This is a genomic window from Venenivibrio stagnispumantis (assembly GCF_900182795.1).
Taxonomy (GTDB): Bacteria; Aquificota; Aquificia; order Aquificales; family Hydrogenothermaceae; genus Venenivibrio; species Venenivibrio stagnispumantis.
On record NZ_FXTX01000011.1, the window covers coordinates 1 to 52837 of the forward strand.

Below are 52837 nucleotides of genomic sequence, written 5' to 3' on the forward strand. Positions count from 1 at the left end.
AATACAAAAAGAGATAGACAAAATAGAAAAGAAAATAGACCATATAGCAGATGATATACACACAACCACAAGCAAAAACCATAAAGAAAAACTACAAAACAGATTAAAACATCTATACAAAGAACAAAAAAGAAAACAAAGAAAGATAAAACAAATAAGAAAAGAGATACTAAACATATTCACAAACTGGATAATAGAATATGCAAAAATCTACAACATAAAGATAATAGCAATAGAGAAACTATCATTTAAAAAGATACCGGATTGGCAAAGCAGTAAAGCAATAAAAAGATTTACAGAATGGTTTTACAGCAAGATAAAAGATAAACTCCAATACAAAGCAAAGTTAAAAGGTATAAGAATATTAGAAATACAGCCATCATATACATCTCAATATTGTCATAAATGCAATAAAAAAGCAAAAGCAGACAGATTAACAATTAAATGTGAATGTGGAAAATATGATAGAGATTATAATGCAAGTGTAAATATAGGGAAAAGAGCAATAAAGATAATAAATAGAATAAGAGCTGGCAAGTCAAAATCCGGAGAGTATAACTCAAAGGATACTCCTGCCAGAAATCCGTCTCGTCAGGGGCTTGCCAGTTTTACCGGTCTAATATCAGTATTACCATTAACTATACTTGTAGCATATAGCAGTTTAGTAGAAATCTCGGCAATAAAACTCAAAAGACTAATCAAATGGATAGATACACGAAATTATGGATATGGATAGATGGGACGGTTATAAAAAAAAGAAAAAAAAGAAAAAAATTCCCCATTACGGAGATGTAAAACCCAAAAATTATAGGGCAGTTTATGAGGAAAAGTTTTATAACATTCTATTAAGACTTAGATATCCGGCTATGATTATCATTTTCGCCACCGGATTTGGTGTTTTGGCGATGATGATAATCAACAATCAAACAGATGGAACACATGTATTAAATTTTTTATTTCATACTGTTATATCTATATCCACAGTAGGATATACAGAAGGCTATACGGAAAATATTGAGATAAATAGACTCTTTTCTGTTCTATATTTGATAATCTTTTTCCCTCTTGCTTACTATTTTGGACTTGCGATGGCGATTAATGTATTTTTGCAAAGCAATCTACCTACTATTTATAAATATTGGAGGATGTATAAAGCTATGGAAAAATTAACAGGACATTATATTATTTGCGGATTTAATGAGATAACAAAAGAAGTTATAAAAAATCTCAAAAAAAGGGGCTTTAAAGTAGTCCTTATAGAACCAAACAACTCAAAGGAAAAAGAGATAATTGATTTTGGTGTTGAGTATTTTGTTTTTGATGAACCTCACAAAAGAAGTGTGTTGCTTGGTGTTGGAATAGAAAAGGCAAAAGGTTTAATAACAGCATTTGAGGAAAATACTCAAGATTTGGCAGTAATCGTTACTGCAAGACTGATAAGACCTGATAAAGATGAGTTTTATATAATTTCAACTGCTACAAACGAAGGTGCCGGTGAAAAAATGAAACTTTTGGGAGCAAATGAGGTAATCGTTCCTAATGCAACAATAGGAAGAAGAATCACTTCCTTAGTCCTTCATCCACCATCTCCTACAATATCAAGATTTTTAGAACAGATAGCTTATGGAGAGAGAACTGATATTGATATAATGGAGATAAAAATATCAGAAAATTCAAAACTTATAGGAAAAACCTTAAAAGATATAAAAATGAGACAGGAGACAGGAGCCACAATTGTTGCAATTATCAGGGAAGATGGAAAAATGAAAATAGCTCCTTCTGGTGATACAGAAATTAAAATAGGCGATTCTTTACTTGTTTTAGGACATCCTAAGGCATTAAAAAGAGCCCAGCAGTTCTTTGAAGAATTTGAAGAAGAAAATCAACATCAAGAGGTAGGATAAAATGATAAAATGGGGAAAAGTTTGGTCTGATTTTTTCATTGTTCTTGCTTTAACAAGTAATATAGGATTTATATTCAGTGAAGACCCTTATCAACTTGTTATTGCTATTACAGTAAATCTAATTGCTACTGTTTTAAAATTTGGAGCTAAAAAGATATTGACTGCAGAAATGCTTTCAGCTTCATTAGTTGCTGATTTACATCTTATACCTGCAACTTTATTATATTTCACAGGAACACATCTACCTCTTGCAAAAGCTCTTGCTATAGGTGCTGCCGTTGCAAATGTTATATCAATTGTTCTTTTAATTGTTGAGATTGTTTTTGAATATAGAAGAGAAGAAGAAGAGAGATTTTAACTAAGTTTAAAATCTTCTCCGAGAAATATTTTTTTCACATCAGGGTCTTCTACTATTTTTGTAGGAGTTCCCTCTGCTATTACTTTTCCATGGGCTATGATATATGCCCTGTCGGTTGTTTTTAATGTTTCCCTTACATTATGGTCTGTTATTATTACACCTATATCTCTTTCTACAACGGCTTTTATAAGATTATTTATCTCTTTTACAGAAATTGGGTCTACACCGGCAAAAGGTTCATCCAAAAGTAAAAATGAAGGATTTGTTATTAATGTTCTGGCTATTTCTAATCTTCTTCTTTCTCCACCGGATAATGTTCCTGCTTTTTGATTTTTAAGATGATATATATCAAACTCTTTAAGTAGTTCTTCTGCTTTTTCATAAATTTGGGATTCTGTTAAATCTTGAAATTCAAGAAATATAGTTAGATTTTCTAAAACAGTTAAATCCCTAAATATAGAAGGTTCTTGAGGCAAAAAAGATAATCCTTTTAAAGCTCTTTTATAAACCGGTAAATAAGTTATCTCTTCTTCATCTATCAAAACTTTACCATTATCAGGTTTTATAAACCCAAGTATTATTTTAAAGGTAGTAGTCTTACCTGCACCATTTGGCCCAAGTAAGCCTACTATCTCTCCCTGTTTTATATAAAGTGAGATATCATCTACGGCTACTTTTTCTTTATATCTTTTTTTTATATTTTCAAGTTTTAAAACAGAAGCTTTCATTGTTTAAATAATTTTTTCATATTTGAGATAGCCTGTCTTATTCTTTTTTCATTTTCTACAACTGCAAATCTTACATATCCTTCACCATGTTCTCCAAAACCAACTCCCGGAGCAACTGCAACTTTTGCCTCGGTTATAAGCATTTTACTGAATTCAATTGAGCCAAGGTGAGCAAATTTTTCCGGTATTTTTGCCCATAAAAACATGGTAGCTTTTGGTTTTTCTACTTTCCAACCTATTCTATTTAATCCTTGCACAAGAACATCTAATCTTTTACTATAAATATCTCTTGCTTTTTCTACAACAGAGTAATCTCCTTCTAATGCTACTATACTTGCCACTTGTATAGGTGTAAATGTCCCATAATCAAAATAACTTTTTAATCTTTTTAAGTTATAAACAAGAGTTTCATTTCCTACTAAAAATCCAACTCTCCAACCGGCCATAGAAAAGCCTTTGGTCATGGAGTATGTTTCTGCTGCTATATCTTTTGCTCCTTCTACTTGAAGAATACTTGGAGCTTTATATCCATCAAAACATAAATCTCCATAAGCAAGGTCGTGGACTATCCACATTCCTTTTTTCTTTGCAAATTTTATAACTTCTTTAAAGAAATCAATAGTCACTGTCATTGTTGTAGGGTTATTTGGAAAGTTTAGTATAAGGACTTTTGGCTCCGGATAACTATCTTCATAAGATTCATAAATATTTTTTAAAAATTGTTCTTGTTTTTCGTCATCTGTTCCTTCAAGAGGAAGTGGAACCGTTAAAACACTTGCTCCGGCAATAACCGGTGCATAATAATGAATAGGATATCTTGGGCTTGGAACTAATGCAATATCTCCCGGTTCAAGCATAGCAAGCATAAGATGGTCTATAGCTTCTTTTGAGCCTATTGTCATTATGGCTTCTGTTTCTGGGTCTATATCTACATCATATCTTTTTTTATAAAATTCTGCTATTGCTTTTCTAAGTCTTGGAATACCCTGTGACATTGAGTATCTATGAGAAGTTTTTTTCTTTGCAGCTTCACATAATTTATCTATAATATGTTGAGCCGGAGCCAAATCCGGATTTCCCATACCAAAATCTATAATATCTTCTCCTTCTTTTCTCATTTTAGCTTTTAGTTCATTAATAGTTGCAAAAACATAATGAGGTAATCTTTTAATCCGCGGAAATTCTTCAGGCATTCTTTCACTCCTTCTCAGTTTTTAAATTAAGTATTATACATCATTTGGGTAAAACTGCCAGTGGGTCTATCGGTGTTATACCTTTTCTAACTTCAAAATATAAACCACACATATCTGAATCTTTAATTTTACCAGTTTTACCTATTACATCACCTTTTTTAACCCTTTGTCCTATTTTCACATCTATATCATCTAAATATCCATAAACAGTAGTAAAACCATTTTCATGTCTTATTACTACTATATTCCCAAAACCTTTAACATTATCTCCTGTATATATAACTTTTCCATCATAGGTCGCCACAACATCTTTTTTACATTCTGTTTTTATATCAAGTCCCAGATGTCTAATTTGCTCACTATTTTCAAATTTAGCAATTATATCACCTTTTACTGGCCATATGAATAGGTTTTCTGTAGGTAGAGATATTTCTTCTTCCTTAGGTTTTGTTTGAGGTGGTAATTTTTCAGCTTGTGGAATTTTTTCCACTTTTTCAGGAAGATTATTTTTCTCCGGTTTTTCTTCAGCAGTTTTTTTGCTTACTTCTATTGGTATTTTTATTCTTTCCCCTGCTTTTAAACTTTTTTCGCTTTTTAGATTATTTTCTTCTAAAATATCTTGTGGTGAAACATTAAATTTGTCTGCAATTTTTTGTAAAGTATCCCCTCTTTTTACTTTATAAATTACATAATCTTTTTCCGGTTTTTTCTCTAATTTTTTTGATAATTCTTCCGACTCAATACAGATAATCTGTCCTGCTTTGACTTTATCTGATTTTAGATTATTTAATTTTTTAAGCTGAGAAACAGAAACTTTAAATCTTCTTGCAATCTCTTTTAAAGATGTATCGTTTTTGGGATTATAAATAACATCACAGGAAGAGATTATATTTAAATTTTCTCTTGATTCTTTCTCTTCTCTTTCTGATTTTCTTGCTATACATACTTTTGTACCGGCTTTTAACCAGCTATTTCTATCTAAATTATTTAGTTTTTCAAGTTTTTCAACAGGAACACCGGTTCTTTTTGCTACATTTTCAAGTCTTCCACCTCTTTTTATCTCATAAATTTCACATTTAGACAAATCTACTTCAGATTTATTTTCCGTAGAACTTTCTTTTTTATTTTTTTTGGATTTTTCCTCTTCTTTTTGAGATTTTTTTGTAGGTATTTCTATTTTATCTCCGGCTCTTAATTTCCTTGGGTCTTTTATATTATTAGCTTTTAATATCTCTTCCTGTGAAACGCCAAATTTTTTTGATATTTTCTCTATAGTATCTCCTTTTTTAACTTCGTAAGTTTCGGCAAAAGATAAAGTTGTTAATGATAAAACTGCAATTAGTCCTCTTTTAATACTCAATTTTAAATTCATTATATCCTCCTTCTTTATCAAGAAATTCATATCTTAAACCATTTACAGATGCAAGTGGTGGCCCTTCTTCTATTGCTTCCATAAATGCTTTTAATACTTCTTCATCTCCTTCTGCCATCACTTCCACAGTCCCATCTGCAAGATTCCTAACAAATCCTTTTACTCCAAATTCATCGGCTTTATTTTTTACAAATCTTCTAAATCCTACACCCTGAACTCTTCCGGCAAATATGATGTGTAATAAAGCCATTTTTTCACCTCTTTAAATATTTATCTTTAATATAATCAATAAATTCTTTCGGATTGTTTATATCAAATTTTAATGGGTAATCATAATAATCTGTTATAACACCTGTTATATCTTTAACCAATAAATCTCTATTTTCTTCTTTTCTTATTACCTCATATTTATCTATATTTGGGTATGCTTTAAAGCCTTCTATTAGAACCATATCTACATCTTTATCTATATAATTATATATATCTTCTAAATTATAATCTTTAACTCTCACAAATATAGACAATCTTTCCGGTGAGGCTATAATTACCTGTTTTGCTCCTGCCTGATAAATTTTGTAGCTATCTTTACCTTCTGTATCTGTTTTTGCTTTTCCTTTTGGGTCATGTTTAATAACTGCTATATTATACCCTTCTTCTGTAAGAATATTTACCACTTTCTCCAAGAAAGTTGTTTTTCCGCTATTGTGTGCTCCTACTATAGCTATAACCGGAAATTTCATATTTACTGCCTGTGGGTATGTTTTAATATTGTATAAATTGTTTTTTTCAAATTTTTTCTATCAACAACCATATCTATCTGTCCTTTTTCAAGTAAAAATTCTGATTTTTGAAATCCTTCCGGAAGTTGTTGTTTTATTGTCTGTTCTATTACCCTTGGCCCTGCAAAACCTATTAAACTTTCCGGCTCTGCTATTATTACATCTCCGAGAAAAGCAAAACTTGCAGAAACTCCTCCCATTGTAGGGTCTGTCAAGACAGAGATATATGGAAGTTTAGCTTTATTTAATCTATCTATGGATATTGCTGTTTTTGCCATCTGCATTAATGAAAGTATACTTTCCTGCATTCTTGCTCCACCGGATGCTGCCACAGAGATAAAAGGTATTTTCTTTTGTATAGCAAACTCAACACCTCTTACAAATTTTGCTCCAACAGCACTTCCCATACTTCCGCCCATAAAATTAAAATCCATAGAAGCAATAACAACTTCTTTATCTATCATCTTTCCATTTGCTATTATAATTGCATCTTCCAAACCGGTTTTTTCTTTTGCCTCTTTTAATCTATCTTTATATTTTTTTGTATCTTTGAAATTTAAAACATCTACCGGTTTAATTTTTGGGAATAAATCATAAGAGTAAATCTCATCAAGTAATAAATCTACCCTTTCTTTTGCATTCATTCTAAATGCATATCCACAATGGGGACATATCTTTTGATTTTTTATTAAATCTTCACTAAATAGTAATGTTTTACATTTTTCGCATTTTATCCATTCGCCTTCTTTAATAATAACTTTTCTTTTACCTTTTAATTTATCTAAAATATCTTTAAATCCCATATTAATCTCCTATCCATGCAAATGTTAAAATTCTTTCTTCTATATCTTTATTTCTGTATGAAAAATAATTACAGCTACATTTTGTGCATTCTTCAGTATCAATAATTTCTACATTTTTTAATTTTTCCTTTGCTATATCCTGTAAAGATAAATATATCTTGCTGTTAGATATTGTAAAAAATTTTTTAGATATATTCAAGCTATTTATAAAATCTTGACTAACTTCGTAACAGCAACTTCTTATACTTGCTCCGATAAAAGCTTTTAACTTTTTTTCTTTAAATAAATTTAAACTATTTTCTATTATTCCATTAAATAATCCTTTCCAGCCGGCATGGATAACAGCAATCTCATTGCTTGAGAAAATTACAATCGGCATACAATCTGCTGTTAAAACTCCTATCGGTTTATATTTTTTATCTGTAAATATTCCATCGCTTTCTACCGGAATATTTTCCAAAGTGGTAATAATATTTGTATGTTTTTGATTTGGAACTACTATATCATCAAATCCAAACTTTTTTGCAAGATTTATCCGGTTTTCTTTGATTTTAAAATTTCCATCTTTTTTTTCTGTCCAAACTATATTTGTTTTTCCAAAAGTTAATCTTTTCATAATATAATATTATCTTACAATTTTTGATAGGAGTAAATGGTAAAATGGAAGAAAAATTGTTATCTGCCCACGGATTAAATATTCAGGAGTATAAAAGAATTATAGAATTAATAGGTAGAGAGCCTAATGAAGTAGAACTTGGAGTTTTTGGAGCTTTATGGAGCGAGCATTGCTCTTATAAATCTTCCAAACCATTTTTAAAAGTTTTTCCTACAAAAGCTCCATGGGTATTACAGGGGCCGGGAGAAAATGCAGGAGTAGTCGAAATAGATGAAAATGTAGCAGTAGTATTTAAAGTAGAAAGCCATAATCATCCTTCTTATATAGAGCCATTTCATGGTGCTGCTACCGGTGTTGGTGGAATAATAAGAGATATATTATCTATGGGAGCAAGACCGATAGCATTGGCAGATAGTTTAAGATTTGGAGATTTGAGAAATGATGGAAAAAGAAAAGGAATAAAAGATACAAAACCTATATTAAAAAGGGTTGTTGAAGGAATAGGCTTTTACGGTAATTGTATAGGAGTGCCTACTGTAGCAGGAGAAACGGTATTTGATGAAGTATATGCAGGAAACCCTCTTGTTAATGCTTTTTGTCTTGGAATATTAAAAAAGGATAAGATATATAGGGCAAGGGCAACAAAAATAGGTCAAAAACTTGTTATGGTTGGCTCTTCTACCGGAAGAGATGGAATTCATGGAGCTACAATGGCATCTGCTGAATTCTCTGCTGAAACAGAATCAAAAAGACCAAATGTTCAGATAGGAGACCCATTTTTCGGAAAAAGATTAATAGAAGCAACCCTTGAGGTTATGGAAAAAAATCTAATAGCCGGATGTCAGGATTTTGGAGCAGCAGGACTTGCAGGCTCAACATCAGAATTTGGTGCAAAATCCAAAATGGGTGTAAATGTTTATCTTGAAAATGTTCCCCTCAGAGAAGAAGGTATGACTCCTTATGAGATATTACTTTCAGAATCACAAGAAAGAATGCTTTATGCAGTAGATGAAGAAAATGTAGAAGAAGTTATAAAAATAGCCAAAAAACACGGCTTAGAAGCAGCAGTGATAGGAGAAACAACCGAAGGAAATAGATTAAAAGTATATTACAAAGACCAGATAGTTGTTGATTTACCTATATCTGCGATAGTAGATGATGCACCGGTATATGATAGACCGAGAAAAGAGCCATCTTATCTAAAAAAAGTAAAATCTTTTAACCAAGATGAACTACCGAAAGTAGATTTAAAAGAAGCTATAACAAAAATAATATCTTCTTTAAATATAGCAGATAAAAGCTGGGTTTATAGCCAGTATGACCACGAAGTTGGAACAAATACGGTAGTTAAACCCGGTAGCGATGCTGCAATAATTAGATTAAAATGGCCTGCAAGACCGGAGCTTTACTCTGAAAAAGCGATTGCAATATCTTCCGATGGAAATGGAAAATGGGTTTATTTAGACCCTTATGAAGGTGGAAAAAGAGTAGTAACAGAAAGTATAAGAAATTTATATGTATCCGGAGCAAAACCTCTTGCAATTACGGATTGTATAAACTGGGGAAATCCGGAAAATCCTGAGATATTATGGCAACTTGAACAAGCAACAAAAGGCATGGCAAAAGCCTGTGAAGAACTAAACACACCGGTAATAGGTGGAAATGTATCTTTATATAATGAAACAGTTTTAGAAGATAAAAGAATAAATATCTATCCAACACCTGTCGTAGTAGCAGTAGGAGTATTAGACAAACCTGAATATGCTATCCCCTCATTTTATCAATCAGAAGGAAATTATATTGCAATCGTAGGAGAAATTGATAAAAAACCAAATATAGCAGGAAGTGAGTTTTTAAAAGAAATTCACGGAAAAGTAGCCGGTGATATTGGAGAAACAAACCTAACCGTAGAGAAAAAATTATTATCATTTATCTTAAGCAATAGAGAATATATAAAATCTGCCCATGATGTGTCAGATGGTGGATTAATTACAGCTCTCTTAGAGCCTGCATTTGAAAAAGATTTAGGTATTGATATAACAATTAATACTCCTTACAGAGAAGATTTTGAGCTATTTGATGAGCTTCGCAGTATTATAGTAATCTCTATATCAGAAAAAGATATTTCAAAACTTGAAGAAGAAGCCAAAAAAAATGAGATAGGATTTAGAATAATCGGAAAAATTACAGATGATAAAAAATTCAAACTAAAAATTAATGATATACAAATAGAAGAAGATATAAGAAAGCTAAAACAGCTTTGGAAAGAAGGATTTAAAAAATATGTCATCTAAGGTAAAACATAGACTCATTAATGATAAATTTGAAGACCCGGGTATATTAATAGAGATACCTACCCTTGGCGAATATATCCTTTTTGATATAGGAAATATTTATAACATAGACAAGGAAATTATAAAAAAATTAAGCAAAATATTTATCACCCATACCCATATGGACCATTTTATCGGTTTTGATTATATGTTAAGATTAAAACTTGGAAAACCCCAAACAGTTGAGATTTTTGGAATAAATCCACTTTCTTATAATGTATACTCAAAACTTCAAGGATACACATGGAACCTTGTAGATTTAGAACCACAGATAATTTTTAAAGTAAAACAGCTAAATCAAAATATTTATGAAAGTTATCAATTTGATATAAAGAAAAAATTCCAAAAAGAGCTTATAAAAATAGAGCCGGTAAAAGATAATATAATTTATGAAAATGAGTATTATGCTGTAAAGTATGCAGTTTTAGACCATAAAATAGATATTCTCGGATATAGTTTTGAGTATAAAGATAGATTATTGCTAAAAAAAGAAAAGATACAGAATCTACCATTAAAGGGAAAAGAAGTAGGAGATTTTAAAAAATTTTTGCAAGATGAAAATAATAAAGACAAATATTTTAAAATAGGTGATAAAAATTATAGCTGGCAGGAGCTTAGAGAAGAGTTTAGCTACATCCAAAAAGGAATAAAAATATCTTATATCACAGATGTGATTTATCATGAAAAAAATAAAGAAAAGATTATCCAGCTTGTTAAAGATTCAGATTATCTATATTGTGAAGCAGTATTTTTAGAAAGGGATAAAGAACAGGCAGAGAAAGTGTATCATCTAACAACAAAACAGACAGCAGAAATAGCAAAAGAAGCAAATGTAAAAAATTTGATAGTGTTTCATTTTTCAAGAAGATACGGAAAAAATAAAGAGCTTATAATGAATGAGATTAAAAAATATTTTGAAAATGTGAGCTGATTTTTTCAATAACCATAGAAGGGGTTATTTTTTCCATACATTCATGGGTAGATATAGGGCATTTATCAGAACCATGTAAACCACAGGGTCTGCAAGGAAGGTCTTTTATTTCCACAACTACACCATTTCTATAAGGATAAAATCCAAAATCCGTTATTGTAGGCCCATATATATCTATTACCGGTGTATTGAAAGCTACTGCCATATGAACCGGTGCAGAATCATTAGAAATAAGAAGTTTTGCATTTTTAATAATTGAGAAAGTTTCTCTTAATGTTGTTTTACCTACCAAATTAATAACATTTCTTTTTACTTTTTTCAGTATTTCTTCTGTAAATTCTTCATCTTCTTTTGAGCCAATTAAAACTATATTTTGACCTTCATAAGATAATATATCTATAACTTCTGCAAAACCTTTTGCAGTCCATCTTTTTGTTGCCCATTTTGAACCAGGGGCTATCACAATATAATCTTTTTCTACCAATTTAAATTTCGTAAAATATTTTTCCTCTTCTTCATCTAAAAATATCTGTGGTATATCTATTATTTTTTTTTCATCATACTCAGGAAGAAATTTTAATAATGATAGATTTCTTATTATCTCATGGGTTCCATCAAACCTATGTATAGCTTTATCTGTATATAAAAATGAAAATCCGGCTTTATCAAAACCTATTCTTTTCGGTATTCTTGCCAAAAATAAAGAATAAGAAGCCCTATGGGAGCGGTGGGGAGATATAGCTATATCAAATTTTTCTTTATAAAGAGTTTTGATAAGATTTAGGGTAGATTGTTTATTTTTATCAAAAATTATAAGCTTATCAAGATATGGATTATTTTTAAATACATCCTTTCCAAAAGGTTTTGAGATAAGATATATTTTGCTTTCTTTATATATATTTTTTAATGAAGCAATCAGAGGTGTAGTAAGTATTAAATCACCTAAGAATGCTGTTTGCCATACTACTATTTTCATTTGGTAGTAAATTTACCCATAGAATAAAATTTTGCCTGTCTTCTTTCTACAAGTTCATTTTTTGGAATATTCATAACGATTTTTAGATTGTCCCTTAAAGCTCTTCTTAATATTCTATACATCTTTTCCGGCTGAAGATGGGCACCACCCAAAGGCTCTTTTACTATCTGGTCTATTACTCCAAGTTCTAATAAATCTTTTGCTGTTATCTTTAAACTTTCTGCTGCAACAGGTGCTTGCTCTGCTGATTTAAATAATATAGAAGCACATCCTTCCGGTGAGATTACAGAATATATTGCATTTTCAAGCATTAATATTCTATCTGCAACACCAAGAGCTAATGCTCCACCGCTTCCACCTTCTCCTATTACAGTAGCAATAATAGGTGTTTCTAAATCTCCCATAACTGCAAGACTCTCTGCTATTGCCTGTGATTGTCCTCTCTCTTCTGCCCCTATTCCCGGATATGCTCCCGGAGTATCTATAAATGTTATAACCGGTAAACCAAATTTCTCAGCAAGCTTCATAACCCTGATCGCTTTTCTATATCCTTCCGGATGAGGCATTCCAAAATTTCTTTCTATCTTTTCTTTTGTATCCCTACCTTTTTCATGTCCTATAACAACAACAGACTGTCCTTCAAAAGAAGCAAATCCTGCAATAATTGCTTTATCATCTGCATATCTTCTATCACCGTGAAGTTCAACAAAATCTGTAAATAGATGGTTTATATAATCTATTGTATGAGGTCGCTTAGGATGTCTTGCAAGCTGAACCCTTTCCCAAGCAGTAAGCCTACTCATTTTTTCTCTTGTTAATTTTTTAAACTCTTTTCTAAGTTCAACAAGCTCCTTTATATATTTTGTTTCCCCTTTGTTTATTTTTTCTCTAAGGACTGCTATTTTTTCTGATAAAGCTTCTATTTTTTTATCTATATCCATCTAACTTCCTCAACTATTGTTTGTTATCACTAAATAAACATAATATATAAAAAATAAAATACCCATTGAAAAGCCAACTGCAAATAATTTTCTGTTGATGTAAGAAAAAATTAAGACTATAAATGCAGAAATAATTGCAAAAACTCCAGATGTAAATGCATGTCCGGTTATATCCCAGCTTGTAAATACTATACCAAAACTAACAGGTATGGTGCTTTGAAATACCATTGCACCGGCTATATTACCTGCTGCAAGAGTATCTTTTCCTCTCCATACCCAAAGAACACTATTTATTTTTTCAGGAAGCTCAGTTGCAATAGGTGCTACCAAAAGAGAAAATAATAATGGATTAAGCCCCAAAGCAACACTAATATGCTCTATTCCATGGACAAATATATGTGCTCCAATAACCATCACAACAAGAGAAGTTATAACTTGAAGCCATATGATAGAGATATGAGGATGTGGATTTTTTGGAGAAAAATAAAGATGCTCTGCTTCTTCCATATCCTCACTTTCCCCTCTTAATGTAAGATAAACATATATTCCATAAAGTATAAGTAAGAATACTGCAGTAATTATCCTTACATTATGGGATTCATAAGGAACAACAAAAAGAGCCAAAGAATATGCAAATAAGAAAAATACTAAATCTCTTCTAAGTCCTGCATGCTCTACATGAAAAGCTAAATCTCTTTTTTTGAGAAAATATCCTACCAAAATTGTAAGTCCAACTAATGGAAATGCCAATGTAGAAAGCATAAATGGTGCTCCCAGAATTGCACCTACACCTATATCTTCTCCTTTATTACCGGCAAAAAATACAACAGCTATAATAGGTAAAATTGTTTCAGGCAATGCAGTTCCAACAGCAGCCAATACACTACCGGTAAAATTTTTAGAAGTTCCAAGTCTATGTCCAAGGGCTTCTATTCCATTTGTAAAAAACTCGGCAGATGCAAGTATTAATAAAATACCACCGATAAGTTTAAATAAATCTAAAATCTCCATTTTTTCCTCTTTTTACATTTCTTGCAATGCTTTTACAGATAAGCCTTTTTCTTTAAAAGACTCTATAGCTATAACAGCAGCATTTGCTCCCCTTATTGTAGTAAAGTAAGGGACTTTATTTGATACAGCGGCTCTTCTTATATAGTAAGCATCTGACCTTTCTCTTTTTCCGGAAGGTGTGTTTATAATCATTACAATTTCTCCATTTCTTATTCTATCTACAATATTTGGTCTTTCTTCTGAAAGTTTATTTACAAGGTTAGATTCTATATCATTTTGTTTCAAGAATATATGGGTTCCTTTTGTAGCATATATAACAAAACCAAGATTTATTAATTTTTTTGCTATTTCAACTATCTGTGGTTTATCTTTATCTGCTACTGATATAAAAACATTACCGGAATCAGGAAGTAATGCTCCTGTTCCTGCCTGTGCCTTATAATATGCAAGACCAAAATCTTCATCTATTCCCATTACTTCTCCGGTGCTTTTCATTTCAGGCCCTAAGATAGGGTCAACTTCCGGAAATCTATTAAATGGAAATACAACTTCTTTTACAGCATATCTTTTAAAGCTTTTTGGTAAGAAATCAGATGCCGGATGTTTTTCCTCTATATTAAAAACTTCAGGTACAATTTCCCTTAATTTTTTACCTATCATAACTTTTGAAGCAATTTTAGCAAGTGGGTATCCTATTGCTTTACTTACAAAAGGCACTGTTCTTGATGCCCTTGGATTTGCTTCAATAACATAAATTTGGTTATCTTTTACTGCATACTGCACATTTATTAATCCTATGGTATTTAATGCCTTTGCAAGCTTTTTTGTTTGTTCTTTCACTTTCAGCACTATCTCATCGGGAAGTGAATAATGGGGTATGCAAGTTGCACTATCTCCTGAATGTATTCCGGCTTCTTCTATATGCTCCATAACTGCTCCAACAAGGGCATCTTCTCCATCACAAACACAATCAACATCAAGCTCTATACTATCTGCCAAGAATCTATCAATAAGAAGCGGTTTATCTTCAGAAACAAATACAGCTTCTTCTATATATTGTAAAAGCTCAGTTTCATCATAAACAAGTCTCATTGCCCTTCCACCAAGGACATAAGAAGGTCTAACCAATACAGGATAACCTATCTCATTAGCTATTTTGATGGCTTCTTCTTTTGATTTTGCTATACCGCTTTCCGGCTGTTTTAATCCAAGTTTTATAATTAAATCTCTAAATCTTTCCCTATCTTCTGCTATATCTATACTTTCCGGAGAAGTTCCTATTATGGGAACTCCGAATTTTTCAAGGGGTTTTGCAAGTTTAAGAGGTGTTTGACCACCAAACTGGACAACAACTCCATCAGGTTTTTCTTTTTCTATTATGTTAAGAACATCTTCTAAAACAATAGGTTCAAAAAATAATTTATCAGAAGTGTCATAATCGGTTGAAACTGTTTCAGGATTGCAATTTACCATTATTGCCTGATATCCTTCTTCTATCAATGCCCATACACAATGGACACAGGCATAATCAAACTCAACTCCTTGACCTATTCTATTTGGGCCACTACCAAGAATAATAACTTTTTTCATACAGATTTACTCCTTAAATATCATTTTAAATAGCAGTTCCACCTATTGTCATACTTTTTATTCTTAAAGTTGGTTGGGCATCAGAAACAGGAGCCCTCTGTCCGCTTTTTCCACAGGTGCCAATAGCCCATCCAAGGTCATATCCTACTGCATCTATATCTTGCAATGCTTTTGGACCATTTCCTATTAATGAAGCACCTTTTATAGGATATGTAATTTTTCCATTTTCTATCATATAACCTTCCATCACTTCAAAAACAAAATCACCATTAACAGTATTAACCTGTCCGCCGCCCATTTTTACAACATACACACCATATTTTGTATCTGCTATTATATCGTGAGGATTATCTTTACCTGCATCTATATATGTGTTTGTCATTCTGACAATAGGAATCTGTTTATAACTATCTCTTCTTCCATTTCCGGTTGACTGCTTTCCTTCCTTCATTGCTCTTAATCTATCATACATATAACCTTTTAGTATTCCATTTTCTATTAAAACTTTTCTTTGAGCCGGCACTCCCTCATCATCAAAATTAAATGAGCCATTTTTATTTTTTAAAGTTGCATCATCTATAACGGTAACCAACTCAGAAGCAACTTTTTGTCCGATTTTTCCTGCATAAACAGAAAGACCTTGCGATACCAAATCAGCCTCTAATCCATGTCCTACTGCTTCATGAATCATAGTTCCGCCTGCCTCTGAAGATATAACAACTGGCATTGAGCCGGCAGGTGCAGGTTTTGCACCAAGTCCAAGGACAGCCCTTTCTGCAGCTTTTGTTGCTACATAATCTATTGGATTTACAAAATCTTCATTAAAAAGCTCATATCCTATGCTTCCACCGGTAGATTCATATCCTCTATAAAGATTATTTTTGTCAGATGCTACTGCTTCAACAAAAAATACTACTCTTGTTTGGGAATCTTCAACTGTTTCTCCCAAAGAATTTATTATCATAATATCTCTTTTTACATCTCTTAAAGTAGCAGAAACCTGCACAATTTTATCACTATATGCCCTTGCTATATCATTAGCCCTAAGAAGTATATCTCTTTTTCTTGATAATGAAAAATCATCAGGGTCTATTAAGACCTCTACTTTATTTTTTGCATATTTTTGCCCAACTAAAACTTTACCTTCTCCTTCTGCTTTTGCAAGGGTTTTTGCTATCTTCATAAGATTATCAAAAGATAAATCAGATGTATAACCATAGATAGTTTTGTAATTTTTAATTAATCTAAGACCTACACCAAAATCTATACCAAAAGATACTTTCTCTATTTTATTATCTTCAAGATTTAAAGTAGTGCTTCTTAAATCTTCATAAAATATTTCTGCAAATTCTCCACCATCTGCAAGCAATGCAGATAAAATATATGGTGCTTTTTCTTTTAATATATCTTTCATAAATTATCACCTCTTATTTAACAACAATATTTATAATTTTTCCACCGGCAAATATTATTTTTACAATTTCTTTTCCTTCTATCCATTTTTGCACATTTTCCAATGCTAACTTTTTTATTTCTTCTTCCGGCATATCAACTTTAACTTTAATAGTTGTTCTGACTTTACCATTTATCTGAACCGGTATTTCCTTTTCAGTTTCTTTTATTGCTTCCTCATCTGCTATCGGGAATAGATAATTTATAGTATATCCTTCTTTACCTATTAATCTCCATAAATAATCGGCTATAAATGGTGTAAATGGAGATAACATTAATATTAGATTTTCTGCGACCTCTTTTAAAATTACCGGATTTTTAGATTTATAATCCGAGATTGCATTCATAAGTTCCATTATAGATGCTATTGCAGTATTAAATTGGAGATTTTTTTCTATATCAGACCTAACTTTTTTTATCGTTTGGTGGAGTTTTCTTCTTATTGCTAAATCTTCTTCATTTAATTCTTTTTTTTCTTCAGATTTTATCAAATCCAAATTTTCAGTTATAAAATTCCATACCCTTTTTAAAAATCTATGGGCTCCTTCTATCCCACTTTCTATCCAATCAAAATTATTTTCCGGTGGAGCAGCAAAAAGTATATATAATCTCACTGTATCTGCTCCATATTTTGAAATCATCTCATCCGGGTCAACTGTATTATGCTTAGATTTAGACATTTTATCAGATTTTCCATATTTTTCTTCTAATTTTGATAAAATCTGAATATCTAAGTTAAGTTTTTCAAATAATAACTTAGCATTATCATTTAATGTAAGATGATTTTTTTCTAAAAATTCTTTTAACTTCATAAACACCTCTTAAATTACATATAAATTATTGTTTATTTTATCATAGGATAAAGATGAAGTGAAGAAGAGAAGAAAATTAAAGATTTTTTGATATTTCTTCTAAAAGTTCCAGCAAAACTGTTTTAACATTTTCTTTATCAGTAGCTATAAGTGGAAGAACTTTTACAGATTCATCAAGATCAAGGGCAGTTCTTATATCTTCCGGACTCCATGCTCCTTTTAAATCTTGTTTATTACATCCAACCACAAAAGGAGCAGGATAACGGGATTCAAAATAGTTTATAATCTTCCTTGCTTCATGAAATGTAGCAGGGTCAGTGCTATCAACCAAAACGACTAATCCAACCATCCCTTTACCAAGGATATCCCACATAAAATCAAATCTCGATTGACCCGGTGTTCCAAATAGATATAATGTATGCTCATCATCTATTTTAATCCTTCCAAAATCCATCGCTACAGTAGTATAATCTTTAACATTTTTCTCATCTGATTTTGAGGTTCTTGCCTCTGTTTTTACCGTTTCAATTTCGCTTATAGTATTTATAAATTGAGTTTTTCCGGCAGCAAAAGGACCAGATACAACTATTTTTATCTTTTTTTCTGCCATCTTTTATAACCCTCTTATTTTATCCATAATCTTCTTTAATAAAACCTTAGTTAAATCAAAACCTATTTTTCTTTTTTCCGGTTTATATCTTTTTATAATTCCGGATGCTAAAAATCCATATAAAGCTCTTTTTACTGCTAATTCAGGCAATTTTAATTTTTCTATTATATCGGCTACTTTGTTTTTTCCGTCTATCAGATGTAATATTCTTTTTTCTATATCTGTAAGATATGCTTTTTTTGCTATTTCTTCCCAATTCTCACTTTTTTCAAAAATAAGACCTAAATCCGAAATTTTTCTATCAACCTCTTCAGGAGATAACTGTCTACTTAAATACATTATTAACTTCTCGGTAGGAATTTGGGATTTTATATCCGGTGGATACTTGATAAATCCGGTCGTGAAAGAAAATCTTCCTTCTTTTATTGCAAGAAGGTTAGGTAATCTTGATACTGTAATCTGATACATCTGCTCCCTTGTTATATTATCCTTTTTTAGAACTGTTTCAAAATCTATATCTAAATAAACATAAAATACTTTTTTAACTTCTCTTATATAAAGAATATCTCCTTCTTTAAAATAAATTGCAAAAACCCCATCATCTTTTTTCTCTATAACAAGAATTCCATCTTTTTTATCTTTTTTTATAATTTGAAAGATATCAACAAAGTTAAAAACAGAAAGGTCACCAGCTATAGCCATTTTATTATCCCAATTCCTGTTCTAATTTTTTTATAGCTCTTTGTATTTCCATAAGTAATAATCCAAGCTTTGCATTTGAAGGAGCTAAAACTCCAAGAACTGCTAAATCTTTAACACCGGTAAATATAACATATCCTTTTGAACCTTTTATATAAACCTGTTCCAATAATCCTTTATTTAGCTCGGTATTAACTCTTTCTGCAAGAGACAAAATAGCAGCCCCCATTGCAGAAACCCTATCTTCATCAATAGATGGTGGCAAGACAGATGAAATAGGTAATCCATCTACACTAACTAAAACACATCCTTCAGCTCCGGCTTCTCTAACTAACATTTCCAAGGTTTCTTGAAATTTATTTGCCATTTTATTCCTCCAATATATATTTAATATTTTCCAAGAATTTATTTCTTCTTTCTATGTTAGATATTTCTTCGGCAAGTTTATCTATAAATTTAGTTAACTGATTTTTTGTTAATTTATTGTTGTAACTTGATAATTCTTTTTTAAAAATAAAATTACCTATTGGACCTATCTCTTTTATAAATGCCTTTTTTATATCTTCTATGGTTTTATCATCCAAATATATTTCTTCTTTCTTTTCTGTTGTTAATATTTCTTCAATGTCAGGGTTTTTTTCTTCTGCTTGCAAAATCTCTTCAAGGGATGGGATTTTTTCTTCTGACTTTTCTTTTGATATATCTAATTCTTTTGCAAGAGTTTCTTCTTCCTGAACAGATAATATATCTTCAAGGGATGGTAATTTTTCTTCTTCTTGAATAAAAGAATTTTCTGTTTGTGTAGATAAGATATCCTCTAATGTTGGCTCTATTTGAGAAGAAGATGTTTTTTCAAGTATTTCTTCTAAGCTTTCCGTTTGCTCTGTAAAAAAGTGATTATCAACTAATCCTTTTTCCAATTCTTTTTTTATAGTTTCATCTATTTCAGGTTCTTTTTGAGTTTCCGGCTGTGTAGCAGGTTTTTGCTCTAATTTTTCATACTGGACAAGCTCATCTTTTAGTAGTAATATCTTTTGTGATATATTTTGTGCTTCTATTTTAAATGTTGGAAGATGTGATTTTGAAAAATTTATAAATATAATAGCCAAATCCTTAGATGTATAATATAAAAAGATTGTTATATTTTTATTTTCTGCAAAAAGATACTCTTCTTCAAAACCCGGTATTACTTCATTTATATCTAATGCTCTTTCCACAAATATTGCCAAATTAACAAAAAATCGTTCTGAACCTATATTTCCTTTATATTCAATTATTTTTCCTTTATAATAAACTGCTATAAAATCTATCTTTAGATTTAGATAAGCATCTGTCAAAATGTTTTTTATTTTATCTGATATATTCATTTTATAACTCGCCTTTTTCTAACTTCTCCATTATAGTTTTCATACTTATTCTCATTCTTTCAAATGACTCAGCAAGTTCTGACAGTTCATCATTCCCTTCAATTTTAACTTCTGTATCTAAATTACCCATACTAACTTCATTCATAGCATTCACAACTTTTTTTATCTTTGATATTATCAATCTATCCATTAAAATTCTTATCATATATACCGGTAAAATGAAAAATATTTGAGATATTACTATTGATATAAGAGCTTTTGATAAATCATTGGTTAAGAAAAAAACAAGAACACCAACGAGTACAGCACCAATGAAAGAACCTCCGAGAACTATAAAAAATATCTGGTCTAAAATGGATTTTTTATTCATAATACATACCCCTCAAATTATTATATTATATCATTATCCTTCAAATCTTGTTGTTGGAATTTTATAAACATCATCCATAATATCAACACCTGTTTGAAGATTTTCAACCCAATTTATAAATTTATTAACCATATCTTTACCTTTAAATATTGCTCCGTGCTGTGGTGCTATCATTTCTATATCAAGCAGTCTTACCATTTTAGCCCAATTCTTCAAAGCCCTTGAGCTTGCTATATATCTTTTGTGAAATCCTTCCATATATTTTATATGTTCTTCAAAATTTTCCACAAATATATAATCTTGACCGAGGGAAGCCCCTAAATCTCCGGAATACAAAATTTTAGATACAGGATCATAGACCTGAAAATTTCCCGGTGAATGGAGCCAATGGGCAGGAATAATATATAAATCAGATTGTCCTAATCTAACAATTGTTCCGGAATCATCTATCGGTTTAATCCTATCTACAACTAATCTGTCAACACCAAAATGAGGTATAAATCTTATCCATAATTTTGAAGCAAGTGCAGTAGCTTTTGTTGTCATCAACCATCCATTAGCAGCTGCAACAATATCAGGATCTTGATGAGAAAAAAGTATATATTTAAGATTATCTATACCTATAAGCACCCCTATTTCTTGTAGAAGATGTTTGAAAACTTTATGTCCACCTGGGTCTAAAATCATACCTTCTCCACTATCTACTATAAAATGAACATTAGCCTGAACCATTTCTCCATGTCCAAAATCTTCAAGTAAGATATTTTTATGAACTCCGTTGTCAAATAAGACAGTCTGATTTTCCATTTTTGAAAAACCTCCTTATTTTTTATCTTAAATTTATTATAATACTTTTTCGTAAAATTATAAACAATTCTTTAAAATTTTTATTGCTTCTTCTATTTCTTCTTTTGTTATAATGAGCGGAGGGACAAATCTTAATGTATTTTTTCCTGCTGTGCCTATTATTAACCCATTTTGTAATGCTTTTTTTACTATCTCTTTGCTATCTATATTTTCAGGCATATCTACTCCTATCATAAGTCCTATACCTTTTGCAGATAAACCAATCTCTTTTAATTTTTCTTTAAAAAACTCTCCTTTTTCTAAAACTTCATTTAAGAAATTATCCTTTAAAACTTCTTCTAAAACAACTTTTGCAGCAGTTGTAGCTAAATAATTACCTCCAAATGTAGATGCATGGGTTCCCGGGATGAAAGATTTTGCAATATCTTCTTTTGCAATAACTGCACCGATAGGGACACCTCCTCCAAGTCCTTTTGCAAGGGTTATAATATCCGGCTCTATATCATAATGCTGGTATGCAAATAATTTTCCGGTTCTTCCTATTCCGGTTTGAACTTCATCAACAATAAATAATAATCCTTTTTCTCTTGTCAAATTGTAAAGTTCTTTTATAAAATTTTTATCTGCCGGATTTACTCCACCTTCTCCTTGAATTAACTCTATCATTATACCGGCAGTTTTTTCTAATATTAGCTCTTTGACAGAGTCAATATCATTAAATTTTGCATATTTAAAACCTTCCGGAAGGGGTTCAAATCCTTCATGATATTTAGGTTGAGCTGTTGCAGTAACTGTGGCTAATGTTCTTCCGTGAAAACTACCTTCAAAAGTTATTATTTCATATCTTTTTTCTTTTTTATCATAAAAATATCTTCTTGCAAGTTTTATGGCTGCTTCATTGCTTTCTGCACCACTATTGCAAAAAAATACTTTATCACCACAAGAATTTTGGACAAGTATTTTTGCAACTTCTATCTGTGGTTTTATATGAAATAGATTAGATATATGGATTATTTTTTTTGATTGTTCGCATATTGCCTGTGTTAATTTTGGATGATTATATCCAAGAATATTTACTGCTATTCCGGATAATAAATCTAAATATCTTTTTCCATTTTCATCATAAAGATATACACCTTCTCCTTTTTCAAAAGAAATTGGAAATCTTGTATAATTTTGAAAAAGATATTTTTGAGCTTCTGCAATATAATCCATCTAATCTCCTTTTATCAGATTTTGTATATTATTAATATAACATTTAAATATTTTTTGTTGCAAATCTTTAAAAGATAAAAGCTCAGAAGATTGATTATTATTTAAATATTCTATAATTTTTTCTTTTAATTCTTCTTTATTTTTTACAGAACTAATTATTCCATAATCTTTTAACTGATTATATAAATCTTCCACTTTATAATAATAATTTCCGATAATAACCGGTTTATTTTCAAGAATAGGTTCTAAAATATTATGTCCGCCAATATTTGCAAATGTTCCGCCTACAAATACAACATCAGCATATTGATAAAATCCAGATAACTCACCTATTGTGTCTAAAATCATAACATCTTTTTCCATTTTATCTGTTTTTGTCCGTAGTGAATAATCTATATTTTTTTCTTTTAAAAGATTTTCTATCTCATTTAATCTTTCTAAATGTCTTGGAGCAATAATTAGAGCTATATTTTCTATATCTTTTTTAAGTTCTAAGAATGTATCAATCAATATTTTTTCTTCCGGATTATGGGTAGATGCTCCAATTATTATTTTTTTACCATTTTTATCAAATTTAATATCTTTTCTATTTTCTCCAAGAAATTTTAAATCTCCACAAACAACAACCTTTTCTTTATCTTTTATATATCTTTTTATCTTTTCTGCATTTTCTTCAGAATTTGTTAAAAAAAGGGAAAAATTATTTAATACCGGCAAGTTTTTGGATATTTTACTATTTATAGATACTACTGGAAATTTTTTAGATGAAATCTTTACAAGATTAATCCATACTTCCTTTTCAGTTATGATTAAGATTTTGGGATTATACATTTTAATAAATCTATTTATAAATATAGGCAAATCAAAAGGTAAAAATCTTACTTTTTCGTTTTGAAAAACAGATGAAGCAAAATCCTTTGCCCTTGGAGAAAAAATTGTTATAATCACATTTTCTTTTTGTGAAAAATATTTTATAACCGGATATGCAGCTTTTAGCTCGCCTACACTTGCACAATGAAACCATATAGAGCTATCCATATAATCTTTATATAAGGTAAATCTTTCTTTTAATCCAAAATCATAACCTTTCCTTTTAAAATAAATGTATATAAATGGTAATGAAAAAATTAATAATAAACTATACAAAAATGTGTAAATCATCTTTCTGTATATCTAAGTATATATTTATAAGAAAATAAATATCCAAAAATTGCTGTGAATAAAGCAACTGCAAGCATCATATACATCACAGTTAATTGATAACCCATTACTTTAAATGGTTTTTCTCCGGCAAGAAGCATTCCTACTGCTACTCCCGGTATCCATATTATTCCGACAGTTTGAAGATTATTTACAATAGGAATTAAAGAAGATTTTATAGATTGCTTAGATACAAAATATAAAGCCTGTTTTAAAGTAGCTCCAAGGGCTATAAATCCTTCAATAATATCTATATTATTCTTTATCTCAGATTTTAATCTATCTATGAAAAGAGTATAAGTATTTAAAGCATTTCCTATTATCATTCCACCAATTGGTATAACCTGATTTGGCTTTATATCTATAATATTTAATCCTATTAGTAAAAATAATACTAAAAAAGATGAAAGTGTAATTGTTAAAAATGCTATCTCATATCCTTTATATTCAAGATTTATTCTTCTTTGTGCAGTGTATGTTGCAAATAAACACATAACTAAAAGTATCAAAAATAAAAAAACAGGATTTTGTAATTTAAATATAAAATGCAAAGAATATCCAAGAATTAAAAGCTGAATAAATGCTCTGATTGAGTTTATTATTATTAATTTTTCAATACCAAGCTTTTCTTTATAAGAATAAAATATTGCCAATAAAACAAGAAAATAAGAAGCTAAAAATTTAAGCTCCATTAAATTGCCTTGGAAAATCTTTGCTCTTTTTTATTTCTTGTGTATATATCAAATACAACCGCTATATTTCTTATTAATAATCTTCCGGCAGGTGTTATATCTATTCTATCCGGATAAAGATTTAATAATCCATCTTCTTGTTGTTCCTTTAATTTTTCAATTTCATAAGAAAAATATTCATCAAATTTAATATTATATTTTTCTTCTATCTCTGATTTTACCAATCTAAAATGGCACATCAATCTCATAATAACATCTCTTCTTATAAAATCATCTTCATTTAATAAAACTCCCCTTTCTATTGGTGGTTTTCCTTCTTCTATCATCTCATAATACTCTTTCAATCTTTTATGGTTTTGGAAATATCCATCATAAAGCATAGATATAGAAGTAGCACCAAAACCTATCAGTTCTGCATCTGCTTTTGTTGTATATCCTTGAAAATTTCTGTGTAATGTTCTTTCTCTTTGGGCTATGGCAAGTTCATCATTTGGTTTTGCAAAATGATCCATTCCTATGAATAAATAACCATTGCTTGTTAATTGATTTATAGTCATTTGTAATATTCTTAACTTTTCTTGCGGTGGGGGAAGTGTTTTTTCATCTATCATTCTTTGTAATCTTTTAAGCCACGGCACATAAGCAAAATTAAATACTGCTATTCTATCCGGATTTAGTTTTATCGTTTTTTGTATAGTATCTTGAAATGTTTCAAGGGTTTGATATGGAAGCCCGTAAATCAAATCTACATTTACACTTTCAAATCCGGCTTCTCTTATCCATTTCATCACATTAAAAATCATCTCTTCCGGTTGAATTCTATTTATTGCTTCCTGCACTTTTGGATTAAAATCCTGAATACCAAAACTTATCCTGTTAAAACCAAGCTCTTTTAATAAGAATATTCTATCTTTATCAACATGTCTTGGGTCTATTTCTATTGATATTTCTGCATTTTTATCAAATTCAAAATATTTTTTTATTTCATTAAATAATGAAATTGTTTGCTCATCAGAAAGATAGTTTGGTGTTCCACCACCCCAATGAAGCTGGACAACTTTTCTATCTTCATCTATCCATTGTTTTGTATTTTTCATTTCTTGAAATAGATGTTCCAGATAAGGCTCTACTACTTCTTTTCTTCTTGTTATTATTACATTGCAACCGCAAAAATGACAGGCACTCTCACAAAAAGGTATATGAAAATATAAAGATAAAGGAGTTTTTCTTTCATTTGATTTTATCAATTTTTCTTTAAAATCTTCATATCCGATTTCATAGCTAAATTCTGTAGCCGGTGGATAGCTTGTATATCTTGGAGCCGGTTTATCATATTTTTTTATCAAATCTATATCAAATTTTACTTCTTGGGATAAATTTTGCATCGTTTTCTCCTTTTTATTTAAATTTAGAATCTTTTATAATTTACTGGAGATTTATCAAAATTTCAACAGATTAACTTCTTTTAATAAAGCTATAAAATTTTTCCCAGAAAGAACTTTTTTCTTTTGGAGGTTTTTCTCCTATTTCATTGGCAACAATATTGGTAAGCTGAATACTAAATTTGTCAGAAGGATATTCTGCAGTTATTAAAGTTTTATTCAATACAGATTCTTGAATTAATTTTGAAAATGGAAGATAACCGGCAAGTTGGACAGTTATATCTAAGAATCTACTTAGGGAATTATTTAAACTAAAAAATATCTCCTCTGCTTCCTGTTTATTTTCTACCATATTTATTATTACTTTAAAATCTTTATATCCGTAAGATTTATAGATTGATTTTATAAATGCATAAGCATCTACCAATGCAGTAGGTTCAGGAGTAGTTACTATATATGTTTTGTTGGATGCTCTTACAAAATTAGCTATCTTCTCATCTATACCGGCACCTATATCTATCAAAACATAATCATAATAAGAAGATATTTTATCCAGCATCTTTATAAAAGAAAAAGAATCAAAATCTCCAAACTCAAATATACTATCTATACCTGAAAATCCAGGCAAAATATCAAATCCATATTTATTTAAAATTATATTTTCTATCTTTTCTCCATAAGTTATATCTTTTAATGTCTTTTTTACATTTAAATCAAGTATTATATGGATATTTGCCATTCCTATATCTGCATCAATTAATAAAACCTTTTTATTAAAAGAGTTAGCAAGAATATAAGCAAAATTTGCTATTATATTTGTCTTACCAACTCCACCTTTACCGGATGCAATTGATATAAATTTTGTATTTTTATTAACTGCTCTATTATTTACAAGCTCTTTTAAATGTTTTAATTGTTCATCCATTTTAAATCACTCTATAAAAAGATTTGCTAAAAAATCTGCATCTAATGGTTTAAAATCATCAGGAACATTTTGTCCTGTACTTACAAAAGATAAAGGTATTCCGGTCTTTATTGGTATATTTAGTAATAATCCATGATTTTTTGTCTCATCTATCTTTGTAAAGAATAATCTATCTATCTTAAAATATCTTCTGTATTTATTTACTATCTCTTTTGCTTCATTATTTTTATAATTTGCTGAGATTACCAAAAATGTCTCCATATTTTCTACTTTGCTAAGGGTTTCTTTAATTTCTCCAAGTTTCCAATAATCATAATGACTTCTACCAACTGTATCTATAAATATAATATCGCTTTCTTCTAAAAATTCTTCTACTACTTCCTTCAATTTTTTTGAATCAGAAGTGGCAAAAAATGGTATATTTAATATATTTGCATATGTTTTTGCCTGAGCAACTGCTCCTACTTTATAAGTATCGGTAGAAATCACTGAAATTTTTAGTCCTTTTTTTAAAACAAGATCCGAAACAATTTTAAATAGATTAGTTGTTTTACCGACACCGGTAGGTCCAACAAATGTGATTATTTTTACATCTGCACCTATATCAAAATCTGTTTTGAACTGAATACTATTTTGTATACCTTTTATCAATGATTCTTTTAAATCAAATGAGGTTAAATCATATTTACCGCTATCAATATCAAAACCAGATGCTTCTTTTACTATATTTAGAGCCACATCTTCTTCTACATCTTTGGAAGTTAATAATCTAATTAGATCTACTGCACTACCTGTAAATTCCTGTAATAGATTTTGAATATTATTTTCTATTTTTGTTTCTATGATAGGTATCTGTGGCTCTCTATTAATTTTTTTTATTTTTTCTTCAATTAGATTTTCAACCTGATTTAATATCTGCTCAAAATCTATCTTTTCTTTTATTTCTTCTTTTTTATCCTCTGATTTTTGGACTATTAATCTATATTTTTTCTTTTTAAGGAATGGCAAAAATCTTGATTCTGTAAATACTTCATAATTTATTATTTTTACATCTTCTCCAAACTCCCTTTTTGCTTGCTCTAATAATTTTTCTAAGTTTTCTCCTTCATAAATATTAATTTCCATTTAAATCCACCATACCTATTATATTTAATTTTACCTTAGGGTCTATCTCCGAATATGATAAAACATTTAAATTAGGTATGTAAAGCTCTATTAATTTTTTGACAAATCTTCTTACTGCAGGAGATGTAAGTAATACCGGCTCCTCACCTTTTATTAAAAACTGCTCCATATAAGGCGTTATTTTTGATATTAAATTTTGGATAAAAACTGGGTCAAAAGATGGCATCTGCCAATTATTTTCTCTTAATTTTTGGTTTATATAATCTTCTACTTTTGCACTTAAAACAATAGCATCAAGACTGCCATTTTTCGCATATATTGAAGTTATTCTTTTTTGAAGATATTGTCTAACAAACTCTGTTAATAAATCTATATCTTCCGTTTTTCTAATATAATCGGATAATGTTTCAAGAATACTCAAGATATCATTGATAGGTATTTTTTCTTTAAGAAGATTTTGTAATACCCTATGGATTACATTAAGTGGAACTTGCTCCGGTACAATATCTTTAACAATAGGATATTTTTTAGCAAGATTATCTATCATATCTTTAACAATAGCTCTTGTTAATATCTCACTTAGATTTTGTTTTAATGTTTCTGATAAATGGGTTATAATAACAGTAGGTATATCAACAACTGTATATCCGGCAATCTTTGCTTTATCTTTTAAGCTTTCATCTATCCAGTATGCATTTAATCCGAAAGTAGGGTCTTTTGTTGGTATACCGTCTATTTTTTCTCTTACATTACCTGTATCTATTGCAAGATATTTGCCTGGTATAACTTCACCTCTTGCTACTTCTATACCTTTGATTAATATTCTGTATTCTCCCGGTTTTAATGTGAGATTATCTCTTATATGAATAAGAGGAATTGGTATTCCTAAATCCCTTGTAAGCTGTCTTCTTAATGATTTTATTCTTTTTAAAAGTTCCCCATTTTGCTCTTCTTCAAGATAAGGAATTAATCCGTATCCTACTTCAAAAGCTATAACATCCGGCTGAGTGATTATTTCTTCCGGTGGTTCTTCTTTTGTTGCTTCTTTTAGGATTTCTTTTGCTCTTTCTTCTTTTTCTTTTTTCTCTTTTTCTTTTATTGTTAAATATGTTAGATAACCGGTTAGAGCTACTATACCTGATAATATACTAAATGGTAAAAATGGCATTCCAGGGATTATTCCCATTATAAATATTGCTCCGGATGCCATCCATAAAGCTTTTGGATAAGAAGTAAGTTGGGTAAATATCTCTTTTCCAAGATTTGTTTCGGAAGCAGCCCTTGTAACCATTAAACCGGCAGCTGTTGATGTTATAAGTGCAGGTATCTGGCTAACCAAACCATCTCCTATTGTTAATATAGTAAAGTTTTGCAAAGCTGTTTGGAAATCCATTCCTCTTTGGACAACACCTATTATGATACCACCTATCATATTGACAAGCGTAATTATGATACCGGCAACTGCATCTCCTCTGATGAATTTAGAGGCACCATCCATAGCTCCATAAAAATCTGCCTCTTTTCTTATCTCTTCCCTTCTTCTTTGGGCTTCTTTTTCATCTATAAGTCCACTGTTTAAATCTGCATCAATGCTCATCTGTTTACCAGGCATAGCATCTAAAGTAAATCGTGCTGCAACTTCGGATATCCTTTCTGTTCCCTTAGTTATTACTATATAGTTTATAACTACAAGGATAGCAAAAACTACTATACCGACAACATAACTTCCACCAACCACAAACTGCCCGAAAGATTGTATAACATGTCCGGCAACATCTGGCCCTTCATGGCCATGGAGCAATATTCTTCTTGTAGAAGCGACATTTAAAGATAATCTGAAAAGGGTTGCTATTAAAAGTAAAGAAGGAAATGCAGTTATTTCCAAGGATTTTTTTACATATACAGTTGTCATTAAAATAATTAAGGAAAAAGTGATACTTGAAGTAAGTAATATATCAAGCAAAAATGCCGGTACTGGCAAAACCATTGAGCCAATAATAACAATAATTAAAACAACAATAATTGCATCTGAGTATTGCTGTACTCTATTAAATAAAGATAAAACCCCTTCCAAACTTATTCCTCACTTTTTAAGTTTGACTGGTAAGCTTTTAAGGCATTTAAAAAATAATCCCTAAGATGTAATCCATCATTTTGAGCTATTATCTGGGCTAACTGCATATCAAACATATCCCAGTACATTCTGCTACTGAATGAATTTTCTTCTACAGATTTTCTCATCTCTTTTATAATCATTTGGGCAAAGATAGATTCAAAACCTTCCACAACTTTTTCTATATTTTTATTTTCTTGTAGAGATTTAAAATCAAAAAAAGATTGAATAGGTTCCATTTTTAACCTCACATTACTATAATTTTTGCATGAATTTTACCGGCATTTTTTATTGCCTGTAATATTGCTATCATATCCCTTGGTGATACTCCAAGGTCATTTAAAGCTTTAACAAGGTCTGAAAGTTTTGGTGATTCTATAGATATTATTCTTCCTTTTTCCTCTTTTACAGTTGTTGTTGTTACTTCCGCAGTGGTTGTAGTACCACCGGAAAGTGGTGGCGGTTGGGATATTACCGGAGTTTTTTCTACTACAACATATATATTAGAATGAGCTACATAAACAGGAGGGTCTATCTTTATATCTCCGCTCATTATCACAGTTCCTGTTTTTTCATATATCACAACTGTAGGTTCAGAATCCGATTGAATTTCTAAATCCAGTATTTTTGCAATGAACTCTGTTTTGTTTACATTTTTCGGTAAATTTACAACAACAGATGTAGCATCAACTGCTGTAGCTATTTTTCCAAATTTATCATTTATTACTTTTGCTATCTGGGAGGATTTTTCAAAATCAGGATTTTTTAAAGATAGAGTTATAAAAGGTATATCTTCTAAATTTATTGGAAGTTCTTCTTCCATAATTCCACCGTTTACAACTATTCCGGAAGTAGGAAAATTTTTTTCTATTTTTCCACCTTTATTAGATTCACTAAATCCACCACCGGTAGAAACAGGACCTTGTGCAAAGGCATATATTTTGCCATCAGGGCCATAGAGAGGTGTTCTGATTAAAACACCATTTGCTATACTTTTTGCATCTGAAATAGAGCTAACAGATACATCAAAACTCATTCCGGGTTTTGCAAAAGGTGGCATATTGGCAGTAACAATTACTGCTGCTGCATTTTTTGTTTTTACTTGATTAGGGTCTATATATATACCAAATTTTCTTAGCATATTGGCTATTGTTATTAAGGTAAATTTACTTGTTGTCCCATCTCCTGTTCCGTTTAAACCTACAACAATACCATATCCTGTTAAATAGTTTGTTCTCATTCCGGAAATCTCAACTTCATCTCTTATCTTTACATTATTCTTTCCAAAAGCATTAAAAGTTATCACAAGAATTAAAAATAATATTATCTTTTTCACAATAATTACCCCTCAATTAAAATGGCCAAATTTTCTTTATAAATTGTGCAAGCCAACCTGGTCTTGCTGCTTCATTAAAGTATCCTTCTCCGTTATATTCCACATACATATCAGAAATTCTGGAAGAATCTATTGAGTTATCTTGAAGTATATCTGTAGGTTTTACTATTCCGGATATCTTTAATGTTTGGTAATCATCATTTACCTTGATAGTTTTTTGACCTACAATAAACATATTTCCATTTGGATATACTTTTACAACCCTTGCAGATATAGAAGCTATAAGTTTTGCATTTCTATCTGTTTTTGCAGAACCTTGAAATGTATCTGATTGTTTTTCTGTAATTCCTGCAACCGGCTCTTTATTAAATACTTTTTTACCCATTAAAACAGGGCTTGGTGCATTTAAATCCATATTGCTATTTTCTGATGTTTTTGTATTTGCACCGGTAGTTGCAGCTAAATTCTCATAAACTTTTATTGTGATAATATCTCCTACTGCAAAAGCCTTACTGTCAGAGAATAGATTATTATAACTTCCTGTATATAAAGAACCTAAGGATTTTGGTTTTGTATCTTGCTGGGCTATTTCAGGAGGATTTGGATTATATGGTTTTCCAAAATTAGTTTTAGAACTACATGCAGATAAAACCGGTATCATTAATAATAATAATAATCTCCCCTTCATATTAATTCACCTCTTAATTTTCGCCAGTTATATATAAAACTGTATTTGCATCTAACACTTTGCATTTTATTACTTTATTTGTGGATATATTTTTAACTTTTATTATATCACCTATTTTTCCACCTTCAACTGTTCTACCAAGCAGTTCTATTCTAATTCCATTCTTATCATATATTATCTTTACTTTTGTATTTGGCTTTATATCAAAATCATCTAACATAAAATCTTTTATTACTTCACCGGCTTTTATATTATATTTTAATTTTTTCCCGATTAAATCATTTATATTTTCAAATGTTCCTGATTGTTTATACCCTATGGTTATATATGTTAAATCTTCTTCTTCCAAAATTTTACCTTTTAGAATATCCCTTTTTGCTCCTACAACCTGAACTTGAGCAATAGCTTCTGTAAAAAATACCAGTATTAATAAGAAGTTAAATATCAATATTTTTAGCTTCTTTTGCATATTTCATAATAAACTCTTTTCTTGGTTCTACTTTTTCACCCATCAAAATAGAAAATACCTCATCTGCAAGGGCTGCATCTTCTATTGTTACCTGTATTAATCTTCTTGTTTTTGGGTTCATTGTAGTTTCCCAAAGTTGTTCCGGATTCATCTCACCAAGCCCTTTATATCTTTGTATCTCTATACCGGAAGAGCCTATTTCTTTTATAGTATCAAATAGATTATCTAAATCTTCAACTATTTTTGATTCATTTTTATAATTTAAAACAATCGGAAGTTCTCCTAAGGTTTGTTTTATCTCTTTTTCAATCTCTTTAATTCTGTTGTAAGCATAAGATGAAAGAAGATGATTATCTATTATTGTTTGATAAATATTAAATCTTTCTCTTCTTTCGCAGATTATTTTATATTCTGCTTCTTGGTCATCAAATTGATAATATATCTCATATTCCGGTGCTACTTCTTTTAAAGTATTTACAATTTTTTCAACTTTTTGTAAATTTTGTAAATCTTCTTCTGTTATATTTTCTTTGAATACAATATCCATTATCTTTTTATCTTTTCTTTTATAAAGACTTTCTTTTAGTTCTTTATACTCTTTTGCTTTTTTTGTTATATCTTTTAGTTGTAATTTTGTTATATTTTTTCCTTCTATATTTATTTCTTCACAGGCGAAATCTATTATCATTCTGTTTAGTTCTTCATCATCTTTTATATATATCTCTGAGCGTCCTTTTTTTAGTTTATATAAAGGTGGTTGGGCAATATATAGATGTCCATTTTCTATTATTTGAGGGAAATATCTATAAAATAGGGTAAGCAATAAGGTTGTTATATGGGAGCCATCAACATCTGCATCTGCCATTATTATTATTTTGTGATATCTTAATTTTGATAAATCAAATCCTTCCTCCTGTTTATCTCCTTCTTCTGATTGTATTTGAAGTCCTATACCGGTTCCTATTGCATTTATTATTGCTCTAACTTCTTCATTTGATAATATTTTATCTATTCTTGCTTTTTCTACATTTAAAATTTTACCTTTAAGTGGCAATATTGCCTGTGTTCTTCTATCTCTACCTTGTTTTGCACTTCCTCCGGCAGATTCTCCTTCCACTATAAATAACTCACATAAAGATGGCTCTGTTTCAGAACAATCTGCTAATTTACCCGGTAATGTTGTATCTTCTAAGAATGATTTTCTTCTGGAAATCTCTTTTGCTTTTCTTGCTGCTTCTCTTGCAACTGCTGCTTCTATTGCTTTTTCTGCAATCTTTAAAGCTATATCTTTATTTTTTTCAAAATATTCTGTTAAATAATCCGATACAATAGATTCTACTATTCTTCTAACGTCTTGATTTCCAAGTTTTGTTTTTGTTTGTCCTTCAAATTGTGGTTCCGGAACTTTTACAGATATAACTGCTGTTAATCCTTCTCTTAAATCATCTCCGCTGACGCCTGATTTTAACTCTTTTGGAAGTCTCATTCCTGACAATGTTTTATTCATTGATTTTGTTAGTCCGGCTCTAAATCCGGAAACATGGGTTCCACCTTCTATTGTTTTTATATTATTTACAAAACTTTCCAATACTTCGTTATAACTTTTTGTATATTGGAAAGCTACCTCAACCAAAACTCCATCTTTTTCATCTTTTATATATATTATTTCATCAAATAATGGCTCTTTTGCCTGATTTAAAACTCTGACAAAATCTTTTATACCTTCTTCGTAATAAAATGTTTCTTGAATATCTTTTCTTTCATCTATAACCGTAAATCTTACCCCTGGGTTTAAAAATGCAAGCTCTCTACATCTTTTTGCAACAATATCATATTTAATATTAACTGTTTCAAATATAGAATCATCAGGCTTAAATGTTACTTTTGTTCCTCTTTTTGTTGTTGAGCCTATCTCTTTTAATTCTGTTATAGGTTTTCCATATTCATATTGTTGTCTGTATATTTTTCCATTTCTGTAAACTTCAACGACCAACCATTTTGATAAAGCATTAACTACAGAGGCTCCAACTCCGTGTAATCCACCAGAGTATTGGTAAGCTTTCTTAGAGAATTTTCCACCAGCTCCAAGTATTGTAAATACCATCTGAACTGCCGGCATATTATACTCCGGATGGATATCAACCGGAATACCTCTACCATCATCTTCTACAGTTACAGAGCCATCTTCATGGATGATTACTGTTATATTTTTAGCAAAACCTGCCATTGCTTCATCAACGGCATTATCTAATATTTCCCATATAAGATGGTGAACTCCACGCTCACCTATATCTCCTATATACATAGCAGGTCTTGCTCTAACGTGGTCTAACCCTGTAACTGCTTGAATACTTTCGGCTGTATAATCTATATGTTCCATTTTTTCTCCTCTTTTATTATTTTACTTCCATAGGCATAACTATGGCTTTATAATTTTGTTCTTCTTTTGGCAAAATCAATGTTTGTGCCTGTGGCGATGTAAATCTTATAATAAATTCCTTTTCTTCAATAGGTTCCAAAGCATCTATTATATATCTTGAGTTAAATCCTATCTCAAATGGTTCTTGGTTATATTCTATATCAAGTTGTTCTTCTGCCTGATTTTCTTCGGAAGATGGTGTTTTTATTATCATTTTATTATCTTCCAGTCTGATTACTACCGGTTTTATATCAGAATCTATAACAACAGAAACCCTTTTTAATGCATTTTCAAACTCTTCTATATTTAAAACAATCTCTATATTATAGCTTTCCGGAATAACTGCTTCATAATCAGGAAAAGCTCCTTCTACCAATCTTGTTGCCAAGAGCCATTCTTTTGATTTAAAGAATAACATTGATTCTGAATCTACATAGCTAATTTCAATATCTTCTAATCCGGTTATTAATTTTTTAAGCTCATTTAGGGCTTTTTGAGGAACGATTAAAATATTCTTTTCAAGATTTTGGTCTGTATTTACCCTGTATAAAGCAAGTCTGTGTCCATCTGTTGCCACAAAATCTATAATATTTCCTTTCATAGAAAATGCTACACCTGAAAGAGCATATCTGCTACTTTCTTTTGATGATGCATACATTACGGAAGATATTCCTCTTAAAAGTGATACTCCTGATATATAAAATGCATTATTTTCTTGAAACTCCGGCATCTTAGGAAAATCTTCCGGGTCAAATGTTTGAAGTTTATAATTGGTTTTGGCAGATTTTATTTTTAATGTATTTTCTTCTTTGTATATTAAAATCTCATTTCCGGATACCAATTTTGATATATCTGTAATCTTTTTTGCATTTACGCAGATTTTTCCTTCTTCTTCTATTTTTGCAGGTATTCTATACCAGCTAAATATCTCTAAATCCGTTCCGATTATATATAAATAATCATCTTTTGCTTCAAGTAAAAAATTGGTAAGAATAGGTAAAGATGATTTTTTTTCGGTAACACCGGAAACCTTTTTTAAGGCATCTTGAAAATCTGATTTATCAACGGCAATTTTCATCTTTTTAGCCTCCTGAATGCATATAACAATATTTTACCATATATTTACTTTTCTATTTCACCGGTAAGATACATATCTATGATTTTGCAAATAGTATGTTCTAAAACAAGATGGGTTTCCTGTATTCTTGCCGTGTTATCAGATTTAACAATAAATGCCTTATCTACAATTTCTTTTAAAATACCACCATCTTTGCCCAAAAATCCAACTGTAAATAAACCTTTTTCTTTTGCAACCTTAACTGCTTCAATTACATTCTTAGAATTACCGGATGTTGATATACCTATTAAAATATCTCCTTTCTCTCCAATGGCTTCCACTTGTTTTGAAAATATATAATCAAATCCATAATCATTTCCTACTGCAGTAAGTATTGATGTATCTGTTGTTAATGCAATAGCTTTATAGCTTTTTCTTTCTTTTTCAAATCTTCCTACTATTTCTGCTGCAAAATGCTGGCTATCTGCTGCACTTCCTCCATTTCCACAAATAAGAACCTTAAATCCTGCTTCTAATCTTTTTGCAAGTAAAATACCAAAATTTACTATATCTTCGGCATATTCATAAACAAATTCTTTCTTTATTCTTGCACTTTCCTCAAATATATCAATAACCATATCTTCCATCATAATCTATACCTCTCATATTGAAATATGATATTATAATCTTATCACAACAAAGGCAGGTAAGTTTATGTGGGTATTAGGTGAACATGATGAATGCATAAGAAAAACAAGAAATTCTATACTTGAGCTTGTTGGGAATACACCACTTGTAAAGCTTGAAAAATCTTTGCCGGATGATATTAAAAATAAGAATATAGAAATTTATATAAAACTTGAAGGTTTTAATCCCGGTGGTTCTGTAAAGGATAGACCGGCAACAAGAATGATTTTAGAAGCAATCCAATCCGGTAAACTCACAAAGGATAAAGTAATAATAGATGCAACATCAGGAAATACCGGAATAGCTCTTGCAATGGTTGGGACAGCTCTTGGATACAAAGTAGAACTTGCGATGCCTTCTAATGTAAGTGAAGAAAGAAAAAAAATAATACAGGCTTACGGAGCAAAAATACATTTTACAAATCCTCTTGAAAGCACAGATGGAGCCATAATATATGTTAGAAAACTTGTAGAAAAAAATCCGGATAAATATTTTTATATAGACCAATACAATAATGATGCTAACTGGAAAGCCCATTTTTACTCTACTGCCGTTGAAATATGGAATCAAACAAACGGCAAGATAACCCATTTTATCGCAGGTATTGGAACAGGTGGAACAGTAATGGGAACCGGAAGAAGATTAAAGATATATAATGAAAATATTCAGGTTATAGGTGTTCAGCCCGATAGTCCATTCCACGGTATAGAAGGATTAAAATATATAGAAACATCTATAAAACCGGGAATATTTGATGAAAACAGATTAGATAGAACAATGTTTGTAGGAACTGATATAGCTTATCAAAGGGCAAGAGAGCTTGCAAGAAAAGAAGGAATATTTGTAGGACAATCAACAGGAGCAGCATTTGAAGCAGCTATACAGATAGCCAGAGAGATAAAGGAAGGTGTCATCGTATTTATATCACCTGATGGAGGAGAAAAATATCTAACAACAGCATTATGGGAAGTTTGACTTCTGTTTTACTTGTCGGCGGACAAAGTAAAAGAATGGGAAACTTCTTTAAGAAAAATTGTTAAATCTTTAATTAAATACTCATCTAACCTAATACTCATAGGCAACAAAGAGATAGATTTATATAAAAAAGAAGCTTTATTTAAAGCAAAAGATTTATATCAACAAGGAAAAAAATCTCTTTTCGCATTATTTGAAATTTTAAATGTAAAAATCATAAATCAAGAAGAAATAAGCCATATAGATAAAGATTTATTATCATTTTGGAGTATAAACACACCACAAGATTATGAAAAAGCAAAAATTGTTAACTCTTCTTTAAAAGCATCTTTAACATAATAGGGGAAGCAAGGGTTGTGATTGCAACCACAAATATAACAACAGCATAAATCAAGCTATCAAATAAACCGGACATTCTTCCAAATTCTGCAAATATTAGACCAACTTCACCCCTTGGAAGCATAGAAAAACCTACGGATAATTTCTCTTGTATAGAACCTTTTACAAAAAATCCGGAAATAATTTTACCGACAAAAGCAATAATCAAAAGAGATACTGCCAATCCCCAAAAATGAAGAGAGCTAAAATCTATAGCTTTTAAATCAAGCTGTAATCCAACTGACACAAAAAAGATAGGAGTTAATACCCAAACAAGAGGATTTATACTATGTTCTATCTTTTCTGTCATTTTTTCATCCGGTTTTAAAAATGTAGCAAAAGGAATAACAAATCTTCTTGATAAAGCCATACCGGCTGTAAATGAACCTAAAATTTCAGGAGAACCAAATTTGTGAGAAAGATAAGCAAAGAAAAACACCATACTTAAAATAGTAGGAGGAATAAAATCTATGGTAGCAAGTTTTTCGGCCAATATTTTAATAAATTTTGCCATAAATTGGGCTAAAATTGGAGCCAATAAAAAGAATGTAGCAATATAAAGAATAAGTTTAAATATCTTATCAATATGAATGGAAGATTCCTTAGAAAATTCAAATAAAGTGGCTAAAACAATTACTCCAAAAATATCATCTAAAACTGCAGCACCTAAAACAATTTGGGCAAATCTTTCTTTCATCTTTTTTAAATCTTCAAGTATTCTAACAGTTATACCAATACTTGTAGCCGTCAAAGTCCCACCGATAAATAAAGATGTTAAAAAAGGTAAGTCAAGCAAATAACAAGAAACGAAAAATGCTAAAGCCATTGGAGTAAATGCTCCGATAGTTGCAACTATAAATGCAGAAAAACCTACTTTTTTTAATTGATGAATATCTGCTTCAATTCCAACTTGAAAAAGTAATAAAATAACACCTATCTCTGCCAATATTTTTATAATATCATTTATTTGAATAATTCCAAGCACAGATTGACCAAGCAAAATGCCTACAAATATCTCCCCAAGAACAGATGGAACACCAAATCTATTAAAAATATCCCCAAATAATCTGGCTAAAAACAAAATTATTGCAAGATATAAAAATATCTCATGCATTTTAATCCTCCGCTTATTTTATCATTAAATTGTAGCATAATATTTGTTATGCAAAAATTTTAATTCATTTCATTATGCAAAATTGATATATCGCAAAATAAAAAATATTTTTCAAAATAAAATATTAGCTTATTCGGATATTCTTATCAGTTAATATTTACTCACTAATTGAAAGTTTTAAAAGCTGAAAAAAATAAAGCATATCAATTGGCATGAATTTTGCATAAAAATGTAGAAGAATGGAAGATGAATTAAGGGATTTATTAAAAATCGGCGATTAATCCAATATCTTTTTCTCAAAATTTGCTATTATATTTAAATAAAAAATTTAAAGGGAAGAATATGAAGAAATTATTTATGGCTTTATTTGTTTTAGTTATAGGATGTCAGAGTTTGCCTCCGGAAGCTTATTTTATAGACAAAAATCAGATTGAAGGAGAGATAAATATTGATAGCTCAATAAAAGATAAATGTAGCGGAACTTTATTTATAATCGTTAGAAAAGGAATAACTCCTCAACCTCTTGCAGTTAAAAATGTAACAAATCCAAAATTTCCTTATAAATTTTCTGTATCTCCGGCAGAGGTCTTATCAGAAGAAAGATTTAAAGAGTTTGAAGGAGAGCTAATATTATCTGCCAGAATATCAAAATCCGGTGCAGTTGTTCCATCTGAAGGAGATTGCGAATCGGAAGCTATTTTAGTAAAATCAGGAGATAGAAATATCAAATTAACTATAAACAGGGTGATAAAGCAATGAAAGCATTTATTCTTGTTACCGGCTCTGAATTTACAGAAGGAAGAAAAATAGATAAAAATGGGAATTATATAGCAAAAGAGCTTTTTGAAAGAGGAGTTGATGTTGTTGGTATAACATTAGCTCCTGATGATTTTTATCTAATTCAGTATTATATAAAGATTGGACTTGATAAAGCTGATATTGTAATCATATCCGGTGGGCTTGGACCTACATCTGATGATTTAACAAGGGAAGCAGTATCTTCTGCAATAGGTGTTCCTCTTGTTTATGATGAAGAATGGCTAAAATACTTAAAAAATTATTATTTTGAAAGAGCTTTGGAATTCACAGATGAAAGAAAAAGTATGGCAAAAATACCTTATGGAAGTGTTCCAATTAAAAGCAAAACAGGTAGAGCCTTAGGATTTTTAAAAGTTTTAGATGATGTTAAAAAAGCCGTTATAGCAGTTCCCGGTGTTCCTTCTGAAATGAAAGATATGCTTGAAGAAATTTTTGATAGAGTTGGATTAAAAGAGAAAAAAAGATTTGTTCATCTGTTTAGAACATTTGGGATAAATGAGCTTGATTTAAATTATCTTCTAAAAGATATAGATAATCTTTCTTATAATGTATCTCCAAAAGGTGTTGATATATTTGTGAAAGATACCCAAAAATTATTCTTAGAAAATAAAATAGCAGTTATAAGAGATAGGCTCGGAAAAAATATATATGCAGAAGATAATTTAGAAATGGAAGAAGTTGTAGGCAAATTGCTAAAAGAAAATAAAAAAACAATATCTACTGCAGAATCTTCTACCGGTGGTCTGATAGCCTCAAGAATAGTAAATGTTGCCGGTTCATCTGAATATTTTTTAGGTGGTGTTGTTTCTTACTCAAATGAAGCTAAAATAAATATACTCGGTGTAAAAAAAGAAGATATTGAAAGATACGGAGCAGTAAGCGAGCCGGTTGCAAAGCAGATGGTGGAAGGAGCAATTAGAATTTTTAAAACAGATTTTGCTTTAAGTGATACCGGAATAGCAGGGCCAACAGGAGATACACCGGAAAAACCCCTTGGACTTCATTATATAGGATTTTTTAACGGGAAAGAATCAGTTGTTTATAAAGAGATTTATAAAGCAGAAAGAAATGATGTTAGATTATATATATCCCAATTTGCATTAAATCTTGTAAGATTATATCTTAGTGAGGAGAAAAATGGCTGAAAATAAACTTTGGGGTGGAAGATTTTCTGAAAATACAGATGCTTTTGTTGAAGAATTTACAGAAAGTGTATCTTTTGATAAAGAACTTGCATTATATGATATAAAAGGTAGCATAGCCCATGTAAAGATGCTATCAAAACAAGGTATTATTCCAAAAGAAGAAGCAGAAAAAATAATAGAAGGTTTAAATCAGATAGCAGAAGATATAAAAAAAGGAAGATTTCAGTGGAAAAGGGAACTTGAAGATGTCCATATGAATATAGAAAAAGCATTAATAGAAAGAATTGGAAATATCGGTGGTAAAGTTCACACCGGAAGGTCAAGAAATGACCAAGTTATAACAGCATTCAGATTATATCTAAAAGAGCAGATTCAAGAAATTATAGAATTACTTATAAAACTGCAAAAATCTTTATTAAAAAAAGCAGAAGAATATATAGATATTGTTATGCCTGCATATACCCATCTTCAAAGGGCACAACCAATTAGAGCTTCCCATTATTTTATGGCATATCTGGAAATGTTTAATAGGGATATAGAAAGATTTAGAGATAATTTAAAAAGAGTTAATGAGCTTCCTCTTGGTAGTGGTGCAGTTGCCGGTGTAGATTTTCCTATTGATAGGGAATTTGTGGCAAAGGAACTTGGTTTTTCTTCTATTATGAGGAATTCAATAGATGCAACTGCAAGTAGAGATTTTGCAATAGAGTTTTTATCTTGTTCTTCTATCTGCATGGCAAATATGTCCAGATTAAGTGAAGATTTAATTATTTACTCTTCATCAGAATTTAATTTTGTAGAACTTCCGGATAAATTAACAACCGGCTCATCTATAATGCCCCAGAAAAAAAATCCTGATGTCCTTGAATTAATAAGAGGTAAAACCGGAAGAGTATATGGAGATTTAGTTTCACTTCTGACTATTGTTAAAGGTCTTCCTCTTGCATATAATAGGGATTTACAGGAAGATAAAGAACCGGTATTTGATGCTGTTAAAACCTTAAAAGGCTCTATAATAGGTATAACAAAAATAATAGATGGTCTTAAAATAAAAAAAGAAAATACAGAAAAAGCAGCCGGTGGTTTTGCCCTTGCTACTGATTTAGCAAATTATTTAGCAGAAAAAGGCGTCCCTTTCAGAGAAGCCCATCATATAGTAGGTAAAATTGTTGCTTATCTTATTTCACAAAATAGAGAGCTTGAAGATATAAAATTAGAAGAACTTAAAAATTTCTCACCTTTATTTGAAGAAGATGCTTTAAATTTATTATCTGCTTATGTTGTTGCCGATAGAAGAAAATCTTTTGGTGGCACTGCAAAAGAAAGAATTCTCCAGCAGATTAATTACTGGAAAGAAAAACTTCAGGCATAAATGCTTGGTTTATTTATTGTAATATATTTATTAATTACAGTTTTAATTGGTGTTTATGCTTCTAAATTTATAAAATCAGAAAAAGATTATCTTTTAGCCGGAAGGTCTCTTCCGCTTTCTTTATCTACTTTTGCTTTATTTGCATTATGGTTTGGGTCTGAAACTATTCTCGGAGCTCCTTCTGAATTTGTAGAGAAAGGATTAATCGGTGTAATTGAAGAACCATTTGGTGCTGCATTATGTTTATTTTTAGCCGGATTATTAATTATAAAACCACTTTATAGAATGAATTTATTAACATTTGGTGATTTTTTTAAAGTTAGATATGGAAAAAAGGTAGAGATTATATCTTCATTTTTTTTGATTGTTTCTTATTTTGGTTGGATAGCAGCCCAATTTGTAGCATTTGGGATAGTTTTTAAAACTATTACCGGTTTAAACACCAATTTATCTATACTTATCGGATTTTTTGTTGTGGTTTTTTATACATATATCGGTGGTATGTGGGCTATTGCTTTAACAGATTTTATCCAAACAATAGTTATAATAATTGGCTTATCTTTTGCTTTTTATGAGATTTATAATCAAATTCCTTCTATTTCTGAAATATTTAATAAACTTCCACCGGATTTCTTTAGATTTTATCCTGAATTTAATTTAAAGGATATTTTAGCTTATATAACTGCATGGATAATAATAGGTCTTGGCTCTCTTCCGGGGCAAGATTTATTTCAAAGATTTATGTCTTCTAAATCCGAAAAAGTTGCAGTTTATTCTTCATATTTTGCCGGTTTTATGTATCTTACTGTTGCTTTAATTCCTTTATTTTTAGCTCTTTTCGGAAAATTTTTAATTCCTACGGAAAATCAGATAGATTTACCAACTATTATAATGCAAAAATGCAGTTTTATTACGCAGGTTTTATTTTTTGGAGCTTTGGTTTCTGCAATACTTAGCACTGCAAGTGCCGCAATTTTGGCACCTTCTGCTATTTTATCAGAAAATATTCTTAAATATTTATTTCCTTCTTTAACAGATAAAACTTTGTTATTTATCACTAAAATCTCGGTTTTATTTGTGGCTTTTTTATCTCTTATAATTGCATTTTCAGGTTCTTCTATTTATGAGCTCGTAGCTTCATCTTCTGTAATAACTCTTGTATCTTTGTTTGCACCTTTCATATTTGGTTTGTATTCAAAAAAAGTAAGCAGTAAGTTTGCATTGATTTCAATGTTATCCGGTTTTATATCTTGGTTTGTTTTAGAATTTATATTTAAATATGAATTTTCTGTTTTAGTAGGATTTTTTATAAGCAATTTTGTTATACTATTTGAAATAATCACTAAAAAAGGAGTAAATCATGCTTGATAAATACTTTTTAGATAAAGAAGATGTAGCTCTTATAATAATTGATATTCAGGATAAACTTGCTTCTGTTATGGAAGAAAGAGAAAAAGTTATAAATAATACGGTTCATCTTATAGAGTTATCAAAAATGATGAATATTCCCATATCACTAACAGAACAATATCCAAAAGGGCTTGGGAAAACCGTTCCTGAAATACAACAAGTTTTACCGGAATATAATCCTATCGAAAAACTATCTTTTAACTGCTGTAATGAATCTGACTTTGAAAACAAAATAAAACAAATTAACAGGAAAAAATTAATATTAACAGGAATGGAAACCCATATATGTGTATTACAAACTGCTCTTGAGCTTTTAAAAATGGGTTATATAGTTCATATTGTAGCTGATGCAGTTTGTTCCAGAAGTAAAGAAAACAAAGAAATAGCCCTTAGATTATTACAGGATGCCGGAACAGTTATTACCTGCACAGAAACAATATTATTCCAGATTTTGAAAGTAGCCGGCACAGAAGAGTTTAAAATTATCTCAAAAAGAATAAAATGAGATGATGCTAATCATTTTTTAACAAAAATTTTTATAATATTTTAAGTAAAACTAAAATAGCAGGAGAGGAAAATGGAAAATAAAGAAAAAGTTGTAAATGTATCCTTAGAAAATGATAATTTTATAGCTAAATCCGGTGAAAAATCTTTTAATATTTCTGATTTAGGAGTATCTGCTTCTGAATTATATCTAATATCTATTGCCCATTGTTTTGCCACTACAGTAAAAGCCTACGTAAACCATAAAGGCTTGAAAATTGAAAATCTAAATGTAGAAGTAAAAGGTAAAAAACATGAAAATGAAAATAGATATGAAACTGTTGAAATAAATGTTTCTTTTGATGGAGATTTAACAAAAGAGCAAATTGAAAGAATATTAGTTATAGGAAAAAGAGGCTGTACAGTTGGAAACAGTTCATCTGCCGGAGTAAATATCCAAACTAAATATACTGGCTCTATTCCGGTATGATAAAATTTTAAAGAATTTTTCTAGTTTGTAGCTCTGAAAGTTCTTCTTTTTAAGTTTTTTAATATTTAGTTTGAAGATGTAAGTTTTCTATTTTTGAATTTCAGATTTGATATTAATTGGATAATTAATAATAAAGAGACGGCATAGGAGCCGTCACTTTTAAGAAGATTATTTCTTTTCTTCTTTTTTCTCTTCTTTTTTCACAGCTTTTTTAGCTTTGTGAGCTTTGTGAGCTTTTTTAGCTGGAGCTTTTTTCTCTTCTTTAGCTGGAGCTGCTGCTTCAGCTGCTGGTTTTGCTTCTTGTTTTGCTTCTTCAGCCATAGAAGCAAATCCAAGTCCAAAAACTGCTACTGAGAGAGTTGCTAATACTAATTTTTTCATGTCTGACACCTCCTATAAAATAAAGTTTTTTACTTACTTACTTAAACATTTCCTATATTATTTTCCAGCTGGTTGTTGTGCTGGAGCTTGTTGCTCTTGACCTGCTGCAGGTGCTTGTTGTTCTTGTCCTGCTGGAGCAGCTTGTTGCTCAGCCGGTTGAGCTGGTTGTGCAGCTGGTTGTTCTGCCGGTTGTTGTGCTGGAGCTTGTTGTTCAGCTGGAGCTTGCTGCTGAGCTGGTTGTTCCTCTTTCTTTTGGCAGCTAAATAATACTGCAGAAGATAAAACTAATGCAGATGCTAAAACTAATTTTTTCATTTCTTCCTCCTTAAAAATTTTAAGTTATAAATATAATAAGTACTAAAAATTACAAAAAAATTAAATTTAGATTACAAATTTGTAATTTTTGGAAAAGTAATTACAATATTCGTTCCTTCTCCTTCTTTACTGAATATATCCAATTTTGCATTATGTTTTTCCAATACAACCTTTACAAGAGAAAGCCCAAGACCTGAGCCTGATATAGACCTACTTTCATCAACTTGATAGAATTTATCAAAAATTTTATCTATTTTATCTTCTGGTATTCCTATACCGGTATCTGTGATAGATAAAATAATTTTTTCATCTTCTTCTTTTAAAGATATAATCACCTTACCATTTGGTTTATTAAATTTTATAGCATTATCAATCAGATTTGATACAGCCCTACTTATATATTTTGTATCTCCCTCTATAAATATATTTTCCTGAATATCTGCTTGTAGATTAATACCTTTTGATTTAGCATAATTCTTAAACAGTTCATATAAGTTTTGAAGAATAGAAGAAAGATTTATCTTTTCTTTTTTTAGTATATAAGCTCCGGATTCTAATTTAGAAATCGTAAGCAAATCAACTATCATAGAGTTAAGTCTATCTGTTTCTTCTATAATATATACAACTGTATCTGCACATTTTTTATCTAACTTTTCCTCTAAAAGTAATAATTCTGCTGAACTTCGTATTCTTGCTATTGGTGTTTTTAAATCATGTGCTATATTTTCTGAGGTTTCTTTTATGGATTTTATTAATGTTTCTATCTTATCAAAGGATTGGTTTAGAAGTATTGCAAGTTCGTCTACTTCATCTGAAATATATTTAACAGGGATTCTTTTATCTAAGGAAGATGTAGAAGATATAGCTTTTGCTGTATCTGATATTTTTCTTAATTTTTTAACAAATATAAAAGTTGTGAAAACAGATGCAAAAAATGATAATAAAAATGCAATTATTCCGGATATATAAAATATTTCTTGAAGTTTATTAAGCATTTTGTTATTATCTAAAATGGATTCGCCAACAACAAAAGTATATTTATCAGAAAGTTTATAAAAAATTACATAAAAATAATCAATTTTCTTAATTACAAAATTTCCTTTTTTTAATATCCCTGCATCTTCTAATTTTAAAGCTATATCTTTTGTATGAACTGCTGTATTTGTGCTTAAAATTATATTTCCATTTTTATCATAAATTTTATAAAATAACTCCCTTTCATCAATAACTTCTGCTTCTCTTTTTATCTGTTCTATCAACTCTTTTAAACCTTCTTTTTTATAAACAGAATCTGCCCATTTTGCCGTTTCTATCAAATCTTTTTTTACCTGACTATCTAAATAGGCTTCAAAAAATGAGTAAATGGTAAAAAAAGAGAATGTTAAAGATATTGCAATAATTAAGGAATATACAAAAACAAGTTTAAAGAATATAGTTTTTCTAAGATTCATCAGTTTTAAGAACATATCCAAATCCACGGACGGTATGTATCAATTTTTTATCAAATCCTCTATCTATTTTTTCTCGCAGTCTAAATATATGAACATCTACAATATTGCTATTTATATCAAAGTTTATATCAAATACATTTTGTAAAATCATATTTCTCGTAACAATTTTTTCTGCATTTTTTGCTAAATATTCAAGTAGTTCAAACTCTTTTGCTGTTAAATCTATCTTTTTATTATTTCTAAAAACTTCCTTTTTTACTAAATCTATCGTTAAATCTGCATATTTAATTTTTGTAAATTCCTCTATATTTTTTGTTCTTCTTATTAATGCATTTATTCTTGCTATTAATTCAGGAAAGCTAAATGGTTTTGTTAAATAATCATCTGCACCAATTGATAGACCTTTTACTTTATCTTCAACCGATTCTTTGGCACTTAAAATTAAAATAGGTGTTTTTATTCCTTTTTTTCTAACAGTTTCTATAATCTGGAAACCGCTCATTTTTGGTAGCATTATATCTAAAATGATAACATCATAATTTTGATACAGAATATAATTTAAGCCTTCTTCTGCATCTTTTGCCTTATCTACCTCAAATCCTTCTTCTTTTAATTTTTTAGAAATAAGGTTAAGTAATTTATTATCATCTTCTACAACTAAAATTCTCATTTATCTACCCTTTTAAGATATTTTCAATATCTTCCCTTTTTATTATACCAACAAATGTATTGTTATAAAAAACCGGTAAAAAATCCAGATTATATTGATTCATTAATTTATATGCTTTTACGACCGTATCATCTGTAAAAACAAAAACAGGTATAGGATAGCTAAAATCTTTTACTTTTTTATCTTTATTTTCATTTATAAAATATTCATCAAAATCATAAAGATTAATAAATCTAATTTCTCCATTATCCATTAATACTGGATAGTATTTGTATATAATCGGAATATCTATCAAAGAGATTATACTTTCATTAAAAAATATAGGTTTTAATGGATTTGTTAGATGTTTTACCCTATATTTTGCTAATTTATAAGCAAGATATGTTTGCTGATATGCAATATTTGCAGAATTTATTAAAAACCAACCAAGAAATCCAAGCCATAATCCATTTATAATATTTCCGGAGAATAATGATACAAAACCAACTAAAATCAAAATAAAACCAAAAACTTTTCCCGATTGGGAAGCAATTTTTGTAGCTGTTAGTAAATCTTTTTTTGCCCAGATTATAGCCCTTAAAACTCTTCCACCATCAAGTGGAAAAGCAGGTATTGTATTAAATAACGCAAGTGCAAAATTTACCATATATAGATAATTAAAAATTCCGTTTAATAAATCATCTTTTGGATAAAAATAACTAATTGTAAAAAAAATAATGCCTAAAAATATACTCATTAAGGGGCCGGCTACTGCAATTAAAAATTCTTCTTTTGGAGTGTGTGGCTCTTCCTCTATCATTGCAACTCCACCAAATATAAACAGATTAATATCTTTAACCGGTATACCAAAACGAATAGCCATAAGAGAATGGGAAAGTTCGTGAAGTAAAACAGAAGCAAAGAGAAGTATAGCCGAAACCATACCGGTTAAATAATAAATAATTACATTTTGATTTGGATAAAAAGAGGGATAATAATAATTTGCAAGGGTAAAACTAACAAGAAAAAATATAATAAACCAACTATAATCTAAATTAATCTGTATTCCAAAAATTTTAAAAAGCTTTATCAACGATATTTCCGCCTTTTGGGTCTTAGCTTTTTAATAGCAGAATATATTATATCAGTAATAATATGCATAAATTCAGCAATTATCAACCCAATAAAAAATGAGAAAACAAATGGATTTTTTAGAAATTCTTTTATCATCTCTTTATTTAAATTTAGACTTTCTTTAAAAATAAAAGTTTGAACAAAAAAATAAAATATAAAAAAGATTAAAAATAGATAAAACATCTTGAAAACTAATCCTAAAATAGGCAGATGGGAAACTCCTCTATGGGAAAAAATCTTTACATAAGGTAGCCAGATAAACCTTAAAAATTTCCATCTTTTATTTGGTTTAGAATGATATAAATCATTATCCGGAGATAGCAAAAATGTGCCTATTAAATATCCACTACTAAATGCTAAAAAATCTTCCGGTTTTAAGTAATAAACAAAAACAGGTAAAGCAGTTAAATTTATAATATCATGGGTTCTACCGGAAGCCAAAAATAACCTCTATTCTATATTAACAATAAAGAAATCAGCCCTTCTATTTGTAAATCTATTTATCTCATTATCATTGCTTACTAAATAATCAGATTTTCCTTTTCCTTCTATTATAATTCTATCAGGCGAGATACCTTTTTTTACAAGATAATTTTTTATAGCCATTGCTCTCTTTTTCGCAAGTTTATCATTATAATCCTTAGAGCCAATATTATCTGTATAACCTATAATTTTAACTTTTTTGCTATTATCTTCTTTTAATTTTTTAACAATTATATTAAGATAAGGTAAATACTCTTTTTTTATAGATGCTTTATTAAATTGAAAATGAATTCTTGCCTGTGTTAATAAAGGTTCTACATTTTCTTTTTTAGTAGTTTCTTCTTTTGGTTTTATTTCTTCTTGAGGTTTTATTTCTTCTTTTGGTTTAGCTTCTTCTTTAGCAACTTTTTTCTCTATATCCGGCACTTCCGGATTTGTTCCTCTTGCTATTTCCTGATAGCAAGGCACACCGTCTTTATCATTATCACTATATATTTTAGCTTTAGCTAATGTTATAGATTGCTCAGTTTTTCTTAAATACTCAACGGCTTTGAGATTATTTAAATCTATCTCATTTTTTGGATTAACCTCTTTTAATTTATCAAAATAACTTTCTGCCTTGCCAAGTTCATCCGGTGCACATTCTTTTGCATGTAATTCTTTTATCTTTTCTATTTCATATTCTATTGTTTTTATATCTTTAACCTGAGCAAAAGCAAATGATACCGATAATAAAGAAAGCATGAAGATTTTTTTCATTGTCTTGCTCCTTCTTTTTCTTCATATATTTTTGATACAGCCTTTAATGACCATTCTATGGATTTCAATGCTGCTTCTTTACTTTTTTCAAGATTTAGCATAGATGCTTCTTCTTTTGCTATTTTATAATAGCTTTCTGCCCTTGCACATTCATAACTTGCTTTTATCTCACATCCAAGCTCCTGAGCAGTTTTTAAACTATTCTGTGCTTGGTCTAAATATTCTGTTGTTGTATAATTTTTTTCTTCAATCTTATTTTGATTATACTGTGTTGATTCTTCTTTATTTTTGAATACTCCAAACTCATCTCCTGCATAACTTAAATAGCATATTCCAAATAAAGCTAAAACTATCTTTCTCATTTTAAACTCCTTTTTATGATTTAATACATTTTTCGTCAAAATTTTTATAAGCTTTAATCAAAAATTTCTTTTAATGCAACTATAAATGCTTCATTTTCTTCAGGTTTTCCAATTGATACTCTGATACATCCTTCCATCTTTGGTAGATGGGACATATTTCTTGTTAATATTCCTTTCTTTATCAATTCTTTATGCAGATAATCTGCATCTTTAACGCGAATTAAAAAGAAATTTGCATCTGATGGATAAACTTTAATATCTTTTATCTTTTCCACTTCTTTTATAACTTTTTCTCTTTCTGCTTTTACTATTTTAATCTGATTTTTTATCTCTTTTCTTCCTTCTGTTAAAACAATTTTTGCTATTTCTTGTGATGGGTATGTTATATTAAATGGCAATCTTGCTTTATCTATCTGAGTAGCTATCTCTTCTTTTGCTATTAGATAACCTACCCTGATTGATGCAAGTCCTATTTTTGATAATGTTCTTAAAACTGCTACATTTTCTTTTTCAATAGCTTTTTTTAAAAAGCTTTCCTTATCTGAAAAATGTATATAAGCCTCATCTATAACTGTAAAAATTCCTTTATCTATTACATAATTTATCAAGTCTTTATTAAAACTATTTCCGGTAGGGTTATTCGGTGAAGCAAAAAAGAATATATCCGGATTTTTTTCTAAGGCTTTATCTATCTGCTCTTTCACTAAATCAAAATTTTCATCAAGTTCAAACTCAATTTTATTTTTTCTTGCAACATCAGAAGAAACTTGATACATAGGGAATGTAGGAATAGGATAAGCTACATTTTTATCAATTATTGTGATTAAGAGATTTATTATCTCATCAGAGCCATTACCTAAAACAAAATTTTCCGGCTTTAAGGATATTCCTTCTTCTTCTTTTATAAAATCTGCAAGGATTTCTTTTAATTGCTTTGCTGTCGGGTCAGGGTATCTTTGAAAAGGTATCTCTTTTATTTTATTTGCAATTTTTTCTTTTAACTGCTCTGATAAATCAAATGGTGATTCGTTTGAAGATAATTTTATTTTACAGGGTGTTGTTTCTGTTTTATATGCTTTTAAATTTTTTAAATTTTCTAAAAACCTCATCTCAAACTCCTTTAACCTCTGACACTTTTATTATCCAATGTAAAGCATTTGTTAAAAATATTTTATCAGCCTGTTTTAAATCTTTTAAATTAAATCTTCCTTCTACTACTACAAAACCTTGTTTTTTCCCTTCTTCTATGATTACCCTTCTGGCTATACCATTTAAAACTCCACAATCAAGAGATGGTGTATATAGATATTTTCCTTTTATCCAGAATATATTTGCAGATGTTGTTTCTGTGATTTCATCATTCTCATTTAGAATAATAACATCATCATAGCCATTTTCATTTGCATATCTTTTTCCATATATATTTCTTAAATAATTTGCAGATTTTATTTTTAGCAGTGGGTCAAGGCTATGAACTCTAAAAGGTGCAACCGTTAATCTATATGGTTTTTCTACCGGCTGAAAATCCCTTATTATTATAAGTAGATTTGATTTATAAGATTGAAGTGGATAATATGCACTACCTTCTCCAAAAAGTAGAGTTTTTACATATAAATCTTTATTTTCTACTTTTTTTATTGCTTCTTCTATATAATAGATATAATCTTCATAGGTTATTTTTGGAATTTTTATAAAGTTTGCTCCTTCTATAAGACGCTCATAATGTTCTTTTATTGTTTTTGGCAATTTATTTTTATATCTAAATGTTTCAAAAACTCCTTCTCCATAAGATATTGCTCTTATAAATTTATAATCTTCTAAAATTTCTCCATTTAAAAATATCTTTTCCATTTTTCACCTCTCTATTAAATACATCTTTGTAAATGCTTCATTATTGCTATTTTCTGCTTTATAAATATTTCGCAAAAATACGGCAAATCTTGACTCACTACCTTTATTATAAAGATAACCACTCCATAATATATTAACATCTTTTAGCTCTTTTAAGGTATCTTCCTCAACCAATGCCAATATTCTACCATTTTTATTGTAATAATCTATTATACCTTGAGTGAAAAATAAAAATATGTTAAAAATAAACCTCCCAAAAAACATTGGGAGGTAAATAAATGACACCAATTTTAAAAATTTTCTATA

The 52837-nt window shown here is 29.8% G+C and carries 58 protein-coding genes; 13 read left to right on the plus strand and 45 right to left on the minus strand.

What is annotated here, in order from left to right; all coding sequences use genetic code 11:
* From QOR43_RS05085 to QOR43_RS05095, 3 genes are all read left to right on the plus strand, one after another.
* The coding region (locus QOR43_RS05085; RefSeq protein ID WP_283571441.1) for a zinc ribbon domain-containing protein at positions 1-736 on the plus strand (736 nt) is incomplete at its 5' end.
* Entirely contained in the window at positions 723-1904 is a 1182-nt protein-coding gene (locus QOR43_RS05090) for a potassium channel family protein (protein ID WP_283571442.1), read from the plus strand. The genes QOR43_RS05085 and QOR43_RS05090, both read left to right, overlap by 14 nt.
* Before the next feature lies 1 nt (position 1905).
* Positions 1906-2262: a DUF6394 family protein gene (locus QOR43_RS05095; protein ID WP_265133819.1), complete on the plus strand. Its 357-nt coding sequence runs from the start codon at positions 1906-1908 to the stop codon at positions 2260-2262.
* Here the strand turns inward: QOR43_RS05095 and lptB are convergent.
* Genes lptB through QOR43_RS05130 form a run of 7 tightly spaced genes read right to left on the minus strand, consistent with a single transcriptional unit; the run spans position 2259 to position 7753 of the window.
* Entirely contained in the window at positions 2259-2990 is a 732-nt protein-coding gene (lptB, locus tag QOR43_RS05100; RefSeq protein ID WP_265133818.1) for an LPS export ABC transporter ATP-binding protein, read from the minus strand. The genes QOR43_RS05095 and lptB overlap by 4 nt on opposite strands.
* On the minus strand, positions 2987-4183 hold the full coding sequence (locus QOR43_RS05105) for an aminotransferase class I/II-fold pyridoxal phosphate-dependent enzyme (protein WP_265133817.1): 1197 nt from the start codon (positions 4181-4183) through the stop codon (positions 2987-2989). Before QOR43_RS05105 ends, lptB begins: the two co-directional genes overlap by 4 nt.
* A 40-nt stretch (positions 4184-4223) precedes the next feature.
* Positions 4224-5555 (minus strand): LysM peptidoglycan-binding domain-containing protein, encoded by a 1332-nt coding sequence (locus QOR43_RS05110; protein WP_265133816.1) that lies wholly within the window; start codon positions 5553-5555, stop codon positions 4224-4226.
* Positions 5533-5805: an acylphosphatase gene (locus QOR43_RS05115; protein WP_265133815.1), complete on the minus strand. Its 273-nt coding sequence runs from the start codon at positions 5803-5805 to the stop codon at positions 5533-5535. Before QOR43_RS05115 ends, QOR43_RS05110 begins: the two co-directional genes overlap by 23 nt.
* Before the next feature lie 4 nt (positions 5806-5809).
* Positions 5810-6295 carry a molybdopterin-guanine dinucleotide biosynthesis protein B gene (mobB, locus tag QOR43_RS05120; protein ID WP_265133814.1) on the minus strand — a complete coding sequence of 162 codons (486 nt, stop codon included), beginning with the start codon at positions 6293-6295 and terminating at the stop codon, positions 5810-5812.
* Positions 6296-6297: 2 nt separating this feature from the next.
* On the minus strand, positions 6298-7137 hold the full coding sequence (gene accD, locus QOR43_RS05125) for an acetyl-CoA carboxylase, carboxyltransferase subunit beta (protein ID WP_265133813.1): 840 nt from the start codon (positions 7135-7137) through the stop codon (positions 6298-6300).
* 1 nt (position 7138) lies between these two features.
* Positions 7139-7753: a purine nucleoside phosphorylase YfiH/LACC1 family protein gene (locus QOR43_RS05130; RefSeq protein ID WP_265133812.1), complete on the minus strand. Its 615-nt coding sequence runs from the start codon at positions 7751-7753 to the stop codon at positions 7139-7141.
* Between the two features lie 44 nt (positions 7754-7797).
* On the opposite strand from QOR43_RS05130, the gene purL reads away from it, so the two are divergent.
* Together purL and QOR43_RS05140 are read left to right on the plus strand one after the other, a co-directional pair.
* A complete protein-coding gene (gene purL, locus QOR43_RS05135) occupies positions 7798-10047 on the plus strand; it encodes a phosphoribosylformylglycinamidine synthase subunit PurL (RefSeq protein ID WP_265133811.1) in 2250 nt (749 codons plus the stop codon).
* Positions 10037-11017 (plus strand): MBL fold metallo-hydrolase, encoded by a 981-nt coding sequence (locus QOR43_RS05140; RefSeq protein ID WP_265133810.1) that lies wholly within the window; start codon positions 10037-10039, stop codon positions 11015-11017. The genes purL and QOR43_RS05140 overlap by 11 nt, the downstream gene beginning before the upstream one ends.
* Here the strand turns inward: QOR43_RS05140 and waaF are convergent.
* The 26 genes from waaF to gmhA all read right to left on the minus strand — a co-directional run bounded on the left by waaF (position 10989) and on the right by gmhA (position 36920).
* Positions 10989-11993, minus strand: a complete 1005-nt coding sequence (waaF, locus tag QOR43_RS05145; RefSeq protein ID WP_265133809.1) for a lipopolysaccharide heptosyltransferase II — start codon at positions 11991-11993, stop codon at positions 10989-10991. The two genes, QOR43_RS05140 and waaF, sit on opposite strands and share 29 nt — an antisense overlap.
* Positions 11990-12934, minus strand: a complete 945-nt coding sequence (locus QOR43_RS05150; RefSeq protein ID WP_265133808.1) for an acetyl-CoA carboxylase carboxyltransferase subunit alpha — start codon at positions 12932-12934, stop codon at positions 11990-11992. The genes waaF and QOR43_RS05150 overlap by 4 nt, the downstream gene beginning before the upstream one ends.
* A gap of 9 nt (positions 12935-12943) precedes the next feature.
* Positions 12944-13945: a sodium:calcium antiporter gene (locus tag QOR43_RS05155; protein WP_265133807.1), complete on the minus strand. Its 1002-nt coding sequence runs from the start codon at positions 13943-13945 to the stop codon at positions 12944-12946.
* A gap of 12 nt (positions 13946-13957) precedes the next feature.
* On the minus strand, positions 13958-15535 hold the full coding sequence (gene carB, locus QOR43_RS05160; protein ID WP_265133806.1) for a carbamoyl-phosphate synthase large subunit: 1578 nt from the start codon (positions 15533-15535) through the stop codon (positions 13958-13960).
* Positions 15536-15560: 25 nt separating this feature from the next.
* Positions 15561-16949, minus strand: a complete 1389-nt coding sequence (locus QOR43_RS05165) for a TldD/PmbA family protein (protein WP_265133805.1) — start codon at positions 16947-16949, stop codon at positions 15561-15563.
* A gap of 13 nt (positions 16950-16962) precedes the next feature.
* Positions 16963-17799, minus strand: coding sequence for a class I tRNA ligase family protein (locus tag QOR43_RS05170; protein ID WP_265133804.1), 837 nt, complete (start codon positions 17797-17799; stop codon positions 16963-16965).
* 76 nt (positions 17800-17875) lie between these two features.
* The gene (locus QOR43_RS05175) at positions 17876-18409 is read right to left on the minus strand and encodes a GTP-binding protein (RefSeq protein WP_265133803.1); all 534 of its coding nucleotides are present in this window, start codon (positions 18407-18409) and stop codon (positions 17876-17878) included.
* A gap of 3 nt (positions 18410-18412) precedes the next feature.
* On the minus strand, positions 18413-19111 hold the full coding sequence (locus QOR43_RS05180; protein WP_265133802.1) for a DUF4388 domain-containing protein: 699 nt from the start codon (positions 19109-19111) through the stop codon (positions 18413-18415).
* Positions 19112-19115: 4 nt separating this feature from the next.
* Positions 19116-19475, minus strand: a complete 360-nt coding sequence (locus tag QOR43_RS05185; protein WP_265133801.1) for a roadblock/LC7 domain-containing protein — start codon at positions 19473-19475, stop codon at positions 19116-19118.
* Position 19476: 1 nt separating this feature from the next.
* Positions 19477-20475 (minus strand): DUF8082 domain-containing protein, encoded by a 999-nt coding sequence (locus QOR43_RS05190; protein ID WP_265133800.1) that lies wholly within the window; start codon positions 20473-20475, stop codon positions 19477-19479.
* Position 20476: 1 nt separating this feature from the next.
* Entirely contained in the window at positions 20477-20845 is a 369-nt protein-coding gene (locus QOR43_RS05195) for a HAMP domain-containing protein (protein WP_265133799.1), read from the minus strand.
* Positions 20846-20878: 33 nt separating this feature from the next.
* Entirely contained in the window at positions 20879-21652 is a 774-nt protein-coding gene (locus tag QOR43_RS05200; RefSeq protein ID WP_265133798.1) for an oxygen-binding di-iron domain-containing protein, read from the minus strand.
* A 57-nt stretch (positions 21653-21709) separates the two neighbouring features.
* Positions 21710-22867, minus strand: coding sequence for an aspartate aminotransferase family protein (locus tag QOR43_RS05205; RefSeq protein ID WP_265133797.1), 1158 nt, complete (start codon positions 22865-22867; stop codon positions 21710-21712).
* On the minus strand, positions 22868-24028 hold the full coding sequence (locus QOR43_RS05210; RefSeq protein WP_265133796.1) for a 3-deoxy-D-manno-octulosonic acid transferase: 1161 nt from the start codon (positions 24026-24028) through the stop codon (positions 22868-22870).
* Positions 24025-24759 (minus strand): ABC transporter permease, encoded by a 735-nt coding sequence (locus QOR43_RS05215; RefSeq protein ID WP_265133795.1) that lies wholly within the window; start codon positions 24757-24759, stop codon positions 24025-24027. Before QOR43_RS05215 ends, QOR43_RS05210 begins: the two co-directional genes overlap by 4 nt.
* Entirely contained in the window at positions 24759-26144 is a 1386-nt protein-coding gene (hemN, locus tag QOR43_RS05220) for an oxygen-independent coproporphyrinogen III oxidase (RefSeq protein WP_265133794.1), read from the minus strand. The genes QOR43_RS05215 and hemN overlap by 1 nt, the downstream gene beginning before the upstream one ends.
* 70 nt (positions 26145-26214) lie before the next feature.
* Positions 26215-27066 (minus strand): MinD/ParA family protein, encoded by an 852-nt coding sequence (locus QOR43_RS05225; protein ID WP_265133793.1) that lies wholly within the window; start codon positions 27064-27066, stop codon positions 26215-26217.
* A gap of 6 nt (positions 27067-27072) precedes the next feature.
* Positions 27073-28191: a flagellar biosynthesis protein FlhF gene (locus QOR43_RS05230; RefSeq protein WP_265133792.1), complete on the minus strand. Its 1119-nt coding sequence runs from the start codon at positions 28189-28191 to the stop codon at positions 27073-27075.
* Positions 28181-30265: a flagellar biosynthesis protein FlhA gene (gene flhA / locus QOR43_RS05235; protein WP_265133791.1), complete on the minus strand. Its 2085-nt coding sequence runs from the start codon at positions 30263-30265 to the stop codon at positions 28181-28183. Before flhA ends, QOR43_RS05230 begins: the two co-directional genes overlap by 11 nt.
* A gap of 2 nt (positions 30266-30267) precedes the next feature.
* Entirely contained in the window at positions 30268-30543 is a 276-nt protein-coding gene (locus tag QOR43_RS05240) for a rod-binding protein (RefSeq protein ID WP_265133790.1), read from the minus strand.
* Positions 30544-30551: 8 nt separating this feature from the next.
* Positions 30552-31631 carry a flagellar basal body P-ring protein FlgI gene (locus QOR43_RS05245; RefSeq protein WP_425609135.1) on the minus strand — a complete coding sequence of 360 codons (1080 nt, stop codon included), beginning with the start codon at positions 31629-31631 and terminating at the stop codon, positions 30552-30554.
* A 25-nt stretch (positions 31632-31656) separates the two neighbouring features.
* On the minus strand, positions 31657-32328 hold the full coding sequence (locus tag QOR43_RS05250) for a flagellar basal body L-ring protein FlgH (RefSeq protein WP_265133789.1): 672 nt from the start codon (positions 32326-32328) through the stop codon (positions 31657-31659).
* 13 nt (positions 32329-32341) lie between these two features.
* Positions 32342-32797 (minus strand): flagellar basal body P-ring formation chaperone FlgA, encoded by a 456-nt coding sequence (flgA, locus tag QOR43_RS05255; RefSeq protein ID WP_265133788.1) that lies wholly within the window; start codon positions 32795-32797, stop codon positions 32342-32344.
* Positions 32766-35177, minus strand: a complete 2412-nt coding sequence (gene gyrB / locus QOR43_RS05260; protein WP_265133787.1) for a DNA topoisomerase (ATP-hydrolyzing) subunit B — start codon at positions 35175-35177, stop codon at positions 32766-32768. The genes flgA and gyrB overlap by 32 nt, the downstream gene beginning before the upstream one ends.
* Positions 35178-35193: 16 nt before the next feature.
* Positions 35194-36294 (minus strand): DNA polymerase III subunit beta, encoded by a 1101-nt coding sequence (gene dnaN / locus QOR43_RS05265; protein ID WP_265133786.1) that lies wholly within the window; start codon positions 36292-36294, stop codon positions 35194-35196.
* A 44-nt stretch (positions 36295-36338) separates the two neighbouring features.
* Positions 36339-36920, minus strand: a complete 582-nt coding sequence (gmhA, locus tag QOR43_RS05270; protein ID WP_460174013.1) for a D-sedoheptulose 7-phosphate isomerase — start codon at positions 36918-36920, stop codon at positions 36339-36341.
* 67 nt (positions 36921-36987) lie between these two features.
* Here gmhA and cysM point away from each other — a divergent pair, with 67 nt between their 5' ends.
* Complete coding sequence (cysM, locus tag QOR43_RS05275) at positions 36988-37935, plus strand: cysteine synthase B (protein ID WP_265133784.1); 948 nt, start codon at positions 36988-36990, stop codon at positions 37933-37935.
* Positions 37936-37947: 12 nt separating this feature from the next.
* Positions 37948-38274, plus strand: coding sequence for a hypothetical protein (locus QOR43_RS05280; RefSeq protein WP_265133783.1), 327 nt, complete (start codon positions 37948-37950; stop codon positions 38272-38274).
* On the opposite strand, the gene QOR43_RS05285 is transcribed toward QOR43_RS05280, so the two are convergent.
* Positions 38243-39433, minus strand: coding sequence for a cation:proton antiporter (locus QOR43_RS05285; RefSeq protein WP_265133882.1), 1191 nt, complete (start codon positions 39431-39433; stop codon positions 38243-38245). The genes QOR43_RS05280 and QOR43_RS05285 overlap by 32 nt on opposite strands.
* A gap of 336 nt (positions 39434-39769) precedes the next feature.
* On the opposite strand from QOR43_RS05285, the gene QOR43_RS05290 reads away from it, so the two are divergent.
* From QOR43_RS05290 to QOR43_RS05315, 6 genes are all read left to right on the plus strand, one after another.
* A complete protein-coding gene (locus QOR43_RS05290) occupies positions 39770-40186 on the plus strand; it encodes a c-type cytochrome biogenesis protein CcmI/CycH (RefSeq protein WP_265133782.1) in 417 nt (138 codons plus the stop codon).
* A complete protein-coding gene (locus QOR43_RS05295; protein ID WP_265133781.1) occupies positions 40183-41391 on the plus strand; it encodes a nicotinamide-nucleotide amidohydrolase family protein in 1209 nt (402 codons plus the stop codon). Before QOR43_RS05290 ends, QOR43_RS05295 begins: the two co-directional genes overlap by 4 nt.
* Entirely contained in the window at positions 41384-42763 is a 1380-nt protein-coding gene (argH, locus tag QOR43_RS05300; protein ID WP_265133780.1) for an argininosuccinate lyase, read from the plus strand. Before QOR43_RS05295 ends, argH begins: the two co-directional genes overlap by 8 nt.
* Positions 42764-44131, plus strand: a complete 1368-nt coding sequence (locus tag QOR43_RS05305) for a high affinity choline transporter 1 (protein ID WP_265133779.1) — start codon at positions 42764-42766, stop codon at positions 44129-44131. It begins immediately after the preceding gene.
* Positions 44124-44678, plus strand: a complete 555-nt coding sequence (locus QOR43_RS05310; RefSeq protein WP_265133778.1) for a hydrolase — start codon at positions 44124-44126, stop codon at positions 44676-44678. Before QOR43_RS05305 ends, QOR43_RS05310 begins: the two co-directional genes overlap by 8 nt.
* Before the next feature lie 72 nt (positions 44679-44750).
* Positions 44751-45146, plus strand: coding sequence for an OsmC family protein (locus QOR43_RS05315; protein WP_265133776.1), 396 nt, complete (start codon positions 44751-44753; stop codon positions 45144-45146).
* A gap of 168 nt (positions 45147-45314) precedes the next feature.
* Here QOR43_RS05315 and QOR43_RS05320 read toward each other — a convergent pair whose 3' ends face one another.
* From QOR43_RS05320 to QOR43_RS05370, 11 genes are all read right to left on the minus strand, one after another.
* Positions 45315-45527, minus strand: coding sequence for a hypothetical protein (locus tag QOR43_RS05320; RefSeq protein ID WP_265133775.1), 213 nt, complete (start codon positions 45525-45527; stop codon positions 45315-45317).
* Between the two features lie 57 nt (positions 45528-45584).
* Positions 45585-45842: a hypothetical protein gene (locus tag QOR43_RS05325; RefSeq protein WP_265133773.1), complete on the minus strand. Its 258-nt coding sequence runs from the start codon at positions 45840-45842 to the stop codon at positions 45585-45587.
* Positions 45843-45913: 71 nt separating this feature from the next.
* The gene (locus QOR43_RS05330; protein ID WP_283571443.1) at positions 45914-47293 is read right to left on the minus strand and encodes a sensor histidine kinase; all 1380 of its coding nucleotides are present in this window, start codon (positions 47291-47293) and stop codon (positions 45914-45916) included.
* Positions 47283-47963 carry a response regulator gene (locus QOR43_RS05335; RefSeq protein ID WP_265133772.1) on the minus strand — a complete coding sequence of 227 codons (681 nt, stop codon included), beginning with the start codon at positions 47961-47963 and terminating at the stop codon, positions 47283-47285. Before QOR43_RS05335 ends, QOR43_RS05330 begins: the two co-directional genes overlap by 11 nt.
* 4 nt (positions 47964-47967) lie before the next feature.
* Positions 47968-49035, minus strand: coding sequence for a site-2 protease family protein (locus QOR43_RS05340; RefSeq protein WP_265133770.1), 1068 nt, complete (start codon positions 49033-49035; stop codon positions 47968-47970).
* Positions 49032-49517: a metal-binding protein gene (locus QOR43_RS05345; protein WP_265133769.1), complete on the minus strand. Its 486-nt coding sequence runs from the start codon at positions 49515-49517 to the stop codon at positions 49032-49034. Before QOR43_RS05345 ends, QOR43_RS05340 begins: the two co-directional genes overlap by 4 nt.
* Positions 49518-49526: 9 nt before the next feature.
* Entirely contained in the window at positions 49527-50318 is a 792-nt protein-coding gene (locus tag QOR43_RS05350) for an OmpA family protein (RefSeq protein ID WP_265133768.1), read from the minus strand.
* Positions 50315-50680 carry a hypothetical protein gene (locus tag QOR43_RS05355; protein ID WP_265133767.1) on the minus strand — a complete coding sequence of 122 codons (366 nt, stop codon included), beginning with the start codon at positions 50678-50680 and terminating at the stop codon, positions 50315-50317. The genes QOR43_RS05350 and QOR43_RS05355 overlap by 4 nt, the downstream gene beginning before the upstream one ends.
* Before the next feature lie 53 nt (positions 50681-50733).
* Complete coding sequence (hisC, locus tag QOR43_RS05360) at positions 50734-51789, minus strand: histidinol-phosphate transaminase (protein ID WP_265133765.1); 1056 nt, start codon at positions 51787-51789, stop codon at positions 50734-50736.
* A gap of 1 nt (position 51790) precedes the next feature.
* Positions 51791-52531: an aminotransferase class IV gene (locus QOR43_RS05365; protein WP_265133764.1), complete on the minus strand. Its 741-nt coding sequence runs from the start codon at positions 52529-52531 to the stop codon at positions 51791-51793.
* 3 nt (positions 52532-52534) lie between these two features.
* The gene (locus QOR43_RS05370) at positions 52535-52795 is read right to left on the minus strand and encodes a hypothetical protein (protein ID WP_283571444.1); all 261 of its coding nucleotides are present in this window, start codon (positions 52793-52795) and stop codon (positions 52535-52537) included.
* Between the last annotated feature and the right edge of the window lie 42 nt (positions 52796-52837).

Bases quoted from the DNA above. Each gene is read 5' to 3' on its own strand.
- accD (WP_265133813.1), bottom strand. From the start codon at position 7,137: ATGGGATTTAAAGATATTTTAGATAAATTAAAAGGTAAAAGAAAAGTT.
- QOR43_RS05355 (WP_265133767.1), bottom strand. From the start codon at position 50,680: ATGAGAAAGATAGTTTTAGCTTTATTTGGAATATGCTATTTAAGTTAT.
- purL (WP_265133811.1), top strand. From the start codon at position 7,798: ATGGAAGAAAAATTGTTATCTGCCCACGGATTAAATATTCAGGAGTAT.
- gyrB (WP_265133787.1), bottom strand. From the start codon at position 35,177: ATGGAACATATAGATTATACAGCCGAAAGTATTCAAGCAGTTACAGGG.
- QOR43_RS05335 (WP_265133772.1), bottom strand. From the start codon at position 47,963: ATGAGAATTTTAGTTGTAGAAGATGATAATAAATTACTTAACCTTATT.
- QOR43_RS05205 (WP_265133797.1), bottom strand. From the start codon at position 22,867: ATGGATTATATTGCAGAAGCTCAAAAATATCTTTTTCAAAATTATACA.
- QOR43_RS05240 (WP_265133790.1), bottom strand. From the start codon at position 30,543: ATGGAACCTATTCAATCTTTTTTTGATTTTAAATCTCTACAAGAAAAT.
- QOR43_RS05090 (WP_283571442.1), top strand. From the start codon at position 723: ATGGATATGGATAGATGGGACGGTTATAAAAAAAAGAAAAAAAAGAAA.
- waaF (WP_265133809.1), bottom strand. From the start codon at position 11,993: ATGAAAATAGTAGTATGGCAAACAGCATTCTTAGGTGATTTAATACTT.
- QOR43_RS05365 (WP_265133764.1), bottom strand. From the start codon at position 52,531: ATGGAAAAGATATTTTTAAATGGAGAAATTTTAGAAGATTATAAATTT.
- QOR43_RS05290 (WP_265133782.1), top strand. From the start codon at position 39,770: ATGAAGAAATTATTTATGGCTTTATTTGTTTTAGTTATAGGATGTCAG.
- QOR43_RS05095 (WP_265133819.1), top strand. From the start codon at position 1,906: ATGATAAAATGGGGAAAAGTTTGGTCTGATTTTTTCATTGTTCTTGCT.
- QOR43_RS05175 (WP_265133803.1), bottom strand. From the start codon at position 18,409: ATGGCAGAAAAAAAGATAAAAATAGTTGTATCTGGTCCTTTTGCTGCC.
- QOR43_RS05200 (WP_265133798.1), bottom strand. From the start codon at position 21,652: ATGGAAAATCAGACTGTCTTATTTGACAACGGAGTTCATAAAAATATC.
- cysM (WP_265133784.1), top strand. From the start codon at position 36,988: ATGTGGGTATTAGGTGAACATGATGAATGCATAAGAAAAACAAGAAAT.
- QOR43_RS05170 (WP_265133804.1), bottom strand. From the start codon at position 17,799: ATGAAGTTAAAAGAATTTTTAGAAAAAAATCATCTTACATTAAATGAT.
- QOR43_RS05190 (WP_265133800.1), bottom strand. From the start codon at position 20,475: ATGAATATATCAGATAAAATAAAAAACATTTTGACAGATGCTTATCTA.
- mobB (WP_265133814.1), bottom strand. From the start codon at position 6,295: ATGAAATTTCCGGTTATAGCTATAGTAGGAGCACACAATAGCGGAAAA.
- QOR43_RS05130 (WP_265133812.1), bottom strand. From the start codon at position 7,753: ATGAAAAGATTAACTTTTGGAAAAACAAATATAGTTTGGACAGAAAAA.
- QOR43_RS05195 (WP_265133799.1), bottom strand. From the start codon at position 20,845: ATGAATAAAAAATCCATTTTAGACCAGATATTTTTTATAGTTCTCGGA.
- QOR43_RS05330 (WP_283571443.1), bottom strand. From the start codon at position 47,293: ATGAATCTTAGAAAAACTATATTCTTTAAACTTGTTTTTGTATATTCC.
- flgA (WP_265133788.1), bottom strand. From the start codon at position 32,797: ATGCAAAAGAAGCTAAAAATATTGATATTTAACTTCTTATTAATACTG.
- dnaN (WP_265133786.1), bottom strand. From the start codon at position 36,294: ATGAAAATTGCCGTTGATAAATCAGATTTTCAAGATGCCTTAAAAAAG.
- QOR43_RS05215 (WP_265133795.1), bottom strand. From the start codon at position 24,759: ATGGAGCTTAAATTTTTAGCTTCTTATTTTCTTGTTTTATTGGCAATA.
- QOR43_RS05185 (WP_265133801.1), bottom strand. From the start codon at position 19,475: ATGGCAAATAAATTTCAAGAAACCTTGGAAATGTTAGTTAGAGAAGCC.
- carB (WP_265133806.1), bottom strand. From the start codon at position 15,535: ATGAAAAAAGTTATTATTCTTGGTAGTGGCCCAAATAGAATAGGTCAA.
- QOR43_RS05180 (WP_265133802.1), bottom strand. From the start codon at position 19,111: ATGGCTATAGCTGGTGACCTTTCTGTTTTTAACTTTGTTGATATCTTT.
- QOR43_RS05225 (WP_265133793.1), bottom strand. From the start codon at position 27,066: ATGGATGAACAATTAAAACATTTAAAAGAGCTTGTAAATAATAGAGCA.
- QOR43_RS05350 (WP_265133768.1), bottom strand. From the start codon at position 50,318: ATGAAAAAAATCTTCATGCTTTCTTTATTATCGGTATCATTTGCTTTT.
- QOR43_RS05230 (WP_265133792.1), bottom strand. From the start codon at position 28,191: ATGGAAATTAATATTTATGAAGGAGAAAACTTAGAAAAATTATTAGAG.
- QOR43_RS05110 (WP_265133816.1), bottom strand. From the start codon at position 5,555: ATGAATTTAAAATTGAGTATTAAAAGAGGACTAATTGCAGTTTTATCA.
- QOR43_RS05295 (WP_265133781.1), top strand. From the start codon at position 40,183: ATGAAAGCATTTATTCTTGTTACCGGCTCTGAATTTACAGAAGGAAGA.
- QOR43_RS05140 (WP_265133810.1), top strand. From the start codon at position 10,037: ATGTCATCTAAGGTAAAACATAGACTCATTAATGATAAATTTGAAGAC.
- QOR43_RS05315 (WP_265133776.1), top strand. From the start codon at position 44,751: ATGGAAAATAAAGAAAAAGTTGTAAATGTATCCTTAGAAAATGATAAT.
- QOR43_RS05370 (WP_283571444.1), bottom strand. From the start codon at position 52,795: ATGTTTTTTGGGAGGTTTATTTTTAACATATTTTTATTTTTCACTCAA.
- QOR43_RS05250 (WP_265133789.1), bottom strand. From the start codon at position 32,328: ATGAAGGGGAGATTATTATTATTATTAATGATACCGGTTTTATCTGCA.
- QOR43_RS05155 (WP_265133807.1), bottom strand. From the start codon at position 13,945: ATGGAGATTTTAGATTTATTTAAACTTATCGGTGGTATTTTATTAATA.
- QOR43_RS05310 (WP_265133778.1), top strand. From the start codon at position 44,124: ATGCTTGATAAATACTTTTTAGATAAAGAAGATGTAGCTCTTATAATA.
- QOR43_RS05320 (WP_265133775.1), bottom strand. From the start codon at position 45,527: ATGAAAAAATTAGTATTAGCAACTCTCTCAGTAGCAGTTTTTGGACTT.
- QOR43_RS05165 (WP_265133805.1), bottom strand. From the start codon at position 16,949: ATGAAAGATATATTAAAAGAAAAAGCACCATATATTTTATCTGCATTG.
- QOR43_RS05210 (WP_265133796.1), bottom strand. From the start codon at position 24,028: ATGATTTACACATTTTTGTATAGTTTATTATTAATTTTTTCATTACCA.
- QOR43_RS05115 (WP_265133815.1), bottom strand. From the start codon at position 5,805: ATGGCTTTATTACACATCATATTTGCCGGAAGAGTTCAGGGTGTAGGA.
- QOR43_RS05325 (WP_265133773.1), bottom strand. From the start codon at position 45,842: ATGAAAAAATTAGTTTTAGCATCTGCATTAGTTTTATCTTCTGCAGTA.
- argH (WP_265133780.1), top strand. From the start codon at position 41,384: ATGGCTGAAAATAAACTTTGGGGTGGAAGATTTTCTGAAAATACAGAT.
- QOR43_RS05305 (WP_265133779.1), top strand. From the start codon at position 42,764: ATGCTTGGTTTATTTATTGTAATATATTTATTAATTACAGTTTTAATT.
- QOR43_RS05150 (WP_265133808.1), bottom strand. From the start codon at position 12,934: ATGGATATAGATAAAAAAATAGAAGCTTTATCAGAAAAAATAGCAGTC.
- lptB (WP_265133818.1), bottom strand. From the start codon at position 2,990: ATGAAAGCTTCTGTTTTAAAACTTGAAAATATAAAAAAAAGATATAAA.
- hemN (WP_265133794.1), bottom strand. From the start codon at position 26,144: ATGCAAAATTTATCCCAAGAAGTAAAATTTGATATAGATTTGATAAAA.
- gmhA (WP_460174013.1), bottom strand. From the start codon at position 36,920: ATGGAAGATATGGTTATTGATATATTTGAGGAAAGTGCAAGAATAAAG.
- hisC (WP_265133765.1), bottom strand. From the start codon at position 51,789: ATGAGGTTTTTAGAAAATTTAAAAAATTTAAAAGCATATAAAACAGAA.
- QOR43_RS05105 (WP_265133817.1), bottom strand. From the start codon at position 4,183: ATGCCTGAAGAATTTCCGCGGATTAAAAGATTACCTCATTATGTTTTT.